The organism is Shewanella sp. Sh95, from assembly GCF_001308045.1.
Lineage (GTDB): Bacteria > Pseudomonadota > Gammaproteobacteria > Enterobacterales > Shewanellaceae > Shewanella > Shewanella xiamenensis.
This window is the reverse complement of the sequence record NZ_LGYY01000026.1, coordinates 1-57,671: the sequence shown is the minus strand read 5'-3', so window position 1 is coordinate 57,671 and position 57,671 is coordinate 1. Positions and strand designations below refer to the sequence as shown.

Sequence of the window (57,671 nt, the reverse complement as noted above, 5' to 3'; positions counted from 1 at the left end):
AAACCATCAACGACACAATCCCACTTATTGGTAGGTAAAATGATGCAAAAATCTTTGATGACAATCAGTATTCTCGCCAGCTTCTCCTTAAGCGCAGTCGCCGCTGAACACGAGCATGAACACATCAGCCTGCACTATCAAGGCAAGCCTGCTACCAAACAAACCATAGAGGTGAACAAGGCCACAGCAGCCACCCTTAACTTTGCCGATAAAAAAGCCTTTGAAGCGTTTTCGAAGAATCTTATCGCCGAACTCGATGAACCTACGGCAGCGATTTTACGGGCCGATTTCAGCTTTATTGGCGATAAAACTCCTGACACAGTTAACCCGTCACTGTATCGTCAAGCCCAGCTGAATATGGTGTCTAACGGCTTATACAAGGTCACCGACGGCATCTATCAAGTGCGCGGCACCGACTTAGCCAACTTAACCCTTATCCGCGGTAAAACAGGCTGGATCCTGTATGACGTGCTACTCACCAAAGAATCAGCAAAGTTGTCATTGGAATTTGCGCTTAAACATTTACCAGAGGGCAATGATTTACCTGTGGTCGCGATGATTTATTCCCATAGCCATGGAGATCATTTTGGCGGTTCCCGCGCCATTAAAGACATGTTTCCAAACGTCAAAGTCTATGGTTCCCATAACATCACCAAAGAAATTGTTGACGAAAACGTCCTCGCAGGAAATGCCATGAGCCGCCGCGCCGCCTATCAATACGGCGCCACATTAGAGCGCAATGAGCAAGGCATTGTCGATGCCGCACTTGCCAAAGGCTTATCCAAAGGCGAAGTCACCTATGTAAAACCCGATATCACCCTTAACAGCAAAGATAAATGGGAAACGCTGACTATCGATGGTATCGAAATGGTGTTTATGGATGCCTCGGGTACAGAAGCTGCGTCGGAAATGGCCACCTATATTCCCTCAATGAAGGCCCTATGGACGGCTGAACTCACCTACCATGGCATGCACAACATTTACACCTTACGTGGGGCAAAAGTACGGGATGCCATCAAATGGTCTAAAGATATCAATGCATTGCTAACACGCTTTGGTGATGATGCGCAGGTACTGTTTGAAGCACACTCCGCGCCCGTGTTTGGTAATACGGATGTCAACGCCTACTTAAGAATGCAAAGGGATAACTATGGCCTAGTCCATAATCAAACCCTGCGTTTAGCCAATAATGGGGTGGGTATTCAAGATATTGGCGATGCGATTCAAACCACAATCCCCAAAGCCGTGCGCGATACTTGGTACACCAATGGTTATCACGGCACCTATAGCCACAATGCTAAAGCCGTGTACAACATGTATTTAGGCTATTTTGATATGAATCCGGCCAACTTAAACCCACTACCCACAAAGGATGAATCCGCCAAATTTGTTGAGTATATGGGCGGCGCTAACGCCGTGCTTAAACATGCCAAAACCGACTATGCCAAAGGCGAATACCGTTTTGTAGCCACCGCACTCAATAAAGTGGTGATGGCAGAACCTAATAACACAGAAGCCAGACAATTACTTGCCGATACCTATGAACAACTGGGTTATCAAGCCGAAGGCGCTGGCTGGCGCAATATTTATCTGACGGGTGCCCAAGAGTTACGCACAGGAGTCCAGCCCGGTGCACCTAAATCAGCCTCAGCTGATATTTTAGGTGAAATGGATATCTCAACCCTGTTTGACTTTCTCGCCGTCAAAGTCGATAGCATCAAGGCAGCAGAGCTTGGGCTGTTAAGGCTTAATGTGATTAATCCTGACACTAAAGAAACGCTCTATGTAGAGCTAAGCAATGGTAATTTAAGCAATATTCAAGTTGATAAGCCGATGGAGGCTGATACCAATCTTTATATTGATAAGCGTTATATTACCGGTATTTTACTCGGTAAAACGACCCTTAAAGACTTGCTGGCTAACGGCAGTGCCAAACTGGAAGGCGATAAAACCGCTTTCGGTAAAATTATGTCAACCTTAGTCCAGTTCGATGCCAACTTTGAAATTGTCCCACTACCACCGATTACCAAGTAGATAATTCAACGCCCTGAATATTCAGGGCGTTTTTATAGGATGAGGATGTGAAATTCACACAAGATTAGTTTGTAGAAGTCGTTGCAGCAGGAGTGGCTTTACACTCCAGTAATAACTGCTGAAAATGCGCGCCTAAATCCTGCTGAGCAAATTGCTCACTCGCCAGTGCCATTTGTTTAAGGCTTTGCATTGCTTGATCTAATCCTTGCTGCTCAATAAGGTTTTTCGCATAGGCCGCGGCATCGGCGCCCTTTTGCAGCAAGCTTGCCACTTGATCAAAACTCACCTCTTGTTCCATTAGCTTCTGTAGGTCGCCGAGTAATTCTGTCACCTTGGCCGACTCCACTAAGGCGCCTTCGACATTCACTAACTTACCTAAGGGATCTTGCGTCAGTTTCTCTGTCACGCAGGCCGACACTGTGCCCGCCGCCGCACTTTGAGCCACAACATCGAGTCCGCGGCTACGAATTTGCTCAACCACTTGCTGCAGTTGCGGATCTTGAGCAAGCCATGCCTGCTCTAATTGCTGTTTTTCATCGCCACCAAAGTAGCCACAGCCACCGAGCAGCAGCAAAGTGCTAGTCGACAAAAGGCATTTGAATTTCATCATTAACAACCTTATCAGTGAGTTCTCTTACATGACTATAGCGAGCGAGGTTTAATCTAAAATGAATAATCAAGGAAGGAATAACAAACTCAGCTAAAAGAACCGTAATCTAAATTCAAAGTGACTCATTGCAAGCAAAAGCCTTATCCGCTACTGAGTACATTTGACGACTGAGCATGCCGCCAGTAATCCGGTGATACTGGTTAGCTGCATGGAAATCGCCACATTCCCCAAGCTATGACTATGCATTAAGCTCAAACCAAAACGATATTCATCATTGAGCCGACCAAAGTAACCCTGCCAATGCTGTACACCAGAGGTTGTGGCATCGAGTGCTGATCCAGGTTCAATTAGCAGCTTAATATTGGAATAAAGCTGAATATGTGAGGGGAGTTGAAGATAAGAGCGGTGCTTAGCTTGGCTTGGTGAAGCAACGTTCTGCCACTGATTAAGCTCAACCCAGTTACGGGGTTCGGCAGCTTGCAGCGCGCCATCATCAACCGCCAGCAAACTGTTTGGTGCTAAGTCAAAGGCAAAGGATTTCAGTGACTGTGCAAGGCCCAAACCCGTAGCCTTGATGTAGGATTCCTTTAGCGCCCAAAGATCAAAAAAGCGCTGCCGCTGCGCATCTTCACCTTCAAGGGCTAATAAGCCTTCGGCTTCAATCGGGGAAAAATAATGATTAAGGATCGGGTAAATATTAGTGCTGGCGCGGGAGCGCTCGATATCCACTCCCAAGCCTAGACGGGGCTTCGCTGTTATAACGGCTGCGTCCGTATCATCATCTTGCGCTAAGGCAATCAATAACCAGTCGCCACTGTGGCTTAAGTTAAACTCCATGCCAGTACACAGAAACTGCTCATGGCTGAGGCCGGGTTTGCCCTTTTCACCGTATTCAAAACACCAGTCCTGCGGCGCAATCAGTCGTTGGGAGGAGTAAGGTGAGGCTCCACCACGAGATTGCAGTCCTTGGGATAAGACGCAGCGCAGCGCCGCTCGCACCAATAAGCCATTCATTTGTGCCTTGGGTGCCCGGTAACGCGCCACTTTAGCGCGCTCGTCCTCACTCAAGAGCGCCATACAGGCACTCGTGCTGGCCGTATCCATTTCGGTTAATGGTATAAAAAAAAGCTCAATATTCATTAAGTTATCTCAATAACACCTGAGTTTAACGGCAGCCCTATTCTACTCAGTTCTGCTCGGCTGACGAACAATATCTGAACCTTACCAATAACCAACTGAATTTTAAAAACTATTTTTGATGAAATCGCATTTAGCTGCTTTGTTCGAAAACAATTTGATCATTAAAAAACCATTTCAAGTCCCATATGATTGTATCGAGCAAAAACCTAGGGTAATCTGCATCACCACTGTGTACTGTAAAACACCCAAAAACACGGGTTTTAAGCCTCTTTTAAGCATGAGTGTTGACTCAGTTAAAATGGCAATATCATGCAGTCCCGATAGATTATGTGGGTGAAAATAATAATGATGGGACCGCACTAACAAGTATGAGTTTTCCAAAAGTCGACACTCAAGTTTCTGATAACGCTCGCATAAAGAAATTGAGCACAGAGAAAAAGTCTCGCCATAACACGGCAAGGCACCGCAATGCCACCACCACGCCGGAAATGCGCCACTTTATTCAGCAATCTGAATTGAGTGTGAGTCAGCTCGCCAAAATTTTAAATATTACCGAAGCCACAGTGCGTAAATGGCGCAAGCGCGAGTCAGTGAACGACAGCCCGAACACCCCGCATCACCTGAATACCACCCTCACGCCGATGGAAGAATACGTGGTGGTGGGACTGAGATATCAACTTAAACTGCCGTTAGATAGACTGCTCAAGGCCACGCAAACCTTTATCAATCCCAATGTGTCCCGCTCGGGGTTGGCCCGCTGCCTTAAGCGTTATGGGGTTTCGCGCCTAGATGAGTTTGATCAAGAGCTCGTGCCTAAACAGTATTTTAATCAATTACCTATCAGCCAAGGCAGTGATATTCAGACCTACACGGTCAACTCCGAAACCTTGGCCAAAGCGCTTGCCCTGCCAAGTACCGATGGCGATACCGTAGTACAAGTGGTGTCACTCACCCTACCGCCGCAATTAACCGAGGCCGAGCCTAAATCAGTGCTCCTTGGTATAGATAGCAAGACAGATTGGATTTATATCGATATTTATCAAGACAGTAATACCCAAGCGGCCAATCGCTACATCGCTTATGTACTTCAAGACGGGCCGTTTCATCTGCGTAAATTGCTGGTACGCAACTACCACACCTTTTTAGCCCGCTTTCCTGGCGTGCAAACCCCAAAAGCCATCGCTAAATCCCTTAATAAGGCAACGGCCAAACGCTTTGCCAGTGGAGACTCGTTATGAGCCATACCCCTTCACAGCCTCAATTATCAACCGATGAAAAAGCCGATAAGAGACTGAATAAACGCTTAAAAGATATGCCAATTGCCATCGTTGGCATGGCGAGTATCTTTGCTAACTCCCGCTATTTAAATAAGTTTTGGGATTTAATTTGCGACAAGATTGATGCCATTACCGACGTACCCGAATCCCACTGGTCGATTGATGACTATTACGATGCGGATAAGTCAAAGGCCGATAAGAGCTACTGCAAACGCGGTGGTTTTATGCCAGAGGTCGACTTCAATCCGATGGAGTTTGGTCTGCCGCCCAATATTTTGGAACTCACCGACAGCTCGCAGTTACTCTCACTGGTCGTCGCCAAGGAAGTCCTGCAGGATGCCAATCTGCCAGACGATTACGACCGTGATCGCATCGGCATCACCCTCGGGATTGGCGGCGGTCAAAAACTAAGCCATAGCCTCAATGCGCGCCTGCAATACCCAGTACTGAAAAAAGTATTTAAAAGCAGTGGCCTGAGCGATGAAGATAGCGAGCTGCTGATCAAAAAATTCCAAGATCAATATGTCCACTGGGAAGAAAACTCTTTCCCCGGTTCCCTTGGCAACGTGATTGCCGGACGCATCGCCAACCGTTTCGATTTAGGCGGGATGAACTGCGTCGTCGATGCCGCCTGCGCCGGTTCGCTTGCCGCCATGCGTATGGCGCTGACCGAACTGACCGAAGGTCGCAGCGACATGATGATTACCGGCGGTGTCTGTACTGACAACTCGCCCTACATGTATATGAGTTTCTCAAAGACGCCAGCCTTTACCACCAACGAACAGATTCAACCCTTTGATATCGATTCTAAGGGCATGATGATTGGCGAAGGGATCGGCATGGTCGCCTTAAAACGCCTCGACGATGCCGAGCGCGATGGCGACCGTATCTATGCGGTAATCAAAGGCGTTGGCGCATCATCGGACGGTAAATTTAAGAGCATTTATGCACCGCGCCCCGAAGGCCAAGCCAAGGCATTAGAGCGCGCCTATGATGACGCAGGCTTTGCGCCGCACACCGTTGGCTTGATTGAAGCCCACGGTACAGGCACAGCAGCAGGCGATGTGGCCGAATTCAATGGCTTAACCTCAGTATTCTCGAAGGATAATGAGCAGTTACAGCATATCGCCTTAGGCTCAGTTAAATCTCAGGTCGGTCATACTAAGTCCACCGCGGGCACAGCGGGTGTGATTAAGGCAGCATTGGCACTGCACCATAAAGTCTTGCCACCAACAATTAACGTCAGTCAGCCCAACCCTAAATTAAACATCACCCGCTCGCCCTTTTATCTCAATACCGAGGCACGCCCTTGGATCCAACGCAGTGACGATACGCCGCGCCGCGCCGGGATCAGCTCCTTCGGTTTTGGGGGCACTAACTTCCATTTAGTGCTCGAAGAATATCACCCCGAACACGCGCGCGATGACGCCTATCGTCAACGCTGCGTAGCGCAAAGCTGGCTGTTTGCCGCCGCCGACAAAACCGCACTGCTGAGCGAGTTAAAAACCGCATTGCAGCAAGCCACTGCGGCCAAAACAGAGCTTTCTCAGGCGCATTTTGTTGCCTTTGCGAAAGCCTACGCCCTGCGTGAACTCCCCCCGCAATCGGCCCGTCTTGGCTTTATTGCCAAGGACTATGCCCAGTTACAGACTCTGTTAACCCAAGCGATAGCGCAGCTAGAATCCAATAGCGCCGAGAGCTGGCAGTTACCCTCAGGGATAAGTTTCCGCGCCCAAGCGCTGGTCAAGGATAACAATAAGGTCGCGGCCTTATTTGCCGGCCAAGGCTCACAGTACCTGAATATGGGACTGGAAATTGCCAATAACTTCCCCGAGCTTCGTCGCCATATCCACGCCAGCGATAAAGTGTTTAGCGACCGTGGTGAGGCTTCGCTTTCAAACGTGCTGTACCCGATCCCCGCCTTCGATGACGAATCGAGAAAAGCGCAGGAAAGTGCATTAACCAATACCCTTTATGCCCAAAGCGCCATCGGCGCGATCTCTATGGCGCAGTACACCCTGTTGACTCAGGCGGGTTTCGCCCCAGATATGCTCGCAGGTCATAGCTTTGGTGAGCTTTCAGCCCTGTGCGCCGCAGGCGTTATCTCAATGGATGACTACATCAAGCTGGCCTTTGAACGTGGACAGGCAATGGCGCAGTCACCTCAGGATGCCGACTCCAGTCGTGATGCTGGCGTCATGTATGCCGTCATTCTTAAGCAAAAACAAAATATTGAGGCTATCAACGATTGCCTAGCGCAGTTTGACGACGTCAAGATTGCCAACTACAACTCACCGACTCAACTGGTGATTGCAGGCGCTACTACAGCAACACAACAGGCCGCTAAGGCCATTGGCGAGTTAGGCTTTAAGGCAATTGCCCTGCCCGTTTCCGGCGCCTTCCACACGCCATTGGTTGCCCATGCGCAAAAGCCCTTTAGCGAAGCCATCGATAAGGCTCAATTCAACACGCCAAAGATTGCCCTGTATGCCAATGGCACAGGAGAGCTACACCCTACTGAAGCCAACGCCATCAAAACCGCCTTTAAAGATCATATGCTGCAATCGGTGCACTTTAGCGAGCAGCTAGAGGCCATGTATGCCGATGGTGCACGGGTGTTTGTCGAGTTCGGCCCGAAAAACATTCTGCAAAAGTTGACAGAAAATACCTTAGCCGCGCAGTTAAACGAGCTTTGCCTTATCAGCATTAACCCCAATCCTAAAGCCGACTCTGACAGCCAACTGCGCAGCGCTGCGGTGCAACTGGCGGTTGCGGGGGTAACACTGGGGGAAATCGACCCTTATCAAGCCGAATTGATTGCGCCAGCAACGCCTTCAGCCATGAATATCAAGCTCAACGCGACCAACTACATCAGCCCAGCGACCCGCAACAAAATGGTCGATTCGCTGCAATCGGGCAAAATAACCAGCCAAGTGCAGTATGTGGATCGCCTCGTTGAGAAAGTGGTTGAGAAAGTCGTTGAAAAACCCGTGATTGTCGAAAAAATTCTAGAGAAGGTTGTCGAAGTGGAAAAGCCAGTGGCACAAAATAACAATAATATTCAACAGCAAACGCCTGCACAGCTAGCCAGCTTTACCACTGGACAGGCGAATCAAGATGCCCTGAGCGCCTTTTTTGCAGCTCAAACCCAGGCCGCGCAATTACATCAACAATTTTTAGCGATCCCGCAGCAATACGGCGATACCGTCAGTGCCCTAATGGCAGAGCAAGCCAAAATGGCAAGCCTTGGCATCACCATTCCAGAGAGCCTGCAACGCTCGATGGAGCTGTTCCACCAGCATCAGGCACAAACCCTAAAGAGCCATGCTGAATTTATGCAATTGCAGACCAGCAGCAGCCAAGCGGCATTAGCCCTACTCGGCCAAATGCCAGCGCCTCAGGTTCAAGTCCCCATTCAAGCGGCACCAGTGGCAGCTACAGCGGCAACGCCAGTCGTTCCAGCACAGGCACCTGTGGTTCAAGCGTTAGCCGCAGAGCCAAAAGCGACTGTTGCGCCTGTGAGTGAGCCCCAAGTTCAGCAACCCCAAGCTCAGCAACCTCAAGTAACACAACCACAAGTGCAAACTGTGGCGACAGCAACTAACGTGCTTTCCGATAAGTCAGCCGTGCAGCAAATCGAGACCGCCATGCTGGCAGTGGTCGCCGATAAAACGGGTTATCCCGTTGAAATGTTAGAACTTGGCATGGATATGGAGGCAGATCTTGGTATCGATTCTATTAAGCGCGTGGAAATTCTAGGCACGGTACAGGACGAATTACCTAACCTGCCAGAACTGAGCCCTGAAGATTTAGCCGAGTGTCGCACCCTAGGGGAAATTGTCGCGCTGTTTAGCCAAGCGACTCCTGTAACAGCTGCAGCCTCAGTTAGCCATGCGACACTAAATGCAGTACTCGCAAGTGCAGTAGCTGCAAGTGCGGCGCTATCTAATGATGAAATTGAGCGCACTATGATGGCGGTGGTAGCCGACAAGACTGGCTATCCCGTTGAAATGCTGGAACTCAGTATGGATATGGAAGCCGACCTTGGTATCGATTCTATCAAACGCGTGGAAATTTTAGGCACGGTACAGGACGAGTTACCCGACCTGCCAGAACTCAGCCCTGAAGATCTCGCCGAGTGTCGCACCCTAGGGGAAATCGTGGCGCTGTTTAGCCAAGCGGCTCCTGTAGTATCGACAGCCGTAGTAGCTGCGGCCACAGCCAGCCATGCGACACATAGTGCAGTAGCTAAAGGAGCTGCAGTTTCTAATGATGAAATTGAACGCACTATGATGGCGGTGGTAGCCGACAAGACGGGCTATCCCGTGGAAATGCTGGAACTTAGCATGGATATGGAAGCCGACCTTGGTATTGACTCTATTAAGCGCGTAGAAATTCTAGGTACAGTGCAGGACGAATTACCGAACCTGCCAGAACTGAGCCCTGAAGATTTAGCCGAGTGTCGCACCCTTGGGGAAATTGTGGCGTTATTTAGCCAAGCGACTCCTGTAGTATCAACAGCCGTAACAGCTGCAGCCTCAGTGAGCCATGCGACACAAAATGCAGTACTCGCAAGTGCAGTAGCCACCAGCGCGGTTTCTAATGATGAAATTGAACGCACTATGATGGCGGTGGTGGCCGATAAAACCGGCTATCCCGTGGAAATGCTGGAACTGAACATGGATATGGAAGCCGACCTTGGGATCGATTCTATTAAGCGGGTGGAAATTCTAGGCACAGTGCAGGACGAATTACCGAACCTGCCAGAACTCAGCCCAGAAGATTTAGCCGAGTGTCGCACTCTAGGGGAAATAGTGGCGCTCTTTAGCCAAGCAATTCCTCTAGTATCAACAGCCGTAACAGCTGCAGCCTCAGTTAGCCATGCGACACAAAATGCAGCACTCGCAAGTGCAGTAGCAGCAAGTGCAGCGGTTTCTAATGGCGAGATTGAACGCACTATGATGGCGGTCGTGGCCGACAAGACAGGCTATCCCGTGGAAATGCTGGAACTCAGTATGGATATGGAAGCCGACCTTGGTATCGATTCCATCAAGCGCGTGGAAATTCTAGGCACTGTACAAGATCAATTGCCAAACCTGCCAGAACTGAGCCCAGAGGATTTAGCCGAGTGTCGCACCTTGGGTGAGATTGTCTCCCTCTATGCGGGTTCGCAAGCATCAAGTGAGGCGCCGCAGCAAAACCATGCTGCGCCAATTCAAGAGGCGATTACAGAAACAGTCGAGGAAATCATCGACCTGCCGCCCCATAGTGAGGTGATGCTAAAAAAGTTGCCAGCGGCGGCTGAGTTAGCGCGCATCATAGCAACTAGTGATGTTCAACTGACGGCAAACAGTTACGTCGTTATCGGCGACGATGGCCACAACGCGGGGGTGATTGCCGAAAAGCTTCACGCCCAAGGGGTTAAGGTCGCGGTTGTACGCTCACCCAAAACGGTTGTGACCAGTGCATCGCCACTCGATAGTCATATTGCCAGCTTCACGCTGGCGGCGATTGATGATGAAAGCATTTGTGAGGTCATCAATCAGGTTGAAGCGCTTGGCCAAATCGCCGGTTTTATTCATCTGCAGCCACAGCATAAGTCCGTTGCCGATAAAGGTGCAGGCTTAGTGCTGGCAGACGAAGCCAAAGCCTCGGTCGAGCAAGCCTTCTTGTTTGCCAAGCACTTACAACCGCTGTTAACTGAGCGCGACCACTGCCGCTTTGTCACCGTCAGCCGTATCGACGGTGGCTTTGGCTATATCGGCATGGACGAGTCGGCTAGCGTCCTCATTAGCCAGAGTGAACTCAACCAAGCGGCGCTCTCTGGACTCACTAAAACCTTAAATCACGAGTGGCCGGGAGTGGTTTGCCGCGCGCTGGATATCGCGCCAAACTTGGACGCAAAAACGGTCGCTAATGCGGTGGTGCAGGAATACTACCTCCAAGATGCGCCGGTCGAAGTCGGTATTGATAGCGAGCTTGAGCGCACCACCTTAGTCGCTGGCAATGCCGTGCTTCGCCGCAGTGGCGCGTCTCTCTCGTCTGCGGACAAAATCCTCGTCACAGGCGGCGCTAAGGGCGTCACCTTCGAGTGCGCCTTAAGTTTAGCGAAACGCTGCAAGGCACATTTTATCCTCGCGGGTCGCAGCGCCCATCAAGGGATCCCCGCTTGGGCTCAGGGTAAAAAGAGCAACGAACTCAAAGCCGCAGCCATTGCACATCTGCAAAGCCTGGGTGATAAACCCACTCCAAAACAAGTGGATGCCTTAGTTTGGCCTGTACAAAGTAGCCTTGAAATCAGCCATGCCTTGCAGGCCTTTGAAGCAGTGGGCGCCAGCGCCGAATACTTAAGCCTAGATGTTAACAATCCTGCCGCCATTGCCAGCACCATTGCGTCCATTAACGCTCTATCGCCTATCACTGGGATTATCCACGGTGCGGGCGTACTTGCCGATAAACATATTCAAGACAAAACCTTAAGCGAACTTGAACGCGTTTATGGCACTAAGGTGACCGGACTTAACAATCTGCTGTCAACGCTGGATCTTAGCCAGTTAACGCTCATCGCCCTGTTCTCTTCGGCAGCGGGTTTTTACGGCAATACCGGCCAGAGCGACTACGCCATGTCTAACGACATTCTCAATAAGGCCGCGTTGCAACTCGCGCAGCAATTGCCACACGCCAAGGTGATGAGCTTTGACTGGGGTCCTTGGGATGGCGGCATGGTCAATCCTGCGCTGAAAAAGATGTTTATCGACCGTGGGGTCTATGTCATTCCGCTCAAAGCGGGGGCCGAGTTATTTGCCAGCCAACTATTGAGTGATACAGGGGCACAGCTGTTGGTCGGAACCGATATGCAGGGCAATACCGCCAATGCCGTTGAAGCTGCATCAGCAAAAAAGCCTGAAGCGGATCTAACCACGGCGTTAGATCCGCAGCCTATGGCCCAAACGGTGCCGCAAAGCATTCGCGTCATGCGCAGCCTCGACCCTAAACGCATGAGCTTTATTGAGGATCATTGCATCAACGGTCATGCGGTGTTGCCAACGGTATGCGCCATCGATTGGATGCGTGAGGCCGCCAAGGCCCATTTAGGTAAGGCGGTGAGTGTCAGCGATTATCGACTACTCAAGGGAATTATCTTCGATGAGGCGCTACTTGCACGTGATACGCCTATTGAGCTCGAATTGATGCTCACGCCGCTTGCCGACGCTAGACAGCAATCGACTGAGGCCTTAGCCGCGCTGATAAGCTTTGAAGGTCGCCCGCAGTATCAGGCGGTGTTAGTGGCGCAGGCGGATGATACGGCAGACGTGCAGCGTTTCGAGGTTGACGAGTTGCATTCTCTGATGCAGGAGATGGCACAGCAACCCGCTATCGCGAACAGTGAATCGCTCTACAGCGATGGCACCCTGTTCCATGGCCCAAGACTGCAAGGTATAAGCGAAGTGCTCGCCTTTGATGATCAGCAGCTTATCGCTAAGGTAGCACTGCCAGCGGTGGCCTTAGACGACTGCGGTGAGTTTGCGCCAAATCTTGAGGATAAAGGCACACAACCCTTTGCCGAAGATCTGTTATTGCAGGCCATGCTCGTGTGGGCGCGCCTTAAATATCAAGCGGCAAGCTTACCCAGTGCCATTGGCGAGTTTGTGTCCTATTCGCCCTTAGGTTCTGGCGAGAAGGCAGTATTAGTGCTGGATGTGCTCAAGCATTCGTCCCGAACACTTGAAGCCAATATTGCGCTCTATCATCAAGATGGCCGATTAAGCTGCGAGATGAAACGGGCCAAGGTTACTGTCAGTAAGACGCTCAACCAAGCGTTTTTGGCCAATAAACCTCAGCAACCAACGCATGTGCAGGCAGCAGGCCAAAGCACGGCCGAGGTAAGTGTTAAGTGACACTCGACCCAAGCGCATATGCCGCATTAAGCAAGGCGGCACTAAACAGTCCGCATCCCAATGCCAAGCCACTGCGAATAGCCGTATGGCTTGGTGATGGGTGGATGCAGAGTGTGCTTAGCCATGCACAAACCGATGTTAGCAAGCTGCAGCAGTTGATGGCTTGTCGAATTCAGCTCAATGTTGAAGATAAGCCACTGATTAATGAGCCAGCTGATGAGCCAACACTGGTCGCCTTGCTCACTGATCAACTCGACCATATTGCGCAGAAACAACTTGTTGAAATTCGTTTTGAATATCAGCAGCAAGCCCGTAGCCTGTATCTGCTCGATGGGCTGATGGCAGCGCAGTTACACCTGCATGCCGAGGCTTATATTTCCGCATTAGCGCAAATCCAAGCTGAAACCGCCGAAGAAACAAATGCTATCAATACAAATACCGTCGAGCGCTGCTTAAACAGCGCTTTTAGCTTGGCGAAACGCGATTGTGCTCAGGCGGTTAATGGCTACGCGCAGGCAGGCAATCTTGCCAGTCAGTTGAATGTATTATCTCAAGCGGTTGAGGCGTTAAGTCATCGCAGCCTCAAAGGCATTCAACCAATGCTTGATGCGACTGATGCAGCACAACTTGCTGAACTACTCGCTGAACAACACGCTGAACTGTGCGCTGAAAAGCCCGTAATAAGCGCACAGAGCGGCTATTGGTTTACCAAGCCCCATCAGGCAAGGGTATTAAGCCTAAATCTCATCGGTAAAGTCCCTAAAACTCAAACAGCCCAAAGCCTTATCTTGACCCAAGGCACTCGGCTTATCGCTCAGCCGTTGCTCAATGCCAACAGGCTTTTTATTCCCATTAGCGGCAACACGCTTGAATCTTTAACGGCACAGTTATCACAACTGATTGATTCATTAGATTTATCGGCAAGCTTTCCCGATACGGATTGGCTCAGCAGCCAAGGCAGTGATTGGTTTAAGCGCTATCAAGCAAAGGATGAATTAGCCTTAGTGCTGATGGCTGGCTCCCTTGAAGAGCTTATGCAAGAAGCCAAGGCGATGCGCGCTTATATTGAAAAGACGCAACAGACTCCTGCGCCAGCGCCAGTACCAGCCCAAACGCCATCGGCCAATCTAGCCTTTAAGACCCCTGCGGGCAGTTATTTTACGGCCTCGCCCCTCGGCGATACGGGCTTAACCTTTGTCTACCCCGGCGTCGGCACGGTTTACCCGAATATGTTCAGCGACTTACATGGCTATTTCCCAGCGCTTTATCGCGAGCTTGAACGCGAGGGCGATTTAGCCGCCATGTTGCAGGCCGAGGCGATTTACCAAGACACAGCCCATTTAAAAGACACCGCAGACATGAACTTAAGTCAGCTTGCGATTAGTGGTGTTGGCGCGAGTTACCTATTTACTCAGCTGTTGACTCGAGTCTTTACTATCCAACCGCAACTGGCTCTGGGCTATTCCATGGGTGAAGCGGCCATGTGGGCAAGTTTGGATATCTGGCAAACGCCACATGCCTTGATTAATGCGACTCAAAACAGCGCCATCTTCAATCAGGAGATTTCAGGCCTACTGCTTGCGGTGCGCCGCGATTGGCAATTGAGTGAAGATGCTCCGCTGGTGTGGAACAGCTTTTTAGTGCGCGCCTCTCGCGCCGAAATTAATGCCCTGCTCCCTGATTTTCCGCGGGTTTATCTAGCCATCGAACAGGGTGATACCTGTATTCTCGCGGGCTGCGAAGCAAGCTGCTTACAACTCCTTGCAAGGCTGAATAAGCGTGGCATTGCCAGCCATAAAGTCACCGCCATGCATACTCCGCCCTCGCAGTCACAGCACAGTGCTATCCAAGGGTTTTATACCTTGGGCTTAAAGGCGAATGCCTGCGAGACTCAGGTGCGCTTCATTAGCTCAGCGCAGCAAAGTACAGTCAGCATCGACAGCCAAAGCATTGCCAAGAGTATTGCCGACACCTTTTGCGCGCCGCTCAATTTTACCGCGCTGATTAACACCGCATATCACCAAGGTGCGCGCTTATTTGTTGAGGTGGGCGCTGATCGGCAAACCAGCACACTTATCGATAAAATCGGCCGCCAACTAGAGTTGGGCACCGATGGCGTTCAAACACAGGGGCAACCGATATTTGCCATGGCATGCAATGCCAAGGGCAGCGATACGATCACCAGTTTACTCAAATGCTTAGCTCAACTTATCAGCCATAGAGTGCCACTCTCCCTTGCGCCGCTTATGCCTCAATCGGCAGCTCAGTCAGCCACTCCTGTTGCGGATAAGATTGCAGATAAGACTACAGCGAAAACGATAGCGCCACATTCAGCCAGCGCATTAGGCCATTATTCAAACGTATTCCAAGAAGGAGAACCCCTTTGAGTTCTCAAATGCATGCTCACCCGACTCAGCAAGACAGCACCGCAGTGCCAAACGACCAGCGCCAAAGCTCAAAGGCGATGCCAAAGATTGCCATCGTCGGCCTTGCCGTTCAGTATCCCGATGCCGACACACCTGAGCAGTTTTGGCAAAATCTGCTGGATAAAAAAGATTCCCGCAGCCAAATCGATGCGGCCAAACTCAATGCCAATCCTGCTGATTACCAAGGGATTCAAGGCCAAGCTGACCGTTTTTATTGCGACAAGGGCGGCTATATCCGCAACTTTCGTTTTGACCCGCAGGGTTATCAGTTACCGCCAGCGGCCTTTGACGAGCTCGATGAAAGCTTTTTATGGGCATTAGATTGCAGTAAAAAAGCCCTGCTGGATGCGGGCGTGGATTTAACGGCACCATTACTTGAGCGCACAGGGATTGTAATGGGCACGCTGTCGTTCCCGACCGCAAGCTCCAATGAATTGTTTTTACCGATTTACCATCAAGCGGTTGAAAAGGCATTAAAAACCAAGCTTAATCAACCCGAATTTGCCCTAGCACCCTTCGCCAATGGTTCAATTGCGGGCACGCAACAGGCCACCAATGGTGCCATCGCCCACACGGCGTCTAAATTGTTAAGCGATGCCCTCGGCCTTGGCGGTGCACAGCTCAGCCTCGATGCCGCCTGCGCCAGTTCTGTCTATGCCCTCAAATTGGCCTGCGATTATTTAACTACGGGCAAGGCCGACATGATGCTCGCGGGCGCGGTATCGGGCGCCGATCCCTTCTTTATCAATATGGGATTCTCGATTTTCCACGCCTATCCAGACCATGGGATTTCGGCGCCTTTCGATAGCAATAGCAAAGGCTTATTCGCAGGCGAAGGCGCAGGCGTATTAGTGCTTAAGCGTTTAGAGGATGCCGAGCGCGATGGCGATAATATCTATGCTGTGGTCAGTGGTATTGGCTTATCGAACGATGGCAAGGGCCAATTTGTCTTAAGCCCCAACAGTAAGGGCCAAGTGCAAGCCTTCGAGCGCGCCTATGCCGCCGCCAACACCCACCCGAGCAATATCGAAGTGATTGAATGCCATGCCACCGGCACACCGCTGGGGGATAAGGTTGAGCTCACTTCGATGGAGCGTTTTTTCGAAGATAAACTCGGCGGCACTAAGGCGCCGCTAATAGGTTCGGCTAAATCCAACCTTGGGCACTTACTCACAGCTGCCGGCATGCCAGGGATCATGAAGATGATTTTTGCCATGCGTTCAGGTCATCTACCGCCAAGTATCAATTTAACGGCGCCGATTTCATCACCTAAGGGGCTGTTTAGCGGTAATAATATTCCCACACAGCGTCAGGCTTGGCCCGATAAAACGGGCAACGATCGTCGCCATGCGGGGGTGTCTGTATTTGGTTTTGGCGGCTGCAATGCCCATCTGTTGTTGGAATCCTATCAGCCGACAATTCGCAGCGCCGAAAAGCAAGCCAACAAACCTGTTTATCAGCAGCAAGCATTAACCGTTATCGGCATGGCGTCGCATTTTGGGCCTTTAGCCTCTATCAATGCGTTGAATAAGGCGCTATTAGCTCAAACAGATGCCTTTATCCCACTGCCGCCTAACCGCTGGAAAGGCTTAGATAAACATCCCGATATCTTGCAGCAATTTGGCCTAAATCGCGCGCCCAAAGGCGCCTATATCGAGCAGTTTGACTTCGACTTTTTGCGCTTTAAAGTGCCGCCCAATGAGGATGACAGACTTATCTCCCAGCAGATTTTGCTGATCAAAGTCGCCGATGAGGCGATTCGCGATGCCAAGTTAACCGCTGGCAGCAAGGTCGCGGTGTTAGTGGCGATGGAAACCGAGCTTGAACTGCACCAATTCCGTGGCCGCGTGAATTTGCACACTCAACTGGCGGATAGCTTAAAGAAACAAGGCGTTCACCTCTCCAATGATGAATACCTCGCCCTTGAAGCCATCGCTATGGACAGCGTGCTCGATGCCGCCAAGCTCAATCAATACACCAGCTTTATTGGCAATATTATGGCGTCGCGCATCGCCTCGCTGTGGGACTTTAATGGCCCGGCGTTTACCATTTCAGCCGCCGAGCAATCGGTCGCTCGCTGTATCGATGTGGCGCAAAACTTACTGTCCCAAGAGGCCCTCGATGGCGTAGTGATTGCCGCCGTGGATTTAAGCGGCAGTGTTGAACAGGTTATATTGAAAAACGCTCAAATCGCCGTTGATCTCGATGCTAACAGCGTGAATCCACAGTGGAAGGTGGGTGAAGGCGCGGGCGCTATCGTGCTTACCAGCCAGCAAGCGAGCAACAGTCAACAAGCGAGTAACAGTTCTCAAAAGGGTTACGGCCAAATTCGTGGTCAAGCATTTGGCACACATCATCAGCTGCCCAAGCTGCTTGATTCGCTGATAACCGAAACGGCTATCGCCAATCCTTCAGTGCCAGCTGCCATTCATATGGTTGAGCAATGTATTGCCCCAGAGGAGCGACTGCCCGCAGAGCAGCTATTAGCGCAGCTTAATCTTATGGGCACGCCATGCAATCGAGTCGCCAATACCCTTGGGCATAACTTTGCCGCTGCGGGTATGGCCAGTCTTCTTAATGCCCTGTTAAGCCTAAAAAACGGGTCTGAGGGTTCAGATAAAAACATTGATAAGCAGGCACTAGTGTCTACCCAAAGCCAAGGAGTGAGCTCACTGCTGCTGTTAAGCCAAACGGCAACGCAGGCGGCGCAACTAGAACTGCGCCTTGAGCAGGATTTAACCTTGAGTGAGCAAAAACATTTAATCAAACCCGTGACGCTCGGTGGCCGCGATATCTATCAACATATTGTGGATACGCCGCTGCCCGCACTTGCCGCCATCCAAGGCAAAATGCGCCAGTTGCGGCCTGTCGCACCGCAGGCGACACAAACTGTGCCCAGAGTACAGGCTGCACTTGATACCACGGCTGAAAACGCCACCCCATTTGCCACACCAATAGCAGTAGAGAGCGGTATGTCATCTAACGCACCACACCAATATTCGGCGGCGCCCTTGGCGCAGGATAGGGCGTCGCAGGATAGCGCGGCACTGTTACAAAACCAGAAATTGGCCCGCGAGGCGCACTTAGCCTTTTTACAGAGCCGTGAGCAGGGGCTCAAACTGGCCGATGCGCTGTTAAAAGCGCAATTGTCCCAGACGACACAAATGGGGTCTGTTGCCCCCCATGTTACCACCAGCGCCAATGCCGCTGCGGCGCAGCACGCTGTACCCGTCCCAGAAGTAAAACCAGAGTTAAAACCTGATCACGCGAATGTCGCACCCTATACACCACCTATCCCAGCGGCTAAGCCCTGCATTTGGAACTATCAGGATCTGGTGGAATATGCCGAGGGTGACATTGCCAAGGTCTTTGGCGCCGATTACGCCATTATCGATAGCTACGCCCGCCGCGTGCGCCTGCCAACCTCGGATTATCTACTGGTCTCGCGGGTGACTAAGCTCAACGCCCAAATGAACCGCTATCAACCGAGCACTATGACCACAGAGTACGACATTCCCGTGGATGCGCCCTTCTTGGTCGATGGCCAAATCCCTTGGGCGGTGGCGGTCGAATCGGGCCAATGCGACTTAATGCTGATCAGCTACTTAGGTATCGATTTTGAAAACAAAGGCGAGCGCGTCTATCGCTTGCTCGACTGCACCCTCACCTTCCTTGGGGACCTGCCCCGTGGCGGTGATACCCTGCGCTACGATATCTCCATCAATCACTTTGCCCGCAATGGCGATACCCTGCTGTTTTTCTTCTCCTACGAATGCTTCGTGGGCGATAAGCTGATCCTCAAGATGGACGGCGGCTGCGCGGGATTCTTTACCGATAAAGAACTGGCCGATGGCAAAGGGGTGATCCGCACCGAGGCCGAAATTAAGCTGCGCGAGCAGGCACAAATTGCACTGGCCAATGAATATGCCCGAAACGGCAATCAGCCACGCTTCACTCCTCTACTAAACTGCGCACAAACGGCCTTTAGCTACGGCCAAATCCATCGTCTACTGAGCGCCGACATTGGCGGCTGTTTCGGCGGTGAACATGCGGCCCATCAGGCGAAGTTTGGTCTCCAGCCTTCACTGTGCTTCGCCTCGGAAAAATTCCTGATGATCGAACAAGTCAGCAAGCTCGACGTGCATGGCGGCGCCTGGGGCTTAGGCTTGATTGAAGGTCACAAGCAATTAGCCCCCGACCATTGGTATTTCCCCTGCCATTTCAAGGGCGACCAAGTGATGGCAGGCTCCCTCATGGCCGAAGGTTGTGGTCAGTTACTGCAATTCTTTATGTTGCATATTGGTATGCACCTTGGGGTGACAAACGGTCGTTTCCAACCCCTTGAAAACACATCGCAAAAAGTACGCTGCCGCGGTCAGGTATTGCCACAATCAGGCACGCTCACCTATCGCATGGAAGTCACCGAAATAGGCATGAGCCCTCGCCCCTATGCCAAGGCGAATATTGATATCCTGCTCAATGGTAAAGTGGTGGTGGATTTCCAAAACCTCGGGGTGATGATTAAAGAAGAAGCGGATTGTACCCGCTACTCGCAGAGCAGTTCTTGGCAAAGCCATTCTTCACAGAGTAATGATGCCCAAGCAGCAAATATCGACAAGCAAGTGGAACAAGCGCCGCTGATGGCGCAAATCCCGGATATGGCCGCTCCCGTAAATAAAGGCGTTGTACCGCTTAAGCATGTAAGTGCGCCGATTGCGCCAGCAGGCTCTAAGTACGCCAACCGCGTGCCCGACACCCTGCCGTTTACGCCTTATCATTTGTTTGAGTTTGCCACTGGCGATATTGAAAACTGCTTCGGCCCCGATTTTAGTATTTACCGTGGCTTAATCCCGCCGCGCACGCCTTGCGGCGATCTGCAACTCACCACCCGCGTGGTGGCCATTGAGGGCAAACGTGGCGAGCTGAAAAAGCCATCCTCCTGTATTGCCGAGTATGAAGTGCCCAGCAACGCTTGGTATTACGTTAAAAACAGCCATCATGCCGTGATGCCTTATTCTGTGCTGATGGAAATATCTCTACAGCCCAATGGCTTTATCTCGGGTTATATGGGCACGACCTTAGGCTTCCCGGGGCAGGAATTATTCTTCCGCAACCTCGACGGCAGTGGCACCTTGCTGCGCGAAGTGGATTTACGCGGTAAAACCATAGTCAACGATTCGCGCCTGCTGTCCACTGTGATTGCTGGCAGCAATATCATTCAAAACTTTAGTTTCGAACTGAGCTGCGATGGCGAGCCCTTCTACCGTGGTAATGCGGTTTTCGGTTACTTTAAGGCCGATGCACTTAAAAACCAGTTGGGGATCGACAATGGTAAAACAACCCAAGCCTGGCATATTGAGCGCGGTATCAAAGCCGACAGCCAAATCAATCTGTTAGATAAAAATGGCCGCAGTTTCGTGGCGCCACAGGGCAAGCCACACTACCGCCTCGCGGGTGGTCAGCTGAACTTTATCGATAAGGCCGAGATTGTAAAAACTGGCGGTAAGAAGGGACTGGGATACTTATACGCCGAGCGCACTATTGACCCGAGCGATTGGTTCTTCCAGTTCCATTTCCATCAGGACCCTGTAATGCCAGGCTCCCTCGGCGTCGAAGCGATTATCGAATTACTGCAAACCTATGCCATAGACCAAGACCTAGGTGCAGGCTTTAATAATCCGAAATTTGGCCAAATTCTGTCAGAAATTAAATGGAAGTATCGCGGTCAAATTAATCCATTAAACAAACAGATGTCGCTGGATGTGCATATCACCAGCATTGAAGATAAAAACGGAAAACGCATCATCAAGGGCGATGCCAACCTGAGTAAGGATGGCCTGCGCATTTATGAGGTAACCGATATCGCAATCTGCATCGAAGAGGCATAGCGCGAGCGCCTAACTTGCGGCATTAACAACAGTTAGCTTAAACAGTACACAACAGCCGCAGTGCAAGGGAATACCCTCACTGCGGCAAATAAATTCAGGCCCCAAACACCTAAAAGTGAAAAGCCCAAATGACGAATACCACACTCGATAATAACTCTCTCGATAATAAAAAACTCAGTCCTTGGCCATGGCAGGTTGATGAAGCCGCCATCAGTTTCGATATCGATTCCCTTGGCAAAAAACTTAAAGATCTCAATCAAGCCTGTTACTTAGTCAATCATGCCGAAAAAGGCCTAGGCATTGCCCAAAGCGCCGAGGTGGTCGGTCTTGCAGAAGCTCAACCCTGCAATGGTTTACACAAAAGCAATGGTTTGCATCCGGTGAGTGCCTTCGCCCCCGCCCTTGGCACCCAAAGCTTGGGCGACAGTAATTTTCGCCGCGTGCATGGGGTAAAATACGCTTACTACGCGGGCGCCATGGCCAACGGTATCGCCTCGGAAGAGTTAGTTATCGCTCTTGGTCAGGCAGGCATTCTGTGCTCCTTTGGCGCGGCGGGGTTAATTCCATCGCGCGTTGAAGCCGCGATTAAACGCATTCAAGCGGTATTGCCCAATGGTCCCTACGCCTTTAACCTCATTCACAGCCCGAGCGAGCCAGCGCTTGAGCGTGGCAGTGTCGAACTCTTCCTTAAACATCAAGTACGTACGGTTGAAGCCTCGGCCTTTTTGGGCTTAACACCGCAAATCGTCTATTACCGCGCCGCGGGCCTGAGTCGCGACGCCAACGGCGAGATAGTGATTGGCAACAAAGTGATTGCGAAAATCAGCCGTACCGAGGTGGCCACCAAGTTTATGGAGCCCGCCCCCGTTAAGATGCTGCAACAATTAGTGAACGAAGGGCTTATCAGCGAAGACCAAATGCTAATGGCGCAATCTGTGCCTATGGCCGATGACATTACCGCCGAAGCCGACTCAGGCGGTCATACCGACAATCGTCCTCTGGTCACGTTATTGCCGACCATTTTGGCACTCAAAGATACTATTCAAGCCAAGTACCAATACAAAACGCCGATCCGAGTGGGCGCAGGTGGTGGTATCGGCACGCCCGATGCGGCGCTGGCGACCTTCAATATGGGCGCAGCCTATATTGTCACGGGCTCAATCAACCAAGCCTGTGTTGAGGCAGGAGCTAGCGAACATACCCGTAAGTTACTCGCCACCACTGAAATGGCCGATGTGACTATGGCGCCCGCCGCCGATATGTTTGAAATGGGTGTTAAGTTACAAGTAGTTAAGCGCGGCACTCTATTCCCAATGCGCGCCAACAAACTCTATGAGATTTATACCCGCTACGACTCGATTGAGGCGATTCCGGCAGAGGAAAGACAAAAGCTGGAAGAGCAAGTATTTCGCGCCTCATTAGATGAGATTTGGGCAGGTACTGTGGCACACTTTAATGAACGCGATCCTAAGCAAATTGAACGCGCGCTGGATAACCCAAAACGCAAAATGGCACTGATTTTCCGTTGGTATTTGGGTCTTTCGAGCCGCTGGTCGAATACGGGTGAAGTTGGCCGCGAAATGGATTACCAAATCTGGGCTGGTCCCGCCCTCGGCGCCTTTAATGCCTGGGCCAAAGGCAGTTATTTAGATGATTACCGTGAGCGCAATGCGGTGGATTTGGCGAAACATTTAATGCAGGGCGCCGCCTACCAAGCACGGATTAACCTGTTGTTATCCCAAGGAGTAAGCATTCCAGTCAGCCTGCAACGCTGGAAACCACTGCAACGCTGCTAATTCGCTTTGCTAAACCTTATCGAGCGGGTTAAGTGAAAACTTAACCCGCTTTTTTTGGGTTAAATTTTGGGGTTTCATCTTTGGTTCGATTACGGGTTCAGCTTCCGCTCGGCATGGTTGTTTTCAATCAATTGAATAAATAATGCAAAAAGCTGGTTGGAATTCAGTTTCCGCTCTTCATTGTCACTTCAGTGGCACGCCGTAAACCCGTCCTTGAGGGCTCAACGGAAAAATCCCTTTTTCCGATGTCCACTGCCGTGACAATGCTCGCCTACAAACTATCAAATACATACGACCTGATTTTAAAATGGATTACAGAAACGAACTTTGATGGACGCGATTTTCCCTCGATTTCCCCACTGCAACTCTTACCGAATCGCAGGTAAAAATTGCCTATCTCACTTATATCAGCCAATCCTACCGCCAACACATAATTTAAAAAATACACTAATAATCAGCAGATTAGTCAATAATTTCAAAGTTGGCATTAAGCTCGCAATATCTCCTTTGTGAGTTTATTGCGGGATTGAGTGATAACGGGATGTAAGACGTAACCAGCTTATTCAACTCCCTCAGCAACTAGCTCACTCGACGTAAACATGCAGAGTGAAAGAAGACAGAAAACCGAAATAAGACAAAGGAGGCGGCAATGTTAGGTTGGACCTTAATGTTTCTGGTTGTGGCCATTATCGCCGGACTGTTTGGATTTACGGGGATCGCTGGCGCCGCAGCGGGGATCGCAAAGATTATTTTCTTCCTATTTATTGTATTACTTGTGATTTCCCTGCTGGTCAACGCCCTTAAGGGCAAGGCACCACGCGCTTAAATTAGATAAAAGGAGAATCGATATGAAACCTATGACCATGATTACCACTGCATTTTTAGCCTTATTATTAACCTTTGGACTGTCAGCCTGTAGCGATAACCACGCCGAGGATGCAGGCGAAAAAATCGATGAAGCCATCACTGATACCGGCAATGCAATTGAAGATGCCTGTGAAGAACTGAAAGAAGGCGTTAAAGCGAAAGATACCCGCTGCTAAAACGGATGACAGCGAGTAGTGAGTCCCACAAACGAGCCTATCAGGATAACCACAGTTCAATTGAGTACCACCGAACCACTTTATCGTGACAGCTATTGGTCACGATAAAGTGGGTTTCCCTGAGGCTCGCCGCTTATCGATGGAGGAGATGCCAATGCTGAGTAGGATCCACATTAAGTATTTCTACCTGTTCGGAGCGCTGTTATTTGGCTATTTCGCCGTAACGGGGCACTCCCCTATCCTCACCTTTATTTGGGCATGGAGCAGCCTATCCCTCGCCCTTGTCGGCTCGGCCTATTGGTTTAATCTCGCCAGTATTTTTAGAAAACGTCAGGATGGCTCCATCCCTTGGTATATCCGTTGGGGCTTTATTCCATTTTTATTAGGATGCCGACTCTATAATCTCTGGGCACGGCGCCGCGATAGCGTGCCTTCAATGCAAGCCATTGATAAATATCTATACTTGGGTAGCCGCTTAAGCGCTGCCGATTTACCTAAACTGAATCGTTATGGCATTTCCGCCATTTTAGATGTCACCGCCGAATTCGACGGCCTCGATGTGTCCCTGTATGAGGATCATATCGACTATCTGAATATCCCTATTCTTGACCACAGCGTGCCGACTAGCGCCCAATTAAATCAGGCGATTAACTGGTTACATCGCCAAGTACGCGCCCAAAAGCGGGTATTAATCCACTGTGCGCTCGGCCGCGGGCGCTCCGTAATGGTGCTGGCCGCTTATCTTGTATGCCGCCGTCCCGAACTCAGTTTTGCCGAGGTGCTGCAACAGATTAAAAGCATTCGTAAAACCGCAGGGTTAAATCGCTGGCAACTTAAAGCGCTGGAGCAGATGTACACTCAAGGGGAAATCAAACTGCATAAGCGCGCCTGGATTATCGCCAATCCCGTCTCTGGCGCGGGTAAATGGCAGAGCCATGGCGAACAAATTTGCACTGAGCTGAAACGCTATTTTGAGGTGCAGTTAGCGCTCACCACGCCAGAGATTAGCGCCCAAACCCAAGCGAAAAAAGCACGGCTTCAGGGCGCCGATATCATCATCGCTTGCGGGGGCGATGGCACAGTCACTGAGGTCGCGGCGGAGATTATCGACACAGATATCACCTTAGGCATTATCCCGTTAGGCACCACCAATGCCCTGTCACACGCCCTCTTTGGTTTAAGCAGTAAGCTCAATGCCGTCTCCCAAGCCCTTGATAATATTATCCAAGGCCAGACACAGACCATAGACACGGCGCGTTGTAATGAGCGACTGGTGTTACTGCTGGTCGGCATTGGGTTTGAACAGCAAATGATAGAGTCGGCGAGCCGCGAGCGTAAAAATGCCCTCGGCCAACTCGCCTACCTCGATGGTTTGTGGCGCGCGGTGAATACCGACACCAACCTCGAGTTGCAGCTGAGTTTAGATGACCAAGCCCCAATGACAGTGCAAACCTACAGCCTAGTGGTTGCCAATGCCGCACCTTTTACCAGCTTACTCGCCCAAGGTAAGGGCGAACCCAATATGACCGACGGCTTGTTGGATATCACTTGGTTAGATTCAAACAATGAGCCGAATGAACAGCTTATCAGTCTGGCTGAACTGGCTTTTATCGGCTGGATTAAAGAGGCCGCCAATAGCGACTCTGCGGCCACGGGCAACACGGCCAACACGGGCAACACGGGCAACACGGGCAACACGGGCAACACGGGCAACACGGGCAACACGGGCAACACGGGCAACACGGGCAACACGGGCAAAGTAAAACACGCCCACGCGAAAAAGGTAAAGATCAGCAGTCAGCCCCAATGCAAGTATGTGATTGATGGCGAGATTTGTGAGCCGGAGGAACTCAATATCGATATCCTACCCGCCTCTTTGAAGGTGTTTGTGCCCTATCAAGTGCAAAATGCTGAACCGCAGTCAGAGTCAAAATAAGCTAACACATTCAAAATCAACCGCTGAATCAAAAGCTGCATTAAAAGTTGAATCAATGCATTAGCTTATTTTCAGGCATTTAAAGTAGGTTACTACTTGGCGACGCTATTGCTAACGGGATCTTCGCTAACGGTATCAGCAACAACGGTTTGAACGTCTGACTCCTGCTCATATTTACTGAGCTTGTTATAAAGAGTTTTAACGCTGATCCCAAGCTGCTCGGCGGTGTCGGTTTTATTGCCCTGACTCGTTTCAAGCGCTTGGTAAATGGCGATTTTTTCCAGCTCCTCAAGGCGCATACCTTGGGGGATCACCACATTTTCCTCCGCAGTCGTCTCTTTTTCCGCACTGGGCGTCAGCTGTAAATGCTCAGGGGTAATCTCATGGTCCGCCAGAATATAAGCGCGCTCAATAGCATGCTTTAACTCGCGCACATTCCCCGGCCAAGCGTGGGCCGCAATCGCCTCTAAACTTGAGGACGAGAACACTTTGCTCTGTTTTTCCGCCGCATTGCGATAGGCCAGAAAATGCTTCGCAAGTCCGACTATATCTTCCCCGCGCTCCCGCAATGGCGGCACTTGAATGGGGAAATGCGCTAAACGAAAGTACAAATCTTCCCGCAGTTGTCCTTGCTCAATCGCCACTAAAGGATCGCGGTTTGTCGCCGCCACAATGCGCACATTGGCCTTGAGCACCTTAGGGCTACCGACGGGACGATATTCATTATTTTCGAGCACTCTTAATAGCTTAACTTGATGTTCGAGCGGCATTTCGGTGACTTCATCGAGGAATAAGGTGCCGCCTTCGGCCTGCTCAAATACCCCTTGGTGATCGCGAGTCGCGCCGGTGAAGGCGCCTTTAATATGGCCGAAGAGTTCACTATCGACCAATTCTGGGCTCAAGGCGCCACAGTTAATCGCAATATAGGGCTTATTCACCCGCGGGCTGGCTAAGTGAATGGTATTGGCGACCAGTTCTTTACCCGCGCCACTCTCACCGATAATCAACACATTGCTCTCGGCGGCCGACACGCGGCGGATAGTGCGATACAAACGGTGCATAGGTAACGAGGAGCCCACCAGCAAACCATATTGGTCTAACTCGCTAGCATAGGGACGAATGCGCGTCGAGGTATTGGCAACCAGATGCTGGGCAAAATCGGCTAAGGTTTCGCACAGCAAGGACATATCGATGGGCTTACGGAAATGGTAGCCCGCGTATTTGGACAAGAGTGTATCGAGGTGAGGATTCGGCAGGCCGTCGGAGAGGAAAATAAACTCCACATCCGCAATGGCGCTGGACTCGAGTAAGGCTAAGTAATCTTCACGGCTAAGACGGGGCAGCTCAATGATCGCTACATCGATACGATTGGCCTCCAGCTGACTAATCCAAGATAAATCATCGCTACTGCGTAGCTTGTTGTAGGTCTGTGCGCCTTCGAGCTTCACTAATGCCTGCTCGGTTTCGACGTCCTGTAGATGATAGAAAAGCGTTGGTCGGATCATCTTGTGCCACTCCCTGTGAATAAGGAATCACTGTATGCCAGCTGTGAAACTTTAACAATCTTAACGGTAAGAGTTGCCGACAATAGTCGGCCTACTGGCGACAATGGATAAATATCATCATTTAAATCAAACCATTAACTTATCATTAAAAAGTGAACGAAATATGCATAGAAGCTGAATGAAACTGATATTTCCATGAAAATGTGGGCAATCCGTGTCGGCGGATCTGCCCAAACTACCACAGGAGGTCGTTATGACGTCTAATGTTGCGCAACATCAGACCGAGCTGAGCGCCGATATTAAGCTGGTTAATGAGTTAATCGAGCTGACGCAAACCGGCGTGGATTTTTATACTCGGGCCAATAACACTGTCGATGACTACAGCCTAAAACGCATTTTTATTGCCCAAATCAAGACGTATCAAGGGATGCTGGCGCGATTTAAGCAATTGCTCACCCAATCATTACAACAAATGGGCCAGCACATAGGCCCGCACTCAGTGCCGCCGTCGCAGACTCGGCCCTATGCCGATGTCGATGCTTTACTTATTAAACAGCAACTCGCCGATGCCCTCACAGTGCTCTGCGAGCTTGAGCGTCAGCGCCTTAACCACCTCAAACAGTTAATTAAAAAAGCCAATCACCCAAGGTTAATCAGCCAATTGGCCGAGGATATTGCTTGGCTACAAATCTATTTGGATACCTTACACCTGCATAGCCAAGCCCTGTAAGGCAGCAATGCCAGCCAATAACGCGGCCAACTGAGCCGCGTTTTTGTTGCCTGCGATCTGGCGATTCTTAACGCCTATCTTGATTAAGCCCAATCGCTTTATCACCCTCGGTAATATTTACATTTTGTCGGTAAAAAGCACCGAGCTTGCTTTTTGATTTAACAGTCGAAACGAGCCGAAAACAAATATAATCAATTTAAAATCAATAAGATAAAAATATTGGCACGATTCACGCTTTAGTCCCTTCGAGATAACAACGGAGGATATCATTATGAAAAACACGACAACTTTAGCCTTAACCACCTTGCTTGTCGGTTCTATCAGCTTAAATGTGACCGCCGCACAGGATTGGAAAGACGATGCCAAAGATGCTTGGCTCGATGGCAAGGCCGAAACGACTTTGTTGCTTAATACTAACCTCAACTCCTTTGACATTATGACCGACGTGAAAAACGGCCATGTCACCTTAACCGGTAAAGTGGAAAGCAGTGTCGATAAGGCGCTCGCAGCGGAGCTGATCAAAAGCTTGGATGGGGTAAAAGGGGTTGAAAACAAATTAACCGTGATGAATGAAAACGAGAGCACCAGTGAGGTAGTGAAGACCTTAACCGACTCTAAGGTCGCAACTGTGGTGAAAACCCGCCTGTTGTTCTCGACCGACGTTTCGGGCACCCAAATTAATGTAGATGTTGCCGATGGCGTGGTGACCTTACAGGGTGAAGTGGCCAGCGATGCCGAGCGTCAATTAGCACTGACCATTGCCAAAAATACCGATGATGTGAAAAAAGTCGTCGATAAGATCAAAGTCAAAACCTCATAATGGTCCTGACATTCCGCCCTTGCTAATTCAACCCTTGATAACTCAGCTGTTGGTATTAGTCACTCGGGCAAAAACCACAAAACCAGCTTCGGCTGGTTTTGTTTTATCGGCGCGATGTTATGTTAATCATGCCTTAGGCTTCCTGTTCAAAGCAGAAGCTAAATTCATAAAAATGTTGACCGTTTTCAATGCTTATCGCCATAGTACCGTAGAGCCCTGTGAGTTCACCCGCGCCAGAATGGGGAACGACCTCAAGGTGTAAGCGGTTTTGCCCATCGGTCATAATGCCAAAATGTTGCAGCACAAAACTGCCCTGTCTGCCGCACAGTTTACCCACGACTTGTTCAATTGCCACATAACCCGCTGAGCCTTTTACCGCGGTCATAGCACTGAGCATTTCGCCTTGGCTGCGGGCCTCTAGCTCACCATAAAAGGTTTTATCTAAAGTCATTCTGCCCAAGTTCACACCGCCCACACCTGTGGCATAGGCATTCTCGGGATTGAGCTTAACATCAAATTTGCCTGTGACTTTGGTCATTTCCATAACACGCTCCTTGTTTTAATTTTATGCTTTATGCCAAAACCTTCGCTTTCCGGCCGCTAGATGAAATAAATACCTCAGCCGCAGCTGAGGTAAAATTAACTTAGCATAAGCCCCGCTCTAAACCTAATGCAGCGCTTTGATTTCTGATTCACTGACACCGATTTTAAGGGTTTTAATTACAGTTGGCGGTGTTGTCATGGGTTGTTCAGCCGCCCTCTCACGGTAAGTAACAGCTACTTTAAATGGGGATTCAAAGGGATAAACAGGTTCAATATTATCGACCTCAATACGATCGCCAATAAATACACTGCCTAAGTGCTGCACACGATTTTGGCCATAATCTAGGCTAAACAAGCCGAGATACCAGAACACACCTGAACCTTGGTTAGTCACAATAAAAGGCGCCACAAAGGGCATGGTTTGCTGCTGTGGATCATCCTGTAATGGCGCATCACTTTGGGTATCAGGCTCTAAAGCGGGGTCAAAATTAAGCGGAGTAACTCGTAAATAATCTAATAACACTCGGCCTTTAGCCTCGCCATCCTGATAATCCCCAATAGCAAACTCCGTTTGTTTAACGTTAATAAAGTGGGTTAACACTACGGCTTTGTGGCTGTCCGGTAAGCTCACTTCAAATTTATTAGCGGTATTTAAACTAAACAGCTTAAGCATCACTTCCGAGGCATTAGCAACGGGCTTGACTTCACTGGGTACCACAGATTCAAGCGCATCTTCACTGCTTAATAATATGGCTTCTTGGGCTTTTGCCTTAGCATCAGCCTGCGCCATGGCCTCATCGTATTGCAACACTTGGCCATCTTCCATGACCATGTAAATATCATCATTGGTCATGTTAAAGCGATAAACTCCCACGGCAAGAATACTCAGCACTAGGACTGTCGCCGCGATGGTGACTTTAACAAACATACTCATTTTCTCCCCCAATAGCCTAAGTGCTGTATCATTTGCGCTGATGGCAAAACCAGCCTTGCTGATAGCATCAAAAAATCGCTCTTTCTACAAGGCCAAAATCGCATATTTTTGCTTTAGTCAGCACAAGTTCAGCAAGTTAACCCATGCTGGCATATATATGATTCAGCCTTTTCATTAATGTTCGCAATCGGGCTATAATTCCTTGGCTTAAACGACACCAGCAGTCTTGAACAACGATCGAGTATTAAGGATTTAATTGCCAATGACCAATGCCTCTACTAGCCCATTTGCCGTGTTAAACCAAACCACGGCACACTCGTTTAATGAACAAAAAAACTTAATTAAGCGCGTCTTTAAGGGCAAACCAGTGCAATGTCCAAGCTGCAATCAAACCCTCAAAGTCATCTTGCCGGAGACAGCTAAAGCCGAACAGGCAGCAGGTATTTTCTGCCCCAAAGGCTGTACCGATATCGAGCTAGACATGGAGGCCGTAGCAGGTATCTAAGCCTTCCTTTTGGACGAGTGCAATTGTCCACGAAAATAATGGCGATAATATCCCACTAAATTGCTGCCAATAAACAACATTTCCATTAAGACCGCCACTGGCGAGCCTACTAAGATATTGTGGACTAACCAAAAACTGGTGCCGACTATCATCAGTAGCCGCAAGTCTTTATCACGTTGACAAAATGCCGCACGGGTTTGAAATAGTGTACCGATACAACTGATCACACTCACAAGCCCGCTGAAGGTCAAGCTACTCATCAGTACCGCTGCCCCGCTAAAACCCCACATGGCCTTTTTAGACGTAGTAAAAATACTGGTGAGATAACGCACTGTGGCAATCCCCATCAATCCCGCCGCAGTCCATTGTGCTAAAAAGCAAAAGTGGATTGAAATCAAGATCCCCGACATAAATAAGCAAGCGACAATGCGTTCGCGCGCTTTAAATTGAAACGATATCACGTCAAATACGATGGCAATGGCCACCAACAATTGCGACAGAGTAAAAGCATCCACAATAGGCTCCTTAAAAGTTCGGTATAGGCTTAGACGTCGCCCAACAACAAACGGATTTGCTTGGATTAGCAATCGCTAAGGAGCATGAAGGGAATCACTTTTAGGCGCATTAACTTAAGTTAATTGGCAGGCAATTTTACGGCGAATCTTGTAAACGTTTACGGATACGCGACAAGCTAATGGCGGTAATACCAATATAATTAGCCAGTTGGGCATGGGTTAAGCGCTCAACCCAGAGGGGAAAATATTCGAGTAAATGTAAGTAACGCTGCTCTGGCGTATTGAGGAGTAAAAAGGCTTCTTTTTGTTCTTTATACAATAACTGTTGTTTAAGTAGCGCAAGTTGTACCTGTTGCATAAATGGCTCATTTAGCACAGCAAGTGGTATTTGCACTAACCTGCAAGCACCGACGGTTTCTAACTGATAGGGCGCAACATCCTGCTTTAGCCAGCTGCTATATAAGAAACAAAGCTCTCCTTCGAAGTAAAACTCCTTACAGCGCTCACTCCCCTCTTGTGTATAGTGGCAAGCACGCACTATGCCATCCACCACAAAGTAGGCAAAGGTTTGGTGCTCGCCTTGGGGTAATAAGCACTCCCCGGGCTGACATGAAAGCGCCCTTGCTTGGGTGAGCAGCAGTGCTAAGTGATCAGGCTCCGCCCCTAAAGCGAGCAAATATTGCCAAAGGGGTTTGATTGCCTGCTCAGTTGCCGCCTGATGAGCCGATGCAGAGTGCGCTGTCATTGCATCACCGACTTTGCCATTCACATTCGACCAAGGGCACTTGGTGTGACGCATCCTTTAATCCTAAGGTCACCTTAAAGACGCGATTCGGTGGAATGATGCCGACGCCTTTTGGGGTGCCCGTCATCACAATGTCGCCATCTTCTAAACGAGTAAAGCGTTGCAACTCAGACAAAATGGTTTGCGGCGGATAGATCATTAAATCAATATAGCCTTGTTGGGTTAACACCCCATCAATACTTAAGCTAAATTGAAATTGCGCGCTCGGATCATCAATCGCAACAAAAGGGCTAAAAAGCGCTGCACCATCAAAGGCTTTGGCTTTTTCCCACGGTAATCCCTTGGCCTTAAGTTTGCTCTGTAGTTCCCGCTTAGTCAGATCCAGCCCCACGCCCACATGGCTAAAGCGCCCCTGCTGATACAAAAAACACAGCTCGGTTTCATAGTGCAGCGTCTCACCAAGATGCTGGGAATTTAATTGAGTACTGATGGCCGAATTAGGCTTAAAAAACACCACCATATCATCGGGGATTTCATTGCCAAGCTCATGGATATGGTCAACATAATTACGCCCAATACAAAGGATTTTGCTGGGAGCAATAGCCTTATTTTCTAACATCACCGTTTTCATTAACGCTCCTTTAAACATCAGCGGGACAACATAATTATCCAAGCCTTCTTCGTTAAGACTTTACTCTGACAACTCTCTGCTACACTTATTTTTATACCCCAATAAAAACAAGCAACTAAGTACTTGTACTACGGCGTATTCTTCCCTTGTCCACGCGATGTTATCGCCTTATTTGGCTGACATCATAGACGAAAAGGTCGATGACTCAATGTTAACACTCAGTATCAAGCAAAAAATGCTCTTAAGCTTCAGCGCAATTGGTATCCTGCTCTTAGCTGGCAATAGCTTCTTTTACTATTCGCTCTATCAAGTTCAAATCAGTTATAGCAATATCGAGACACTCGCCATACCAGTTCAGAAGCAAAGCAATAACTTACAACTTGTGCTCGTTAAAATGTCGCGCCTTGCAACTTTAGCCCATAGCCAAAATGACACCGCAGAGCTCATGCAAAGCCAAAAAGGATTCAATGCGCTAGAGCATAAATATCAAAGTATTGAAAACGAGCTGAAACAGATGGTTAGCGACCAACCCCAGATGCAAGCATCACTGAATGAAGCTCAAAAACGCTACCAAGCCTACCAGCAACAAAGCCAAGATATGTTTAGCGCTAAGCTCGCGAACGAACAAGCAAAACAACATTATCAAACACTTTTTAATCAGTTTATTGAGGCAAAAACGCAAGCAAGTAATGCAATGATCGATTTAGAAACGATCTCATTGCCCGATAATCCGGCACTTTTGGAGGAGATAATCGGAACAGGAACCCGCATTGACGATATGCTTTACACATTAACCAACACAATGTCAGAGCTAACGCATGCTCAGGATTCTCATTCTATAAACTCGCATAAACAGGATATAGCCCTATTGCTAGGGAATCTAAGTACTAACTTTACCTTTTTAAAACAACAAGCTTCGGGGATAAATACCCTAGGATTGCTGGAGATTTTTGAGCAACAAGCCACCATATTCAATCGGTTACTTTCAACCCCAGGCGAGCTATATCTGGCACAACAGCAAGTGGTTGATAATCACACTCAAGCAGAACAGCATTTTAAAAATACGGAACAAGAATTTAATGCCAATACCCTTGCGTTAGATAAATTATTAGCCCTAGCTGACAGACGTTTTAGTCTGTTGCAAAACATTGCAAATGACGATATTCAACGCGGTCAAACATTGGCCATTGTACTAGCGGCCATGTTTGTGTTTATGGTCAGTTCAATATCCTTCTTTACCCTAAGGGCCATGTTAGTACCACTCACCTTGGCAAATAGTGCTCTGGCAAACATTGCAAGGGGAGACTTATCCAAGAGAATACCTAAACGTCACAATGATGAATTTGGGGTACTTATTGATAATATGAATACTCTTTGTGATGATCTGGCTAAATTATTAACCCATATCAGCAATGACGCCCACTCTTTAGATAATTCAGCCACACAAACACATCAGCAAGGTCAAGACATCGCTAATGCAGCTACCGCACAAATTGAGCGCATCAATGGCACGAAAGCCTTAACAGAACAAATGTTTACCAGCTCTAACCTTGTTGCAGCACAAGCCAGTAGTTCGGCAACAGAAATCACCCAAGCATCGAAACATAGCCAACAAGCACAGCTTATTGCCGCCGATAATCAAGCCAAAATAGCGGAGTTAAGCACAAAGCTAAGTGATTCTGTCGCTATCATGTCGCGCCTTAGTGCACACAGCCACAATATTGGTGGGATTCTCACCACCATTAGTAGCATTGCAGAACAAACTAACCTACTCGCACTCAATGCCGCCATCGAAGCCGCAAGGGCTGGCGAACATGGTCGAGGTTTTGCGGTCGTTGCCGATGAAGTACGCTCATTAGCCTCAAGGACACAAGCCTCAACCGCCGAAATCCAACAGATGATCTTAGCGTTACAGCAGGAAACTACCACGGCCTCAACGGCCATAAGCTCAGGGCAAACACAAGCCAACGACTGTGTGGAGCAAAGTAAAACACTACACCATGCCATAGCACAGATTGAAGTCACACTCAGTGCCATTAATGAGATGAGTTTACAAATTACCCAAGCAGCCCACCAACAACTCGATTACAGCCGACATATTGAGTCCAGTATGGGGGAGGTCGCCTTCGCGGCAGATCAAAATGCCCATGAAGCAATGGATATGGCAAAACGCAGTGACCAAGTGACTCAGTTAGCCCACTCGCTCACCCGCTCTGTCGAACGCTTTACACTGTAGCAATAAGTGCATTGATACTTATATGGCTAAATGTATCAGAGCCGAGATAACCACATAAAAACAACAGCCATCAGTAAACTGATGGCTGCTTTTTTAGCAAACACTGGCAGAATAACAGCCTAAGCATATTCCATTAAAAACTCATCGAGTTGCTCGTTAGCAATTTCGATCTCATCGCCTTCGAACTGCGCAATATGGAACATGCCCTCGCCTTCATTCGTCACAGGAATATTACTGATCCCGATGATAATGCCATCGGTTGGCGCGCGGATCGCCACACTATCACCGCCATGCGGACTGACAATATGGGCAATAATATAGCCCTTATTAACCCGTTGACCGAGTTTGAGCTTCATATTGACTAAGCCATCGGACTCACTGCGGATCCAATAGCTGCGTATCGCACTGACACTCGCGATCTTGTTACTGACTCGCCCCTTAAGCATACCAAGGCTACGCATCACATTGAGCACGCCCTTAAGACCCGACTTAATTGCAAGCTCACTAAAGCGCAGCGCCTCGCCCGCCTCATACAAAATACAGGGAATGCCCTGCTGATTCGCATAGCCGCGCATCGACACGCTACGCGCCTTAGAGTGCATAATAAGCGGTGCGCCAAAGGCATTCGCCATGGCTAACATAGTTTCATCACCGGTATCGCAACGGATTTGCGGTAAGTTATCTCTATGGATAGCCCCCGTATGCAAATCAATCACATGGGTTGCATGGACTAATAACTGAGTAGCAAACAGGTTGGCTAACCGGCTTGCCAACGCCCCTTTACTGGAGCCAGGGAAGCAACGGTTGAGATCGCGCCTATCGGGTAAATAACGGGATTGTTGAATAAAACCAAACACATTGACTATGGGCACCACAATCAGGGTGCCGGCTAAATTTTTAGGGTTAACCCGTCCAAGTAACCGCCGACAGATCTCAATACCATTGAGCTCATCGCCATGGATAGCAGCACAGACCAAGAGTGTCGGCCCAGGTTTGAGGCCGTGAAAGACTTCGACATGAATATCGAGTTGGGTATCGGTATAAAGCTTGGCAGCGGGTAATTTAATCCCCATTTGCGTACCCGCAATGACTCGTTTGCCTTCAATCTCAAACGCTTCGCGTTTTTTAACCATGGTCACTCCCTGATCTGCATTGCGCTGTATGTGATAACTCTAGTATTAAGCCTTAACACGCCCAAGCTATTATTCGCCTTCAAACTGGGTTAACCAGTGTTTTAAAATTTGCTGCAATGCCACACGCTCAGCAGTCGGGACCCCCGATAATAGCGCGCTCTGACATTGGATATGTTTGGGGAGCGCAGCCTCAATCAGTGCTTTACCTGCCGAAGTGAGCGAAACATGCACGGCGCGGCGATCTTCCTTACAGTGCTCACGGGCAATCAAGCCTTTATTTTCCAGCCGGTCTAAACGGCTGGTCATAGCGCCTGAACTTAACATCATGCTTTGATACAGCTGCGAAGGCGATAAAGTATAAGGCTTACCTGAGCGTCTGAGTGTCGCGAGCACATCAAACTCCCCCTGACCTAAGCAAAATTCGCCGTGGCATAAGGCGATAGCGTTTTCCATATATTTGGTCAGCCTTGCGATGCGCCCTAACACCGCCATTGGGACTAAATCCTCTGTCACCCCTTCAGCCCGCCACTGGCCGAGGATTTTATCTAATCCATCTTCAACTGAAGCCGACATTTGCTTTGCGTCGAGTAGTTGCGAGTCGTTTGCCATAGGTTTATCTCTATATAAAGATTCTTCACATGCTAACCATTTTATCGCCTAATTTAATGATTTGTATATGTGGCTACTTTTAGTGGGTAGATAAGAGTAAATTCTGCATAAAAAAACCGCCCAATTTATACAAATTGGGCGGTTTTACGTTTAAGCAAGTTTAAGCGAAATGACTTAAGACTTTTTCACAAAACAGGTCAGGATCACAATGCGAGTACCATTCACACGGCCTTCGATATGCTCTGGATTGTTGGTCAACGAAATATTGCGAACCGCGGTGCCACGTTTTGCTACAAAGCTGGTGCCTTTAACGTTGAGATCTTTAATGATAACAACGGTATCGCCAGCGTTCAGTACCGCACCGTTGCTGTCTAAGGTCGGAGGTGTATCATCGCTCGCGGCAGCCGCTTCGGCATCGCCCCAAGCGCGTAAATCATCTTCAAGATACAACATATCGAGCAGATCCTGCGCCCAGCTTTCACCGCTTAAGCGTTTCAGCATGCGATATGACATCACTTGAACCGCAGGGACTTGGCTCCACATGCTGTCGTTCAGACAACGCCAGTGGTTCATGTCCATAGTATCCGGCGCTGCAATTTGGCTACTGCAATTTTCACAAATCATAATCTCGTTTTCATGACCATCGGAAGCCGGTAAGTCATAAATAGAGAGTTCGACGTCACTTGCGCAGAGTTCACATTTGCCGCCACAGCGAGTTAGCAATTCATTTTCAGTCATTTTTTCTGTCTACATGCGTAATAAAACGCGGATTATGCCATAAATTGGCTTTTCACGGCAGGGGGGAAGGCAAGATAACCCTATTTTTTATATGAGTTATCTATTTCTTCACCCTTGGAATTGCCATTTAATCCTTAAAATTCATAAGCTAAACTGAGTCTAATATCTCGCCCCGGCGCGGGGATGCCATCCGACAGAAACGGCGTCACCTGCTGATTTGTGAGATTTTTTGCCATTAAGCGCACGCTGAGCCCTTTCAGTGTTTCTTGAGGCTCGTAGGCTAAATATATATTTTGTAAGAAGTAATTCTCACTTGGGGATTCTGCATTAAAAATATCACCTTCAGGCACATTATCCTGTGCATCATACCAAGTCCCCTGCCAAGCGACTGAAATGTCATCGGTAATGTACATGCCCACACGCAGGCGAATATCCAGCGGCGCGATATTCGCAAGGTATTCATCCTCGCCTTGGCTGTCTCTGAGCGATCCCTGATGCTTGCCCTGTAACCAAGAAACGGCTAAGTCACTGAAGAAATCCTGATAACGGTATTGGGACTCGAGATCGGCGCCGTAGATCTCATAGCCGTCAAGATTGGTATAACCACTTTGAATCGCTTGATTTGGGTCGGACTTTGCACCGCGGCGCTGAGCAATATCGTCCCGTCCCAAGTTGGCAAAGAGGGTCACTTGGGTTGAAAGCGTATCTTGGGCGGCAAAAAGACTCGTTTGCTGCGTCATTAAGCCCAGTTTAAAGGCGTGCAGACGCTCCACATCGATATCTCGACTCGTGCCAGTAATGCTCGCCTTGGCGTATTGCACTGCATAGATTTCATCGACCACTGGCGCCTGTAAGCTGTAGGCGTAATCGAAATTCACTCGAGTATTCGCTGTTAACTGGTAGTCGATACCCAATCGCGGTGAAAAGCCCGAATGGTGAGTCGAACTGTAGTCGTGCCCTGCCTCGATATCGTTGTAATCGGGGGCAATGTTGGGGCGACCAATGCTGTAGATAAAGTCATATCGTAGCGAAGGAGTGATGGTCAGCTCATCCGTCACACTAATCGCATCGCGCAAATAGACTGCATAGGTATCCTGACGCCCTTCGGGCTGATAGTAAGGAGTGTACCAACCGTAGTTTTTCTCGGGATTTTTCTCATAACTTTTGTTAAAGACCATTGAATCCCTATCGAGACTGCGGAACTGCAATCCAGTGGTGATTTCATGATTACCAACAATACTTAAGTTGTTGATGTCAATGTAGTCACGTTTGTAATCCAACCAAGATTCATGGCCGAAGTTGCCGACGGAGACAGTCATCTTCTCCCACGCGATTGGCGGCCTGATCCAATGGCGCGCATTCGCCGAATGGGAAATCACAATTTGGGTATCAATTAAAGGATTACTCGGTGAATAGCGATAATTCGCCGACCAAGTATTGTCTTCATAGGTGTTGTCGGCCGTGGTGGCATAGAGCGCCAGTTCATAGGAGCCATATTTACGGATGTTATAATCAGAAATCGCGGGCATAGGACCGCGGCGATTGGCCCAAGGCTTTCGGCCTTCGTCGAGATAATGGGTCAGGCTCAACATGAGTTGATGGTCACCTTGCTCATAATCCAGTTTGCCAAGGTAATTATTTTGCTCATAACCTGAGTATTCAAATGCTTCACCATTGGCGAGCGTCACATCCCCCGCATCGCGGCGGGTGACATGCAATAAACCTGAAAGTTGTTGATTCGCTCGTCCATAAACCGTTCCCGTGTAGCTTTTGGCGTCGTTATTACTGGCGTAACTGGCTTTGACTCGGGCGCCAAGGTTTTGATTGTAATTTAAAAAATCATCAGCAGATTTAGTCACAACATACATGGAGCCGCCAAAGCCGCCGTTACCTGAGCGGACATCGTGGGCCCCTTTAATCACTTCGACTCGCTTGATTAAATCGGGATCTAAGAAGAACGACCCATAGCGATACTGCTCAAATCCCACGGGGGCGTTATCGACATAAATGTTGAAATCTTCGGTTTCGCCAAATCCCCATACATTAATGCGCTCGCCGCCACTGCGAGTACCACCATCAACATGGGCACCGGCCATATCATCGATAACTTCAGCAAATGTGGTCGCTTGCATCTCTTCAATTTGCTCCATCGAGATGATCGCCTCGCCCGGCTTAGTCATAGTGGTCGCTCGGCGGTATTGCTGGCCATGTACTTGTAATATCTCAATTGGCTCGACCTTAGGCGCTCCTAATACTTCCTTGGCATTGAGTGGCAACGCGGGCAATACGCTTAAGCCCAAACAGCCCATGATTGCTTTTGATATCGTGCTCTTAGGTTGATATCCCATCTCCCCATCCCCTGTTACATAGTGTAAAAAATAGGGCGGCATTATAGGCATCAACGTCAAAGATGAGAATAATTCTCACCTAGCTTTACATGTAAATCACAACCTGATGATAACTGCAGGGAAATACTCGAAGAATTTGCAATATCCACACACATTTGTTCAACTCGCACTAACCTGTTTTGACTAACAGTCGGAATCTCAGTCTCAAGCACCTCAAAGGTTTTATGGATATGACTAAGCTCACCGCACAACCTCAAACCGAGTTGGCATTTACCGCTGCCAGCTTAGATTTTCTCAAACGGCTTTCGCTCAATAATTCCCGCGACTGGTTTAAAGCTCATCAGGATGAATATGAAGATAACGTCAGAACGCCCGCTCTGCGTTTTATTGAACAAATTCAGCCTCATATAATTGCGATTTCGCCAAGACTGACCGCGGTTGCCAAAAAAGTCGGTGGCAGCTTAATGCGCCCACAGCGCGATAGTCGCTTTAGCAACGATAAGACACCCTACAAAACCAATGTGGGGATCCAGTTTCGACATTTTCAGGGCAAAGATGTGCATGCGCCGGGGCTGTATTTACACATTGCCGAAGACGGTTGTTTTATTGCCGCCGGTATTTGGCATCCCGAATCCAAGGTGCTGAATGCGATTCGGACTTGTATCGATGAAAACCCCAACGGCTATAAAAAGGCGCTGCAAACCTTAATAGACCATGGATTTATGATGGATGGTGATAGTTTGACTCGCCCACCAAAGGGATTCGATAAACATCACCCAATGCTGGACGAGCTCAAACGTAAGGACTTTATTGCACTAAAACCAATCCCCTTTGAGCGACTCTGCCAAGCCGATGCCGCCCGCTACTGCGCCGAACAATTCGCCCACTGTAGCCAATTGATGGCTTACTTGTGCTTTGCCCTCGAGTTGGACTTTTAAGCTTTTACATTAGTTTTGCATTAGTTTTTACATCGGTTTTGCAGTTAACGAGACCAAGCATTGACTTGGTCTCATACTTATCGGTTTAATCTACGCCCTATTTCACATCGACGGGCTTAAGTGGCGTCAACGCGAGACTCTTAAGGTATTCGCTTAAGACCTCAAATGCGTTATCCAACAGGGCGTATTCCTTCGCCTTACCTAACACTCTAATCCCTTGTAATTGAAGTACTAAAAATGCAGCGAGTGACTCAGGCTGAACCGATTGAGACAACTCCCCCTGTCGCTGACTGTAGCGTAAAACATCGGTAAAGTTAGTCTGTAACTGGGCAAATAAACGCTGGCACTCCTGCTGCACGCAGTCATCGTCGAGGCATTTTTCCATCACCGCATTCTGCATAAAGCAGCCGTACTCTTGCTCGCGCTGCAAGGCCACAAATCGCGCTAAATAGGTCAAGATCTCATTTAATCCCGCCTGTGCATGCAGGATTTTCTCCTTCGCCCCAAAGGAATAATGGTCGAGATAAAAACATAAACATTCACGATATAAACTCTGTTTATCACCAAAACTGTTATACAAGCTGAAGCGATTAATCCCTAAGTGTTCGACCAGATCGGCAATCGATGTCTCGGCAAATCCCTTCTGCCAAAATAGCTCCATCGCCTGAATGAGCTTTTCTTGCCTATCAAAATTACAACTGCGTGCCATGGTTCAAACCTACATTGATGCCTGTATTAAACGGAGTGCCATATGGCAAAAACATTCTTGACTGATCGTTTAGATATGGCGTAAATTTTATCCTAACCGATCGTTCCGTTAAAGCTCTATTTAGCCAAACTTAAAGATTAACAGAAGGAAAGAGCATGAAGCTTTATGAATTAGCCCCTACGCCAAGCGCAAGACGCGTGAGTATTTTCCTCGCCGAAAAAGGCATCGATATCCCACGTGTGAATGTTGATATTCGCGGCGGTGAAAATCTCAGCCCTGAATTTAAAGCCAAAAGCTTAAACGGACGCATTCCACTGCTCGAACTCGATGATGGTAGCTACCTATGTGAATCCGTGGCTATTTGCCGCTATTTAGAAGAAATCCATCCCAGTGAAACGTCACTATTTGGTAACAGCCCGCTAGAGCGTGCCAAAGTAGAAATGTGGCAACGTATCATTGAATTACAAGGTCTGATGGTCGGCTTTCAAGCCTTTAGAAACCTAACGGGTATCTATAAAGATAGAGAAAATTGTGTCGAAGCCTGGGGCGCAGAATCACGCCAACGGGTCATTGACTTCCTGCCGACCTTAGACCAACAATTAGCCAAATCAAGCTATGTTGCGGGCGATAACTTTACGATTGCCGACATTTCTGCATACGTTTTTATTAGCTTTATTAAAAACTTAGATATTCTGGTGGATGACACCCTGCCCCATATTCAGGCATGGTTTGCGACAGTGGCCCAGCGCCCCGCGATAGTGTCGCTTACCCCAAAAAACTAGCAGCGATGCCCGTTGGGCACCCAAGTTAAGCATTAACCAGTTAAGACTTAAGGGATGACTATGATTGATTTATATACCGCCGCGACCCCGAACGGCTTTAAAATTTCCATCGCGCTTGAAGAAATGGGTCTCGACTATCGAGTGCATAAATTAGATTTCAATACCAACGAACAGAAGCAGCCTGAGTTTCTGGCCATTAACCCTAATGGCCGTATTCCAGCCATTATCGACCGAGATAACGAGGACTTTGTGGTGTTCGAGTCCGGCGCAATTCTTCTGTATCTGGCGGAAAAAACGGGTAAGTTCTTACCAGCCGATCCTAAAAAGCGCTCACAGGTCATTCAATGGCTCATGTTCCAAATGAGCGGTGTCGGCCCAATGATGGGTCAAGCTAACGTGTTTTACCGTTACTTCCCCGAGAAAATCCCTGCGGCTATTGAACGTTACCAAAAAGAAGGCAGACGTTTGTTTGAGGTGATGAATACCCAATTAGCCAAGCATCAGTATCTGGCCGGTGATGAGTACACCATTGCGGATATCGCGACTTGGCCTTGGGTGCGCATCTATGAATGGAGCGGTATCAATATGGAAGGACTCACTCACTTACAACGTTGGCTAGACGAGTTAGCCCTAAGACCCGCTTGCCAAAAAGGCATAGTGACACCTCCGCCCTCAGTATTGAGTGATGAAGAGCGTGCTAAACAAATCCAGAAGATGGTGACTAAGTAAGTCATCCTTTCCTCACGCGCGCATTCGTTTTTCCCATCAAGCCCCAACTCAGCATTGGGGCTTTTTTACTGCTAGTGATACGTAAAACTGCTACACTCTGCGCCACTTATTGATTTGCTTGGCCATATTCATCCCACCGGATGGATGTCACTTGGCCGAGCCACTTTTCAGGCTAACTTTATGGGCAATCCAAACGGCTTATCATCAGCAACCATGGCATCTACAGTGAATATCGAACCGCAAACCCTCGCGCAAAAACGCGGATTAAGTTATGCCAATACCATTAAGTTATTGTTCGATGAGATTTTAAATACCAAGCAACCCGCCGACCGAGTGCTCGCGAACTACTTTAGGGAACATAAAAAGCACGGCTCCAAGGATCGCAAGGTCATCCGCGAATCCTTATTTAGCCTGTTCCGTTGGTGGGGCTGGTTTAAAGCCACGGCCGATCATCAGCAGGCGGATCACTTTTTTGCAATGCTGAGCGCGAGCGCCTTAATCGAAGCCCATCCATGGCAAGATATCGCCCAAGCCTGGCATGAGCTCGCCCAATCGCCAGCTGATTATCAACAGCTTCAATCCCTTAGCGTTAATAGCTTAACGGATAAATTGGCACTGGTACGGCGCCAATTTCCCGAAGTGTCCTTCGAACTCGCGGATTTATTGCCTGAATGGTTTTGGCAGGTCTGCCCAATTGCCCCAGAGCTGCGCCCAAATCTCATCGAAGCCATGTCTAGCCGGCCACCAATTTGGGGACGTGCACAGGGAATCAACAGCCAAACAGCTGTTAAGCAACTACAAGCGCTAGAGATTGATGCGAGTCTCAGCCCCTATTTTGCAGATGCCATAAACCTTGGCACTAAGAGCATGAATCTCAATGAAATATCACTCTATAAAGAGGGCAAAATTGAGATCCAGGATTTAGCCTCGCAAGTGATAGGTCAAATTTGTGCACCAGAGCCTTGGCAACACTGGTGGGATGCCTGCAGCGGCGCAGGCGGAAAAACCCTGCAATTGCGCGCTCTGATGCAAACGGCCAAGACTAAGCACAATCCATTTTTGGGCAGCATAGTCTCGTCGGATATTCGCGCCCACGCCTTAGAAGAACTCAACAAACGCGCCCAACGGGCAAAGTTTGACGGCATCAGCATTGCTCGCTGGCGCAGTGATGCACTGCCGGTCGACGCCAACCATTTTGACGGGGTATTAGTCGACGCACCCTGTAGCTGCACGGGCACGTGGCGCCGTAACCCAGATATGCGCTGGCTCGACAGCCTCGATGCCGTCACAGATAAAGCAGCACTGCAACTGGATATATTAAGCCGCAGCAGTAAGGCGGTAAAACGGGGCGGAAGCTTAGTCTACGCCACTTGCTCACTGTCACCGGTTGAAAATGAGCAAGTAGTTTCCGCCTTTTTACAACAACATCCCGAGTTCAACCTAGTGCCGATCCGCCACCCCTTTACCAGCGAACAAACCGAAATGTTGACCGTGTGGCCCTTCGAAGCCAACACAGATGGAATGTTTGTGGCGCGTATGCAGCGCAATCTCTAGGGCGTGTTGACGTTTCAGGGTTGTTTTTGCAGCAATTTGGCTGGATTTTATGCAAGGCAAAGTCCGTGCAGTGTAGTTATTCTACATAAACGGACGATAACGCCGCAGAAAAGTCAGACAAATGCTGCCCGAAGGGTTCGTCTGGCAACCCCTTGCTCTTACTTTCTGTCATAAGAGCCGCTCGTCATTTGAGTAGAATGACTACACATCATTCCTCGTTTCGCGAGCACGTGCTTGCCAGAACGAACAAAATCTAATCTCGAAACGTCAACACGCCCTAGCACTAACTCCTTATTTTTTATAAGAACTTGGCACTCTTTCTCTGAGTGCCTTTTTACATTTTTCCTAATAAGGTTTGTCGCTTACAAAGTTTATTCATAGAACAATCATTAAGATAAGTCATAAATACCCTAATAAAATGCCTAAAAGCCATGCTTGTATCACTCGCTCCCGTTCTTGGACAAAACTTTTCACCATCAGTGATTAAATATTTCGCTTTAGCTTAATCTCACCTTTGGGTAAAAAGATCGGGTGCTGAAAATGGCACAGATATTTTTGGAATTTTGACCATGTCACACTCCTATGAATTTGACGACGATGATGCGCCATGGGGCGAAAACGTCAAAGGTAAGCAAAAAAACAAACGCGTAAAACAACGTCGCAGGGATACTAAGCGCCGTTATTCTGATGATGCAGAGGTGGATTTCTATCAGCATAAATCGAAGTAACTGAACTACGACCCGTTTGCCTTAGCAAATTCGAGCTTTATAAGCAGTCAAATCCCAGCAAGTTGGAGTTAATCCAACTTGCTAGTTAATCTAAGTTTTTCCCTCTATTCATCTTTTAATTCAATTGTAAAATCAATAGGCTAATTGGCCTATTTACCCTATGCTCTTTAGGGTTTACTCATGCTTTTTTGTCGACAAAAACTACCTTACACATCTTTACGGGTTTAAAGGATGATCCCATGGAAAAACAACGCCCCGATTTTATCTATCCCCCAGGCAGTATGTTAATGCACTCCCCCTTAGTATTGAATAAAGCCGATATGTACGGTTTTTTTCTTAAGGGAAAACTCGCCAACTTACAGCGTTCTATCGATAAAACCCTTAATCAAGTGGCCGGAAGCGCCATGTACTTTAAAGTGCTGTCACCCTTTGTACTGACAACTTTTACCCAAATCGAGAAAGCCTATTCAGAAGACCCAACCGACAGGGCCAAGGGTTGGATCCAAGAAACCGACATCATCACTTGGGTCATGGTCGGTCGCCAAGACAATAGCAACAGTGCATCGATCAGCCATGTGTATTTTCAGCCACTGCATATTTGGGTAAATGATGCGATGGCCCTGATCAATGGCCGTGAGTTGTTCGGTTATCCCAAGTATTTGTGTGAATACACTATGCCCGCGGTCGGAGAGCCATTAACCCGCCTCTTCCTGGCAACAAAGAGCTTCTTACACTTTAGCCCTGACACCGAACTTGCCATGCACCCGCTGATTGAGGTGAATTGCAATGCCAAGCCCGAGGCGCAGCTCACCACGCTAGAAGCCATAGCCCAAACCTGGCAACTCTTTAAAGAGCAAACGGATTTTATTCCAGAGCTGGATAAGCTAGGTGAGGAGCAACTGTTTCATTTGCTGTTTAAGCCCGCTATCGACCAAGTGTTTTTAAAGCAGTTTCCGGACGCTTCAGGCCAAAAAGCGGTTTATCAGGCGATTACTGCATCGCCCGCTAAGGTCAACAAAGTGCACAGTGTTGCCCTGTTAGAAAATGACTTTGTCGCCACCATTTTTGATAACGCCAGCTTCCCACTCAAAGAAACCCTAGGCGTCGAGGTTGGCGAGCAGCATGTATTACTGCCCTACCATGTGAACTTTGACTTTGAAGTGCCACCTGGCGAAGTGCTGGTCGATAACTCTGAAATCAAAAAACAAAAAATTGCCATTCTCGGCGGAGGCGTAGCGGCTATGACCGCCGCCTGTTATCTCACAGAGAGGCCCGGCTGGCAGAATCAATATGAGATTGATGTCTATCAATTAGGCTGGCGAATCGGTGGCAAGGGCGCAAGTGGCCGCAATGCCGCGATGGGGCAACGGATTGAAGAGCATGGCCTCCATATCTGGTTTGGTTTTTATCAAAATGCCTGCGCCTTGATGCGTAAAGCCTATGAAGAATTAAACCGCCCGCCAGAAGCACCGCTGGCCACCTTCTTCGATGCCTTTAAACCCCATAACTTTATTGTGCTACAGGAGGAAATTAATGGTCGCTCCGTTAGCTGGCCAATCACCTTTCCAACACTCCCAGGGATCCCAGGAGATGGCACCGAAACCTTAACCTTCTGGAAGGTAGTTAAGGCCGCCTTTGCTTGGATAAAAGAATGGCTAAAGGACATGGACTCCCTACTGGAAGCCGATGAAAAAGCCATGGCGACGCCGAAAAACTGGCTCGATACCAGCTGGTTTGAACGGCTTAAGGATAAGTTAGAGGATTCGGTAGAAGATGCGATGGAATCCCTCGACGCCCTGAGTGACAAGCTAGAATGCCATTTTAATCAAATGATTGGCCGCGAATGCGATGAGCATGTCCACAGCGAGAGTGACGATGGTTTGGTCGAATCCGCCGTCGATGCCCTGCACCAAAGGTTGGTTAAGCGCTTTAGCGACCATTTAGACACTAACGATGAGTTACGCCATTTGTATATTGCCGTCGACTTAGGTTTAACCATCTTAAAAGGGATGTTTGTCGACGATGTGTTTGAAAAGGGTTTTGATGCCATCAACGATAATGATTACCGCGAATGGTTAATCAAACACGGCGCCAGCCAAAAATACACGGTCGACAGCGCCCCAGTACGCGGTTTTTATGATCTGGTATTTGCCTACGAAAAAGACAACTTTGACAAACCGAATGTCGAAGCGGGCACCATTATTCGCTCCATGCTGCGTATCGCCCTGTGTTATCAAGGCGGGATTATGTGGAAAATGCAAGCCGGCATGGGAGATGTGGTCTTTACCCCCTACTATGAAGTGCTGAAACGGCGCGGGGTTAATTTCCACTTTTTCAATCGAGTCGATAATTTAGAATGTCGCAATAACAGCATTCAAGCGATTGAAATTACAGAGCAAGTCGCTTTGGCACCATCGGTTAAAGACTACAATCCACTCGTTGATGTGAAAGGCTTAGCCTGCTGGCCCAGCACGCCCAATTACGCTCAGCTCGAGCCTGAGCAAGCCGCATTGCTAAAAGCCCATGATATTAATCTTGAACACTTCTGGAGCGATTGGGACAACCTGTACGAGGCGCAATTTGGCCAAGCACTACCGAAAAAACGTCTACAAAAAGGCGTGGACTTCGACAAAGTGATTTTTGGTCTGTCTCTTGGTTCGGTCCCCCATGTCGCTAGCGAAGTCATGGCGCAGAGTCCGGCGCTCAAAACCTGTGTAGATAAAGTACAGACCGTCGCGACCCAAGCCTATCAACTTTGGATGAATCAAGATCTTAATGGTATTGGTTGGCCCAATTATTCTGAGAATGGCGAGCAGCCTGTCTTATCAGGCTTTACCGAGCCCTTCGATACATGGGCATCAATGGATCAATTGCTCGATAAAGAAGACTGGCGCGGCCTTGAGCCCAAAAATGCCAGTTATTTCTGCTCGGCGTTGCCCGTAGATGCCTATCCACCACGTACGGATATCGGTTTCCAACAGCGCAAAACCGCCGAAGCCAAGGCTGGCGCCATCAATCAGCTCAATATGGAAATTCATAAGCTGTGGCAACATGTTGGCGATAGTTTCCCCTGGGAATGGTTACATGATGAACAAAACCGCCAAGGCGAAGCGCGATTCGATAGCCAATATTGGCGCGCCAATGTGGATCCTTCGGAACGTTATGTGTTGTCGGTTAAAGGCAGCTCACAATATCGGATCAACACCGATGGCACAGGTATCGACAATCTGTATATGACGGGTGACTGGATTAAAACCGGCCTCAATGCCGGTTGTGTCGAGGCCGCCACCATGGCGGGGATGCATACCGCTAAAGCCATCTGCGGTCATCCGGCCATTATCAAAGGCGAAAAAGACTTCGCCTAAATGCCAAAGGGCTGCATTGTGCAGCCCTTTCTATTTGTTTTATAAGTTGTTCTCAAGCTTAAAAGGAAGCGATCTCACCCACGCGGCTATCGGCATATTCCTGACGCCGTTTTTCCATCCTAGACTGATACAAACTACTATCTGCACAGCGCAGCCACTCATGGGGTTCGGCTACGTCGGTATTCATCGCGATGCCAAAACTAAAATGACAATCCTTTAAGCCTTCAGCGGCAACTTGCGCAGTTAATTCTCGCAAACTATTCACTAAATTTGTCACGCTACTCGCAGGCAGAATAACGACAAACTCATCGCCACTAATACGGTAGATTTTGAGTTGAGCAATATTGGTCGCTTGCAAAAACTGCACAAGTCTTTGTAGTAAACGATCCCCTTCTTGATGTCCCAAGGTATCATTTACCATCTTGAGATTGTCGACATTCAGCAGCACCAACGCCATAGGGTTAACCACCTTATTGGAAAAGGCCAATTGAGAATTCATAAACTCATCAAAGGCATAACGGTTACCGACTCGCGTTAAGCCATCAAGCCTTGCTTTTTCCCAAGCGATCCCTAACTCTTCGATATGCGCCTTACGTTCTTCAGAAAGGAGTTTAAGTTTATTAGCCAAGGCAAGGGATAACAGTAAGGCATCTACAGTGCCGCCGAGCAAAGTAGCAAATTCAGCATGCTCAATAAAATCAGGAGTAATCCCCATATTGCCCGGTAAAATAATCACCGCAGGCAACAGCAAGCAACTAAAGGCCATAATAAAGTAACGCGCAGGAGCAAAGCCTTTCATCAAGCATACATTGCCGCAGGTAATCGCCAACGCAATCCACAACATAATGAGTACAGAGGCAATAATCGCGGTATAGGGCAATAACCAAATACTAGTTGGCAAGGCTAAAATACACGCAACTAATAAGTACTGGCTCAGTCGCCACAATCGGGGCGAATAGCTAGGCAACTGTAAAAAGTGCTTGTAGAACATAATATTAAATATCGGCAAACTGATAAAAAACAGATGATGTAGTTCTAATTGATGATAGTTAAACAAGTGAGCGGGTAAATGGAATGTTAATGCCCAACCTCCAAAATAGGCCAATACATAAAGGCCATAATATAAGAAGGCTTTATCAAAAATAGAGATATAAATCAGTATATTATATAAAGCGATAAACAGTAATCCCCCTAAACAAATCAGTATCGCCATGGCCACACGGTCGTTGGTTAACTGATGCACCTCTTCTGACGTTAAAGCCAGCTCCGGGGCGGAGGAATAATAGCGGCTACTCAGTCGAGTCACCAACCAATAATCAGTCCCAATATTCAGTTGAACCTTGCGACCGTAATCGAATAAAAACTCATAGGGTGCATAGTAACCACTGTGGGCCGTTTGCACTGAGCCATCACTACCAAGTAACCAATAATCGACCGATTCAACAATAGAATTACTGGCATCGACTACCCAACGAGTTTGACGGCTATTAACCATCACAGGAGACACCATCCAATAGTCGCCACCAGCCAGACTCACAGAGCTAGCTTCTTTGAGTCGGCTCATCCATTGAGTTACCTCATTAAAATCGGCAGGCGGGAGCTGCTTATCTTCTGCATGGAATAAATAAGGGGAGTCCAACGCAATTTCAGCGCTAAGGGCAAATGGACTAAATGTCCAAAACAGCAACAAAAAGCACCAGAAATTATGCACGTTAGTTTTGCTCATTGGTATCTTGGTTTATATACCCGCGTTTAGTTCCACGCAGAAAATCAATTTAGAATGTTAACTTTATGACTACATTTTATTTTTTACAATTGATTAGACTAAATTAGTCGGCAATGGGATGCCTTATGATGATATTTTAGTCGTTAACTCATAGAACCACACTTTAGCCTCAATATCAGTCGTTAACATGGATACCTATGGCACCTTTATTGATGATTTTAGCGGCACAATTGTTGATAGCCAGCGGTAACCTATTGGTTAAGTTGCTTGAAACTAATACGCCAGTGTTTCAACTTGTACTTTACCGGCAATTATTTGCCACACTTTTGGTACTGCCCTTTGTCTGGCGTTTACAGGGCAATCTCAAGTTAAGTCCCTTTTACAAAGTGCACTTAAGCCGAGCGCTATTAATTGGTTTAGGCAATGCTATCTTTATGCTAGCTGTATTGCATCTGCCACTCGCAACAGTCACCGCAGTCATTTATACCTCGCCATTATTACTGCTGTTATTGTCCGCGTTCTTTTTACATGAGCGCATAGGCTATCGCCGAACAGTAGCAGGCATCATTGGTTTTACGGGCATATTACTGATAAGCCAACCAACTGAATTTAATCTCTACATTGGCTTAGCCTTTTTTGGGGCTATGACTTCTGCAACAAACAGCTTGATTTTGAAGGCATACTCAACCCACGAGCATCCCTTTTCAACACTCTTTTGGTCTAATGCCTTTGCGATGGTTTTTCTGATACCGGCAACTTGGTACGAGGGCGCAGATTTTAATCTCCCCGTCGCTCAAGTCGGCTTAACCTTAGGCGTGTTTTATATCGGCATGACCTACCTGATTATCCATGCCTATCGACGAGCAGATGCGAGCCAAATGGCACCAGTGGAATACACAGGCCTTATTTTTGCCGCATTGTTAGGTTGGTGGTTTTTGGATGAGCACTTAAGCATTGTGGTGTGTATTGGCATTGGACTAGTGCTCTTCTCCTCCATCCTACCAAGTTACAGCGAGCTCAAAGCTAAATGGAAAAGCCGGCAAAGGTAACCTTGGCCGGCTTTAAATTCGAGGCGACACATTTAGGTCGCCAATTTACTGGTTCGATTAGAAGCGGAATTTACCGCCGATGTACGCACCATCTTCAAAGGTAAAATCACGGGCATTATCGTATTCAAAGGCAATTTTACGATAACCAACGTACAGCGCCATATTCGGGTTGATGTTGTATTGCACTTTAGAATCCAATTCATACTGACCATCGACATTACCGAAAGACAATACCGATGGCGCGTAGTAAGCGGCAGCATGTATAGAAATATTTGGCCCTAAGGCTAACGCATAACGACCACCGACAGACACAGTACTGCCATTTGGCGCATCGTCTGCCCATAACTGGCTTAACTTAGCGCCCACTTCAAAATGATGCACTCCCGCATCGTGGGTCATGTGCATTGCACCTTGAGCAATATGACCGCTATCGTCCGAATAAATATATCCTAATACTGCATTAGTATCTTTATTCACTTGCAGCTCTAACTCAGTAGAAACCACATCGTTGTTTAAGCCAAGATTAAATTCTGACGCATTCACTTGCAGCGCGGCTGCACTCAATAATAAGACACTTGCTACTCTGAATTTAGCCATAAAAACACCTCAATAATGACTGTGGGTAATAGCGCGGATCATACCGAATAAAAAAAGAAAATCTGCATATTTAGGATTTTGGTGCCGATATTTTTGAATTTAAAACCAAATAAAAACCAGCCATAAACACCAGCAAAACCTAAATAAAACATTTTTTACACATTAAGGTGCTGGTATACGATTTCCCACTAAGGTTTGCATCGTTCCTTCAATATCAATCTCATCACATAAGGTTAAGTAATACCAACCCACGGTATTCCCCGTTCCTCTAATGCTTAAATAGTTACGCCAAAAGTGAAATCCGGCCTTGAGTAAATTCACTCTGCTGGCGTTGTTTTCATCTCGAATAGTGGCAAATAACAGGGCGATTCCCTGTGCTTTAGCCACTTCAATCCGCATAAGGGTAAGCCCTTGGGCGATGCCTCGGCGGCGATATAAAGGCGAGACTACCAGATAACCGAGTTCCCCCACAGGGCCAGAACCGGCCTTAATCGCTGCGCAGCCGACTATCTCGCCTTCGAGAGTCTTCGCCAATATCACGGCGCGGGACAGAGCAAAAGCCTGATGGTCGAGGGGATGCGCGTTGTCATCGCGCAGGTCAATTAATGACGCCGCAGCCGCTAATTCGGCCGCGTTTTGACAAAGAACAAATTGAATATCGTTTTGATTCATACAAATGAGTTAAACAACCTAAATCCACTTAAAGATAAAGTATCGTCGCCATACCGAGGAAAGTGAAAAAGCCCACCACATCGGTCACAGTGGTTAAAATCACCGAGCCAGAGAGCGCCGCATCTTGGTTAAATCGCTGCAAGACCATAGGCACAATCACCCCAGCTAAAGCCGCGACCGCCATATTGATTAAAATCGCACAACCTATCACTATGCCTATGGTGCTGTCGGCAAACCACCAGCCCGATACCAGTCCAATAACAATCGCCCACAGAGTACCATTGACTAAACCAATCCCTAACTCGTTCTTCATTAACGAGAATAAGTTACCCGCAGAGATCTGCCCCATCGCCATACCGCGGATCATCAAGGTGAGCGACTGACTCCCCGCAATCCCGCCCATGGACGCCACTATCGGCATAAGTACCGCAAGTGCAACCACTTGAGATAAGACGTTTTCAAACAATCCAATGGTTGCCGAGGCCAAAAATGCGGTGAGTAAGTTAATCCCTAACCACACGGCGCGGCGCTGCGCACCTTTGATGATTGGGGCGAATAAGTCGTCGGACTCATCCATACCCGCGGTCGCCATTAATTGCGCTTCGTAATGTTCACGCACTAAGGCAGTCGCGGCCCTCAGGGTGACACGGCCAATCAGCTCCCCAGCCTCATCGATCACGGGTAACTCAATTTCGCGGCTATGTTCTATCGCCTCGGCGGCATCGAGTAGCGTCGTATCCGCAGTTAATGCACGACTGTCTTCCGATAACAGTGAAATCAGCGGCTCAGAGGGATCATGCTTGAAAATATCATAACGTCTGACCGTACCTAGGTATTTATCCGCCTCATCGACGATAAATAAGTTGTCGTTACAGTCGAGTTCAATTCGCCTGAAAAACCGCTGCGCCTGAGCCACAGTCGCCTTATCGCTGAGCACTAACATTTGATGATCGGTATAACGACCAATTTCGTTTTCCGAATATTGGTCATACAACTCGAAACGCTGCCGCTGACGCTCGCCCATCTGCGCCAAGGCGCGGTCGGTAAAACTTTCGGGGAGATAATCACTCCACTCAATCAAATCCTCAGGACTAAGCTGCGCGAATAGCAGATCCACCTCATTGTCGGGCATCTGCTTTAGGATACCCATACGCGGATCGGCACGCATTAAACTCAGCACTGTTACACGGTCACTAAACTCAACCTGTTGCCAACGCTCGTAACGCTCGTCTAAGGGTAAAGACTCCAGTGCTAATGCAATAGTACCAGGCTCTGCTTCATTTAAGATTTCACTGAACACTTCAGCCTGTTCTTCACCTTCAACTTCAGTGAGTTGCTGAACAACCTGCCCGACATCGGCCTGTGTGTTTGTTTCGTATTCGGCTTCATGTTCAGTCACATAAACGCCCTTCTGCTGAGATAAAAATTAGCGTAACTATATTGATATTGAAGAAGATTGGCAAACACACAGAATAAATTGCACACAAATTGACTGATAACAACTTAACTATTATTTATGCTAATCATCACACCTAAGGAGGTAATGATGACATCGACTATCTATAGCCACAGCGCAAACGACATTCAAGGCAATCCAACGGCACTGGCACAATATCAAGGCAAAGTAATTTTAATTGTAAATACCGCCAGTGAGTGCGGTTTTACACCACAGTACAAAGGCTTAGAGGCGCTTTATCAAAAATATAAAGCACAAGGATTTGTGGTTTTAGGCTTCCCATGCAATCAGTTTGGTGCCCAAGAAAAAGCCGATGAGAAAGGCATCCAAAGCTTTTGTGAACTCAACTTTGGCGTGAGTTTTCCCCTATTTTCAAAAATCGAGGTAAACGGTGAGCATACTCACCCTTTATATCAGTATCTTAAAAAAGCAGCGCCGGGCCTATTGGGCACAGAACGGATTAAGTGGAATTTCACTAAATTCTTAGTGAATCGTCAGGGAGAAGTGGTCGCTCGCTTTGCGCCAACCACAAAACCAGAAGACATTAGCGACAAAATAGAAACGCTTTTAAAGTAATCAGCGAGCTATCCCGTTGAAACTTTTCTATTAAATAAAAAGTTAAGTTATTTTTTATTTTCGATGGAACTTTAACCCTATAAGCCCCTCAAACATATTGAACAGCGAATGTCTTTTTCATGTTCATCATTCTCCCAGGGGCTTCTAGCGCGGCCCCCTTGACCTAGGAAGAGGTCACTAGGCAACCAATTGGTTGCCTTTTTTTATGTCTATGTTTTATTTGTAAAATAAATGTAGTCACCCACTGACTTCTATATTTAGCATGTCGGCATGGTCGAAAATAATTTCAAAAATTTTTAGCCGCAAACTGAACTTTATGAAAAGGCCTTAGTCTGACTATATGTAAGGATTAACAAATCCGCTTTAATGCACAATTGATTGCTAAATGAAAAGTTTAGCAAAGGATTAAATGGATAAAACTTGCCGTTTAATTCAATGGAACAGTTTCAAGTTATTGCATAGAGTCGAATTGGTTGGTCGTTCATCATCATCTCCCTTTTGGGAAGCAATCGAATACACGCTAGCGCACTGAATTCCTTTGTCTCCTAGCTTGATTTTCTTATGGCAACCTTTGGTTGCCATTTTTTTTATCTGTTTTTACGAGTTAAACATCCTATCTAACTGTACTTGAATGGATGGGTGATAACCTGCGCGTGCGCTTGCATAAATCTTTTGTAACTCAGCATGATAACCCGCAATCTTTAACTCAGCGTAAAGCGGACGGACAAACTTGCCGCGGCCAATACGCTGTAAATAAGCGCTTAAAGCGGGCAGCACAGGATCGTAATGATTGCGGATAGCGACCCTAAACCAATCGCAGGCAATTTCGGCATTGCTCGACTCGGTTAACTTAAAGGTATCGTCCAAATCCATTAATTTCACCTGAGACAAGACTTCAGGCAATTGAGTCAGAAAGTATTGCCAGTGATGGACACGCCAGCCTTGCACCTTAAGCTCTCTGGCCACTTTGCCCTTTAAAAAGTCCTCCAAGGCGCTATCGACCTTATCTAAACTTCGCGATGTGGGCCCCACATAACCTTGAGGTAGCCCTTCGCCATAAATCCATTCCAACAATTCGGCTTCGCTTATCTTATCGGAATAGGCTTCAACTAAAGCGACTTTGGCGTATTTGACAAACTCTTCAGTGGTGATTGCCTTAAAAGCAAAGTGCTGCACATAGGCAAACAGAAACTTATCGAATTCGGTGCGGCCAAGTCGATGCTCTAATTCATGGACGAAGATCGACGCCTTATCATAGGTAAAACGGTTAAAGGCCAGATTAGGATCGGCCTGTTGTACATTGGCGGGTAGCGTTTGCCTGTGGCGCGGTAAAACGGCCATTTCTTCTTTTAGTCGACCAAATTCAATAACCCATTCTAGCTCAGCCTGCTCCTTGCCATAGACTTCCTCGACAATTCGATTGGTGAAATAGGTCGTAAAGCCTTCATTTAACCAGAGATCACGCCATGTGGCGTTACTAACCAAATTGCCCGTCCACGAGTGTGCCAACTCATGGGCAACCGTTGACACAAGGCTCTTATCTCCCGCAATCAAGGTTGGAGTTAAAAAAGCTAAACGGGGATTTTCCATGCCACCAAACGGAAAGCTCGGCGGCAAGATGATCATGTCATAACGCCCCCAGGCATAGGGGCCTAATAGCGATTGCGCCACATCTAGCATATGTTCGGTATCGGCAAACTCAGTTGCTGCGGCGGCCAACATGCAAGGTTCTGTATACACGCCGCTGCGCGGGCCTATGGCTTGAAATGCCAAATCACCTACCGCTAATGCCAGCAAATGGGTTGGGATGGCTTTTTCCATCTCAAACGTAAATATCCCTTCAAGCGGTGTATCTGGATGGTTCATCGCACTCATCACGGCACGCATTCCCTTGGGCACTTGGACTTTCGCATCGAAGGTTATCCGCGCCTTTGGCGTATCCTGCAAGGGGATCCAACTGCGGGCATTAATGGGCTGAGATTGACTAAAGAGATAAGGTAACTGTTTGCCGGCCGTTTGCTCAGGCATAAGCCACTGCAACCCTTCAGCTTCTGGCGAGGTGCGATAGTGAATACAGACTCGCTCACACTTTTCAGCGGGTAGCTGGATCACCAATTTCTGCCCGAGGATTTCATTTGGCACTTCAAGCACAAACTCAAGGGGCTCTTGAGTATCAGTAGTGATCGATAAAATATGTAAATCACGGCTATCGAGCCATAACTCGCTAGTCTGTGGTTCAAAGTAGCGAAGTGACAGAACCGCTTCCCCGAGCAAAGTGCGAGTCGCAAAGTCGATTTTCAACGCGAGGGATAAGTGCGTGACCTGCACTTGGTCGCAATTGGCAAAGGAATGGTAATCCCGAGTTAAATCCCACGCTGCGGGAGCGATTGGCATTTGCTGGCTTTCTGATGACATCACTTAGCGGCTTTGTTTCCTAAATCGATTCAGCGAACAAAGCCCCTCATAATCGTCTAAATATCAAACTACACGGTAAGTTACAGGCATGCCTAGCCCTGTAAGCTTGTTCAAAGCCTTTATCATCGCGTAAGTTTCTCCCACCTGACCGTTATAATTTCGCAGGCTCAATCTACCACCAAGTAATTGCTTTACCCTGTACATGGCAGTTTCTGAGATTGACCGCCGATGATAACCATACCGTTTTTTCCACTGCTTATTTGAACCATAAAGCTGTTGCCAACTGACCGCTAAGTTACGCGGATGTCCGTGTTCCCAGAGTGCAGCACCGTCCC

At 48.3% G+C, this 57,671-nt stretch carries 39 protein-coding genes and 1 pseudogene; 21 read left to right on the top strand and 19 right to left on the bottom strand.

Going from position 1 to position 57,671, the window contains the following annotated elements; translation table 11 throughout:
- The first annotated feature begins 42 nt into the window (after nt 1–42).
- Nucleotides 43–2,034 (top strand): alkyl sulfatase dimerization domain-containing protein, encoded by a 1,992-nt coding sequence (locus AEA42_RS02225; RefSeq protein WP_055646836.1) that lies wholly within the window; start codon nt 43–45, stop codon nt 2,032–2,034.
- A 64-nt stretch (nt 2,035–2,098) separates the two neighbouring features.
- Here AEA42_RS02225 and AEA42_RS02220 read toward each other — a convergent pair whose 3' ends face one another.
- Both AEA42_RS02220 and AEA42_RS02215 read right to left on the bottom strand, forming a co-directional pair.
- Entirely contained in the window at nt 2,099–2,644 is a 546-nt protein-coding gene (locus tag AEA42_RS02220) for a hypothetical protein (protein WP_055646835.1), read from the bottom strand.
- A gap of 147 nt (nt 2,645–2,791) precedes the next feature.
- Nucleotides 2,792–3,784 carry a 4'-phosphopantetheinyl transferase superfamily protein gene (locus tag AEA42_RS02215; RefSeq protein WP_055646834.1) on the bottom strand — a complete coding sequence of 331 codons (993 nt, stop codon included), beginning with the start codon at nt 3,782–3,784 and terminating at the stop codon, nt 2,792–2,794.
- Nucleotides 3,785–4,152: 368 nt separating this feature from the next.
- Here AEA42_RS02215 and AEA42_RS02210 point away from each other — a divergent pair, with 368 nt between their 5' ends.
- The 8 genes from AEA42_RS02210 (at nt 4,153) to AEA42_RS02180 (ending at nt 26,048) form a co-directional block, all read left to right on the top strand.
- Nucleotides 4,153–5,022 (top strand): helix-turn-helix domain-containing protein, encoded by an 870-nt coding sequence (locus AEA42_RS02210; protein ID WP_055646842.1) that lies wholly within the window; start codon nt 4,153–4,155, stop codon nt 5,020–5,022.
- Complete coding sequence (locus AEA42_RS02205; protein WP_055646833.1) at nt 5,019–12,959, top strand: type I polyketide synthase; 7,941 nt, start codon at nt 5,019–5,021, stop codon at nt 12,957–12,959. The genes AEA42_RS02210 and AEA42_RS02205 overlap by 4 nt, the downstream gene beginning before the upstream one ends.
- Nucleotides 12,956–15,346: a PfaB family protein gene (locus AEA42_RS02200; RefSeq protein WP_156312291.1), complete on the top strand. Its 2,391-nt coding sequence runs from the start codon at nt 12,956–12,958 to the stop codon at nt 15,344–15,346. Before AEA42_RS02205 ends, AEA42_RS02200 begins: the two co-directional genes overlap by 4 nt.
- An 8-nt stretch (nt 15,347–15,354) precedes the next feature.
- A complete protein-coding gene (locus AEA42_RS02195) occupies nt 15,355–21,273 on the top strand; it encodes a beta-ketoacyl synthase N-terminal-like domain-containing protein (RefSeq protein ID WP_055646840.1) in 5,919 nt (1,972 codons plus the stop codon).
- A 128-nt stretch (nt 21,274–21,401) separates the two neighbouring features.
- On the top strand, nt 21,402–23,069 hold the full coding sequence (pfaD, locus tag AEA42_RS02190; protein ID WP_055646832.1) for an eicosapentaenoate synthase subunit PfaD: 1,668 nt from the start codon (nt 21,402–21,404) through the stop codon (nt 23,067–23,069).
- Nucleotides 23,070–23,718: 649 nt separating this feature from the next.
- Complete coding sequence (locus AEA42_RS21655; RefSeq protein ID WP_011626732.1) at nt 23,719–23,895, top strand: DUF1328 domain-containing protein; 177 nt, start codon at nt 23,719–23,721, stop codon at nt 23,893–23,895.
- A gap of 22 nt (nt 23,896–23,917) precedes the next feature.
- Complete coding sequence (locus AEA42_RS02185; protein WP_011623423.1) at nt 23,918–24,112, top strand: hypothetical protein; 195 nt, start codon at nt 23,918–23,920, stop codon at nt 24,110–24,112.
- A gap of 154 nt (nt 24,113–24,266) precedes the next feature.
- Nucleotides 24,267–26,048, top strand: a complete 1,782-nt coding sequence (locus AEA42_RS02180) for a diacylglycerol kinase family protein (protein ID WP_055646831.1) — start codon at nt 24,267–24,269, stop codon at nt 26,046–26,048.
- 92 nt (nt 26,049–26,140) lie between these two features.
- Here AEA42_RS02180 and AEA42_RS02175 read toward each other — a convergent pair whose 3' ends face one another.
- Nucleotides 26,141–27,553 carry a sigma-54 dependent transcriptional regulator gene (locus AEA42_RS02175; RefSeq protein WP_055646830.1) on the bottom strand — a complete coding sequence of 471 codons (1,413 nt, stop codon included), beginning with the start codon at nt 27,551–27,553 and terminating at the stop codon, nt 26,141–26,143.
- Between the two features lie 253 nt (nt 27,554–27,806).
- Here AEA42_RS02175 and AEA42_RS02170 point away from each other — a divergent pair, with 253 nt between their 5' ends.
- On the top strand, nt 27,807–28,283 hold the full coding sequence (locus AEA42_RS02170) for a hypothetical protein (protein WP_055646829.1): 477 nt from the start codon (nt 27,807–27,809) through the stop codon (nt 28,281–28,283).
- Between the two features lie 271 nt (nt 28,284–28,554).
- A complete protein-coding gene (locus tag AEA42_RS02165) occupies nt 28,555–29,103 on the top strand; it encodes a BON domain-containing protein (protein ID WP_037425750.1) in 549 nt (182 codons plus the stop codon).
- A 133-nt stretch (nt 29,104–29,236) separates the two neighbouring features.
- Here the strand turns inward: AEA42_RS02165 and AEA42_RS02160 are convergent, their stop codons facing one another.
- Nucleotides 29,237–29,647, bottom strand: a complete 411-nt coding sequence (locus AEA42_RS02160; protein ID WP_047536299.1) for a DUF3224 domain-containing protein — start codon at nt 29,645–29,647, stop codon at nt 29,237–29,239.
- A 123-nt stretch (nt 29,648–29,770) separates the two neighbouring features.
- On the bottom strand, nt 29,771–30,580 hold the full coding sequence (locus AEA42_RS02155; protein ID WP_055646828.1) for a hypothetical protein: 810 nt from the start codon (nt 30,578–30,580) through the stop codon (nt 29,771–29,773).
- Between the two features lie 262 nt (nt 30,581–30,842).
- Here AEA42_RS02155 and AEA42_RS02150 point away from each other — a divergent pair, with 262 nt between their 5' ends.
- Complete coding sequence (locus AEA42_RS02150) at nt 30,843–31,085, top strand: hypothetical protein (protein ID WP_055646827.1); 243 nt, start codon at nt 30,843–30,845, stop codon at nt 31,083–31,085.
- Here AEA42_RS02150 and AEA42_RS02145 read toward each other — a convergent pair.
- From AEA42_RS02145 to AEA42_RS02135, 3 genes are all read right to left on the bottom strand, one after another.
- Complete coding sequence (locus tag AEA42_RS02145) at nt 31,082–31,600, bottom strand: YgjV family protein (RefSeq protein WP_055646826.1); 519 nt, start codon at nt 31,598–31,600, stop codon at nt 31,082–31,084. The two genes, AEA42_RS02150 and AEA42_RS02145, sit on opposite strands and share 4 nt — an antisense overlap.
- A gap of 136 nt (nt 31,601–31,736) precedes the next feature.
- On the bottom strand, nt 31,737–32,345 hold the full coding sequence (locus AEA42_RS02140) for a Crp/Fnr family transcriptional regulator (RefSeq protein ID WP_055646839.1): 609 nt from the start codon (nt 32,343–32,345) through the stop codon (nt 31,737–31,739).
- A 4-nt stretch (nt 32,346–32,349) separates the two neighbouring features.
- Nucleotides 32,350–32,976 (bottom strand): fumarylacetoacetate hydrolase family protein, encoded by a 627-nt coding sequence (locus tag AEA42_RS02135; RefSeq protein ID WP_055646825.1) that lies wholly within the window; start codon nt 32,974–32,976, stop codon nt 32,350–32,352.
- Nucleotides 32,977–33,184: 208 nt separating this feature from the next.
- On the opposite strand from AEA42_RS02135, the gene AEA42_RS02130 reads away from it, so the two are divergent.
- Nucleotides 33,185–35,212 (top strand): methyl-accepting chemotaxis protein, encoded by a 2,028-nt coding sequence (locus AEA42_RS02130; RefSeq protein ID WP_055646838.1) that lies wholly within the window; start codon nt 33,185–33,187, stop codon nt 35,210–35,212.
- Between the two features lie 119 nt (nt 35,213–35,331).
- Here the strand turns inward: AEA42_RS02130 and AEA42_RS02125 are convergent, their stop codons facing one another.
- From AEA42_RS02125 to AEA42_RS02110, 4 genes are all read right to left on the bottom strand, one after another.
- Nucleotides 35,332–36,345, bottom strand: a complete 1,014-nt coding sequence (locus AEA42_RS02125; RefSeq protein WP_037416636.1) for a succinylglutamate desuccinylase/aspartoacylase family protein — start codon at nt 36,343–36,345, stop codon at nt 35,332–35,334.
- Between the two features lie 69 nt (nt 36,346–36,414).
- Nucleotides 36,415–36,954 (bottom strand): MarR family transcriptional regulator, encoded by a 540-nt coding sequence (locus tag AEA42_RS02120; protein WP_055646824.1) that lies wholly within the window; start codon nt 36,952–36,954, stop codon nt 36,415–36,417.
- A 174-nt stretch (nt 36,955–37,128) separates the two neighbouring features.
- Complete coding sequence (locus AEA42_RS02115) at nt 37,129–37,692, bottom strand: alkylphosphonate utilization protein (RefSeq protein ID WP_037416634.1); 564 nt, start codon at nt 37,690–37,692, stop codon at nt 37,129–37,131.
- 134 nt (nt 37,693–37,826) lie between these two features.
- Nucleotides 37,827–40,040, bottom strand: coding sequence for a TonB-dependent receptor (locus tag AEA42_RS02110; protein WP_055646823.1), 2,214 nt, complete (start codon nt 40,038–40,040; stop codon nt 37,827–37,829).
- 230 nt (nt 40,041–40,270) lie between these two features.
- Between AEA42_RS02110 and AEA42_RS02105 the strand changes: the two genes are divergently transcribed.
- Entirely contained in the window at nt 40,271–40,978 is a 708-nt protein-coding gene (locus tag AEA42_RS02105; RefSeq protein ID WP_156312289.1) for a DUF2461 domain-containing protein, read from the top strand.
- Between the two features lie 97 nt (nt 40,979–41,075).
- On the opposite strand, the gene AEA42_RS02100 is transcribed toward AEA42_RS02105, so the two are convergent.
- On the bottom strand, nt 41,076–41,687 hold the full coding sequence (locus AEA42_RS02100; RefSeq protein WP_055646821.1) for a TetR/AcrR family transcriptional regulator: 612 nt from the start codon (nt 41,685–41,687) through the stop codon (nt 41,076–41,078).
- Between the two features lie 155 nt (nt 41,688–41,842).
- Between AEA42_RS02100 and AEA42_RS02095 the strand changes: the two genes are divergently transcribed.
- The 5 genes from AEA42_RS02095 (at nt 41,843) to AEA42_RS02075 (ending at nt 48,845) form a co-directional block, all read left to right on the top strand.
- Nucleotides 41,843–42,469, top strand: a complete 627-nt coding sequence (locus tag AEA42_RS02095; RefSeq protein ID WP_055646820.1) for a glutathione S-transferase — start codon at nt 41,843–41,845, stop codon at nt 42,467–42,469.
- A 60-nt stretch (nt 42,470–42,529) separates the two neighbouring features.
- Complete coding sequence (locus tag AEA42_RS02090) at nt 42,530–43,198, top strand: glutathione binding-like protein (RefSeq protein ID WP_055646819.1); 669 nt, start codon at nt 42,530–42,532, stop codon at nt 43,196–43,198.
- Nucleotides 43,199–43,378: 180 nt separating this feature from the next.
- Nucleotides 43,379–44,752 (top strand): RsmB/NOP family class I SAM-dependent RNA methyltransferase, encoded by a 1,374-nt coding sequence (locus tag AEA42_RS02085; RefSeq protein WP_055646818.1) that lies wholly within the window; start codon nt 43,379–43,381, stop codon nt 44,750–44,752.
- A 569-nt stretch (nt 44,753–45,321) separates the two neighbouring features.
- A complete protein-coding gene (locus tag AEA42_RS02080; RefSeq protein ID WP_037416614.1) occupies nt 45,322–45,480 on the top strand; it encodes a small highly charged protein in 159 nt (52 codons plus the stop codon).
- Between the two features lie 239 nt (nt 45,481–45,719).
- Nucleotides 45,720–48,845 (top strand): NAD(P)-binding protein, encoded by a 3,126-nt coding sequence (locus tag AEA42_RS02075; protein WP_055646817.1) that lies wholly within the window; start codon nt 45,720–45,722, stop codon nt 48,843–48,845.
- A gap of 58 nt (nt 48,846–48,903) precedes the next feature.
- On the opposite strand, the gene AEA42_RS02070 is transcribed toward AEA42_RS02075, so the two are convergent.
- Nucleotides 48,904–50,571 carry a diguanylate cyclase gene (locus tag AEA42_RS02070; protein ID WP_055646816.1) on the bottom strand — a complete coding sequence of 556 codons (1,668 nt, stop codon included), beginning with the start codon at nt 50,569–50,571 and terminating at the stop codon, nt 48,904–48,906.
- A 197-nt stretch (nt 50,572–50,768) separates the two neighbouring features.
- On the opposite strand from AEA42_RS02070, the gene AEA42_RS02065 reads away from it, so the two are divergent.
- Complete coding sequence (locus AEA42_RS02065; RefSeq protein WP_055646815.1) at nt 50,769–51,620, top strand: DMT family transporter; 852 nt, start codon at nt 50,769–50,771, stop codon at nt 51,618–51,620.
- A 57-nt stretch (nt 51,621–51,677) separates the two neighbouring features.
- Here the strand turns inward: AEA42_RS02065 and AEA42_RS02060 are convergent, their stop codons facing one another.
- From AEA42_RS02060 to AEA42_RS02050, 3 genes are all read right to left on the bottom strand, one after another.
- Entirely contained in the window at nt 51,678–52,217 is a 540-nt protein-coding gene (locus AEA42_RS02060) for a YfaZ family protein (RefSeq protein WP_037416607.1), read from the bottom strand.
- 162 nt (nt 52,218–52,379) lie between these two features.
- Nucleotides 52,380–52,889 carry a GNAT family N-acetyltransferase gene (locus AEA42_RS02055; protein WP_037416604.1) on the bottom strand — a complete coding sequence of 170 codons (510 nt, stop codon included), beginning with the start codon at nt 52,887–52,889 and terminating at the stop codon, nt 52,380–52,382.
- A 28-nt stretch (nt 52,890–52,917) separates the two neighbouring features.
- Nucleotides 52,918–54,288, bottom strand: a complete 1,371-nt coding sequence (locus AEA42_RS02050; RefSeq protein WP_037416602.1) for a magnesium transporter — start codon at nt 54,286–54,288, stop codon at nt 52,918–52,920.
- 147 nt (nt 54,289–54,435) lie between these two features.
- On the opposite strand from AEA42_RS02050, the gene AEA42_RS02045 reads away from it, so the two are divergent.
- Nucleotides 54,436–54,921 (top strand): glutathione peroxidase, encoded by a 486-nt coding sequence (locus AEA42_RS02045; protein WP_037425797.1) that lies wholly within the window; start codon nt 54,436–54,438, stop codon nt 54,919–54,921.
- A gap of 597 nt (nt 54,922–55,518) precedes the next feature.
- On the opposite strand, the gene AEA42_RS02040 is transcribed toward AEA42_RS02045, so the two are convergent.
- Nucleotides 55,519–57,336: a M1 family metallopeptidase gene (locus tag AEA42_RS02040; RefSeq protein WP_055646814.1), complete on the bottom strand. Its 1,818-nt coding sequence runs from the start codon at nt 57,334–57,336 to the stop codon at nt 55,519–55,521.
- Nucleotides 57,337–57,399: 63 nt separating this feature from the next.
- A pseudogene (locus AEA42_RS02035) lies at nt 57,400–57,671 on the bottom strand (IS5/IS1182 family transposase); the annotation flags it as partial.

Excerpts from the sequence above, each read along its gene's own strand:
- AEA42_RS02225 (WP_055646836.1), top strand. The coding sequence starts at position 43 with ATGCAAAAATCTTTGATGACAATCAGTATTCTCGCCAGCTTCTCCTTA.
- AEA42_RS02220 (WP_055646835.1), bottom strand. The coding sequence starts at position 2,644 with ATGATGAAATTCAAATGCCTTTTGTCGACTAGCACTTTGCTGCTGCTC.
- AEA42_RS02215 (WP_055646834.1), bottom strand. The coding sequence starts at position 3,784 with ATGAATATTGAGCTTTTTTTTATACCATTAACCGAAATGGATACGGCC.
- AEA42_RS02210 (WP_055646842.1), top strand. The coding sequence starts at position 4,153 with ATGAGTTTTCCAAAAGTCGACACTCAAGTTTCTGATAACGCTCGCATA.
- AEA42_RS02205 (WP_055646833.1), top strand. The coding sequence starts at position 5,019 with ATGAGCCATACCCCTTCACAGCCTCAATTATCAACCGATGAAAAAGCC.
- AEA42_RS02195 (WP_055646840.1), top strand. The coding sequence starts at position 15,355 with ATGCATGCTCACCCGACTCAGCAAGACAGCACCGCAGTGCCAAACGAC.
- pfaD (WP_055646832.1), top strand. The coding sequence starts at position 21,402 with ATGACGAATACCACACTCGATAATAACTCTCTCGATAATAAAAAACTC.
- AEA42_RS21655 (WP_011626732.1), top strand. The coding sequence starts at position 23,719 with ATGTTAGGTTGGACCTTAATGTTTCTGGTTGTGGCCATTATCGCCGGA.
- AEA42_RS02185 (WP_011623423.1), top strand. The coding sequence starts at position 23,918 with ATGAAACCTATGACCATGATTACCACTGCATTTTTAGCCTTATTATTA.
- AEA42_RS02180 (WP_055646831.1), top strand. The coding sequence starts at position 24,267 with ATGCTGAGTAGGATCCACATTAAGTATTTCTACCTGTTCGGAGCGCTG.
- AEA42_RS02175 (WP_055646830.1), bottom strand. The coding sequence starts at position 27,553 with ATGATCCGACCAACGCTTTTCTATCATCTACAGGACGTCGAAACCGAG.
- AEA42_RS02170 (WP_055646829.1), top strand. The coding sequence starts at position 27,807 with ATGACGTCTAATGTTGCGCAACATCAGACCGAGCTGAGCGCCGATATT.
- AEA42_RS02165 (WP_037425750.1), top strand. The coding sequence starts at position 28,555 with ATGAAAAACACGACAACTTTAGCCTTAACCACCTTGCTTGTCGGTTCT.
- AEA42_RS02160 (WP_047536299.1), bottom strand. The coding sequence starts at position 29,647 with ATGGAAATGACCAAAGTCACAGGCAAATTTGATGTTAAGCTCAATCCC.
- AEA42_RS02155 (WP_055646828.1), bottom strand. The coding sequence starts at position 30,580 with ATGAGTATGTTTGTTAAAGTCACCATCGCGGCGACAGTCCTAGTGCTG.
- AEA42_RS02150 (WP_055646827.1), top strand. The coding sequence starts at position 30,843 with ATGACCAATGCCTCTACTAGCCCATTTGCCGTGTTAAACCAAACCACG.
- AEA42_RS02140 (WP_055646839.1), bottom strand. The coding sequence starts at position 32,345 with ATGACAGCGCACTCTGCATCGGCTCATCAGGCGGCAACTGAGCAGGCA.
- AEA42_RS02135 (WP_055646825.1), bottom strand. The coding sequence starts at position 32,976 with ATGAAAACGGTGATGTTAGAAAATAAGGCTATTGCTCCCAGCAAAATC.
- AEA42_RS02130 (WP_055646838.1), top strand. The coding sequence starts at position 33,185 with ATGTTAACACTCAGTATCAAGCAAAAAATGCTCTTAAGCTTCAGCGCA.
- AEA42_RS02125 (WP_037416636.1), bottom strand. The coding sequence starts at position 36,345 with ATGGTTAAAAAACGCGAAGCGTTTGAGATTGAAGGCAAACGAGTCATT.
- AEA42_RS02120 (WP_055646824.1), bottom strand. The coding sequence starts at position 36,954 with ATGGCAAACGACTCGCAACTACTCGACGCAAAGCAAATGTCGGCTTCA.
- AEA42_RS02115 (WP_037416634.1), bottom strand. The coding sequence starts at position 37,692 with ATGACTGAAAATGAATTGCTAACTCGCTGTGGCGGCAAATGTGAACTC.
- AEA42_RS02110 (WP_055646823.1), bottom strand. The coding sequence starts at position 40,040 with ATGGGATATCAACCTAAGAGCACGATATCAAAAGCAATCATGGGCTGT.
- AEA42_RS02105 (WP_156312289.1), top strand. The coding sequence starts at position 40,271 with ATGACTAAGCTCACCGCACAACCTCAAACCGAGTTGGCATTTACCGCT.
- AEA42_RS02100 (WP_055646821.1), bottom strand. The coding sequence starts at position 41,687 with ATGGCACGCAGTTGTAATTTTGATAGGCAAGAAAAGCTCATTCAGGCG.
- AEA42_RS02095 (WP_055646820.1), top strand. The coding sequence starts at position 41,843 with ATGAAGCTTTATGAATTAGCCCCTACGCCAAGCGCAAGACGCGTGAGT.
- AEA42_RS02090 (WP_055646819.1), top strand. The coding sequence starts at position 42,530 with ATGATTGATTTATATACCGCCGCGACCCCGAACGGCTTTAAAATTTCC.
- AEA42_RS02085 (WP_055646818.1), top strand. The coding sequence starts at position 43,379 with ATGGGCAATCCAAACGGCTTATCATCAGCAACCATGGCATCTACAGTG.
- AEA42_RS02080 (WP_037416614.1), top strand. The coding sequence starts at position 45,322 with ATGTCACACTCCTATGAATTTGACGACGATGATGCGCCATGGGGCGAA.
- AEA42_RS02075 (WP_055646817.1), top strand. The coding sequence starts at position 45,720 with ATGGAAAAACAACGCCCCGATTTTATCTATCCCCCAGGCAGTATGTTA.
- AEA42_RS02070 (WP_055646816.1), bottom strand. The coding sequence starts at position 50,571 with ATGAGCAAAACTAACGTGCATAATTTCTGGTGCTTTTTGTTGCTGTTT.
- AEA42_RS02065 (WP_055646815.1), top strand. The coding sequence starts at position 50,769 with ATGGCACCTTTATTGATGATTTTAGCGGCACAATTGTTGATAGCCAGC.
- AEA42_RS02060 (WP_037416607.1), bottom strand. The coding sequence starts at position 52,217 with ATGGCTAAATTCAGAGTAGCAAGTGTCTTATTATTGAGTGCAGCCGCG.
- AEA42_RS02055 (WP_037416604.1), bottom strand. The coding sequence starts at position 52,889 with ATGAATCAAAACGATATTCAATTTGTTCTTTGTCAAAACGCGGCCGAA.
- AEA42_RS02045 (WP_037425797.1), top strand. The coding sequence starts at position 54,436 with ATGACATCGACTATCTATAGCCACAGCGCAAACGACATTCAAGGCAAT.
- AEA42_RS02040 (WP_055646814.1), bottom strand. The coding sequence starts at position 57,336 with ATGTCATCAGAAAGCCAGCAAATGCCAATCGCTCCCGCAGCGTGGGAT.